The following is a 57,377-nucleotide window of genomic DNA, read 5'->3' on the forward strand; positions in this document are numbered from 1 at the left end:
CCCGCAATCATCGTTGCTCAACTGCTTAAGAATTATTTTATAAACACGCTCTTAGCTAACTTATTGATGTCTGTCTCTAAAAATCCTGATGCTTGCCCTGTTAGTATTCTGATGTCCTTACTATCAGGCCCCTGGACAATGTATATACTGTGGGTATTGTGTAATAGTGGGCCGACTCGCTTTGGTGCATTGAAGCACCTAGTCGAGGGCATCTCCACCAAAGTTCTGACGGAAAGACTGAGGATGCTTGAGACAGCAGAGATTATTTATCGCCACTATGAACCAACTGTTCCACCTCAAGTAACTTACGGCCTGACAGAACGTGGTCAGGAACTCATTGAAATCCTTCATCAACTCAATGCACTTGCTGAACGCTGGTATGGCAGCGAACAACGGGAACATAGCAATATTTAAAGGGAATAGGGAATACCTATTCCCTAAGACAGTTCCATCCACGCGGAAAGTTCTTCCATGTCAATAGGATACCGTTTGGAAACAGTAGTCTACTATTCCTGAATTGCTGCTACTTTGGCAGGAAACTGAATTCTGGGATCTGGCATGAAGTTGTATCTCAAGTACAATCCTCCCCAGACAAACAGGATAATTAACAACCCACCAATACCAAGGGGACTAGGAAGCCAAAAAACAGCTTCTATGTGGTTTAGCTCCCCAGGCTGGAGTTTCCACACTAGTTGATTGCCATTTTTTTCTGGCTGTATTGCAGTTTCAGTTAGTTGAATGTTTTTGGCTCCCCAAGGAGTCTTTAAGCTAAATTCCAAATCGAGAATTGAACCAGCATTAGCCAGGACGTTACCTTTGCTGGCAATTAGAGACAGCGATCGCAAATCCAAATCATAAATCAACCGATTTCGGACTAAAAGTAAAAAATTATTCTGCTCCAAGAGGACGTTTGATTCAATTTTCGGCAGTTCTGAATTAGATTCGCTCTGCACAGTCTCAGAGGATTGATTCGCACGGGAGTTAAAAAATCCGTTGAACTTCTCTTGCAATTCACTACCACTATTAAAAGGAATTGTGACGATGATTTCTTCTTGAGAAACTCGTTGCGCTTTACCATCAAGTTGACGGGCGCGGCGTTCTATGGTATTTAACCATTGGTACACATAATCGCCGCTAAAACTCGTTAGCCGCTCTCCCAACTTAATATGCTGTACTACTTCGCCACTATTTGAATTATCAAAGTTAACCCCCACATCGTACTTCACACAGCCAGACAGTAACAGGGATGTTAACAGCACTACCCACAGTATAGGATTTCGGATGGGAAAGACGTAGTTGATTCGATTTCGACTAATTAGTGGCGAGAGAAATTTCCTTTTTGCCAACACAAAACTAAATGGTCTGATTAACCACAAGAAAATCTTTCCGAAAATTGAAGAAGTTAAAACCATAAGTATCCCCAATCAACATATTTTGGATTTTAAATTTTGGATTTTGGTGAAGCAGCGCGTTGGGCGGGTTTCCCGACTTGTTCGCGCAGCATCTCCCCTTGGGAGAAGCGACTGGCGTTCGCCTTGGCGTGCCGGAGGCATCACCCGGAGGGATTGACCCCACCGATAAACGGATGGGGCTTGAAGACTTTAAATTTTGGATCAGAGGATTTGTGTCAACCATAAAGGTGAAAGCACGTAGCGGGACGTTAGTCCGACATGAACCAAAAGATTCTTTAATCTAAAATACGTTCGACTAAACGCTCACAACAAGTCCAAAATCCAAAATTGGTATCAGCCGGGGGTTCCTGAAAAATTTAACCAAAGCAAGTACGAGATGCTTAAACCAATGGCAATTAGCGCCACCCAGATAAAGCGATTATCTCTGGTATTGACCTGACTGAGGTCAATGAATTCTGGCTCAGTAGGTTTAGGCTTCTGCTGCACAGAAGATTTTGTCGTAGCAGCTACAGAAATTTTGAGTTCATTATCGGGTAGTGCGCCCAAATCGGGGATTTGGGTCATCCATTCGCTCGGTCTTTTCAGCTTTGGTGCTTTTAAGATGTAAAGCATCTGTCGCGCTTGTTTGCTGGTTTCTAAATAGGGATGGCGTTTGAGTCTTTCGCAAACAGCGATTGCATCATCCGTGCGTCCAGCTGCTTCATAAGCTGTCACCAGATCAATTTCTACTTCGCCCCCAAGGCGAGAATTACGAGCTAACAGGGCGCTGGCCTTTTCTAAATTTTCTACGGCTTCGCGGTATTGCCCATTTTCAAAGGCAAATTTCCCAGTCTGGTAGAGGGTTTTAGCAATTTCTAAACTTTCTGCACTCACGTCTTATACACAAATCAGCACTATTTTTATTTTGCCAATGCCAGCAATCTTTTTGGAATCTTTTCAAAAGTTCCCTCATCGCCCTCTAGCTGGTAAACTGCGAACCCAGAATCATTGTCCCAATCCCAACATCAGTAAAGATTTCCAGTAACAGGGCGTGAGGAATGCGACCATCAATGATGTGTGCTGCACGGACTCCTTGAGCAAGCGATCGCACACAGCAACTTACTTTGGGAATCATCCCACCACTGACTATACCATTAGCAATCAACTCGCGGGCTTCGCGAATATCTACTTTTGGAATCAAAGTAGATTGGTCTTTATAATCTTTTAAAATTCCACTGGTGTCGGTCAGTAAAATTAACTTTTCTGCTCCTAGTGCCGCAGCGATTTCTCCAGCTACAGTATCAGCGTTAATGTTATAAGCTTGTCCCGTTTCGTCTGCGGCGACGCTGGACACGACGGGAATATAGCCATTGCTAGCGAGGGTGTCCAAAATCTTAATATTCACATTGCTGACTTCCCCCACAAAACCGATGCCTTCTTGACCTTGGGGACGGGCTGTAAATAGATTACCGTCTTTGCCGCAAAGTCCTACAGCCAATCCACCAGCTTGGTTAATCAGGGAGACAATTTCTTTATTGACTCGACCGACTAAAACCATTTCCACCACATCCATTGTGGCGGCATTAGTGACTCGCAAACCATTTTTAAATTGTGGTTCGATGCCCAGCTTATCTAACCAACTGTTAATTTCTGGGCCACCGCCGTGTACTACAATTGGACGCAAGCCCACGCAGGATAAGAATACAATGTCGCGGATAACTTTGTCTTTGAGTGTGGTATCTTTCATCGCTGCGCCACCATATTTGACAACAACAGTGCGACCTGCGAATTGTTGAATATAAGGTAGTGCTTCGCTTAGTACACGTACACGAGTGGCTTCAGTTTGCCTGATGTATTCAGAATCGTTGTCCGTCATGAGGAGCCTAACAGAGAGAGTTAAAACCTATTTCAGTCAGTGTAGAAGACTTTGTACCTTGTAACAATATCTCATAGCTGCCAAGAGCAAAATAAGCTTTTTGGGTTCTACCGATCCCTTTATGGAGATTTAACTCTAAAGTGCCAGGATAGTAGGCAGCGTCACCCGCACTTAATAAAGCGCAGATATTTGGGATTACGATGGGCTACGCCCCGCCGTAGCCCATCCCGCATGGTAAGCGCAAACCGAATTACTGGAAACAAAGAAATAATTTTATTTAGGGCTAATCTCAAATGCTAAATCAGCACAATAAAAACATACATTGAATTCTAAGAAAAAATTCATCTGTCCTAAAACGAGGGGAGCATTTCTGTCTCTTGTCCAAGCAAAAGCCAATTCCACAGTTGGAAATTCTTCAACTGTGGCCATTACAACCAATGCTCACGCCTCAAATCTAGACAAATTACCTCCCCAAGAAACGGAAACTGTTTGATGTTCCCAAACAGCCCCTAATCTCAATCCGATTTTGTAAGGTAAGACATTAACACTCGAACCTGTATCCAGTAAACCTGATACATTCAAAGAATTATTCTGATAAGTTAGGGTCAAAGGAAGATAAGGAAATGTACTGAATGCACCTAACTCTGGGTTAACTTCAGTAAACCCAAATGTGATTGTATCAACCATTTTTTGCTGCTTTTGATTCTGCCAAAGCTTTTGCTAAAACAGCAGCAGCTTCAAAAGAATCATCCAGACCAAGATTCGCAGTTTTACCTTGAGTATCTAATGGAATTAAACCGGATTCATTCACTATTTCACTTACCAGAAAATGTAGTAATAAGAGTTTATCAGTGTGAGATAATTCTTTTAAATGAGGCAAAAATTTGGTGATAGCCATAAGAATGACTTGATCAATCAGTTGATAATTCAATTATAGAGTAATTGGCATTGAATATCGAGAGCTATTGCATATTATAAATTATGACACTCTGAAAAATAAAAAAAATCTGATGTATTAACAACTTAATCTACTATTATTTAGCTTCTTAAAATGCCATTAGCGATCGCATCTATAATACTTTTAAGATGTCATGTATTGCATTCCTATATGTAATGCTAGATGAAGCAGATTTGAGTAATGCCGATTGAACTGAGTGTAATTTTCAATATGCTAGCTTAAAAAGGACAAAACTAACAAACTGCAAAATATTGGAAAGTAGTTTAGAAGGTGCAAATTTAGAAAATGCAGACATAGTTGAGACAAGTTTAGAGGATACAAATCTCACAAACGCTAATTTAAGTAATGCTGAGATTGTGGAAACAAGTGGTTCCCCAAAATTCATGCTTAAGTAATTCGATTTTAAAGTATATTAGACATCTCCGAAAAAGAATGTAGGGAGGTGAAATTTCGCGTCTCTACAAGGGTTTTAAATAACACATATTTAATTTCTGGAGATGTCTATTGACCTAAGTTATACAAATCTCAGTAATGCTAATCTAACTAATGCAAATTTGGAAGGCACGATTTTAGATGGTGCAAATCTGGAAGGAGCAATATTTTGTAAAACTATTGTGCCTAATGGTAGTGTTCGGAATAACTGATACTAAATAAATCACTATTCCCAGATTACGCGACACAACAAGCAAGCGATCGCTCCTTCAAACCTCTAGAATTGAAATCATTCGGCTGAAGCTAGGGAATGAAAATGACGACGCTGCTAATTCAAACTGAAAGCACACCCCTAACGGTAAATTTCCCCTCCCTTGTGCAGATGACAAATGAGCAGTTCTACGAATTTTGTCAAGCCAATGGAGATTTACGAATTGAGCGTACTGCCAATGGGGAAGTCATCATTATGCCACCAGCTTTTTCAGATACGGGCAACCGTAACTTTAACATTGCTGCACAGCTTGGGTATTGGACTGAACAAGATGGCACTGGCATAGGCTTTGACTCCAGTGCAGGTTTTACACTATCCAATGGAGCGATGCGTTCCCCTGATGCTTCTTGGGTTGAACTGGAGCGCTGGAATGCCTTAACAGATGCACAAAAAGCCTCATTTGCACCAATTTGTCCCAGCTTTGTGATTGAGTTACGCTCCTCTAGCGACCGCCTGATAAAATTACAAGACAAAATGCAGGAGTATATCGATAATGGTGCATCACTAGGCTGGTTAATTGATCGGCAGAATCGAAAAGTCTACATTTACCATCATCATCGAGAACTTGAAATTTTGGAAAATCCCGAAGCAGTTATCGGTAATCCAGAATTACCAGGGTTTGTCCTACGAATGGCCAAAATTTGGTAATTTGAGTTTTCCTAATGAGAAACTTGTGTTTTAAGAACGCTAGGAATTGCCTCAAGTACTCGCTTGGCAACGTCTTCAGGTGTATCTCCCTCTCGCTCAATGATGTGCAAATCGGCTTGAGAGTAAAGTGGTGTTCGTTGTTCGAGGAGCGATCGCAATTTACCTTTAGGATCAACATCTTGCAGCAGTGGTCTTGTGGTATCGTCAGCTAAACGGCTGTAAATTATCTCCACTGGCGCATCTAGCCACACTATCAAACCGTGGTGCAAGTAACCCCAGTTTTCTCGCCGCATTACAATGCCCCCACCGGTTGCTATAGTCAACTTTGTAAAAGCACAAACTTGTGAAAGCACGTCGCTTTCTAACTGGCGAAACTCGGCTTCACCAACTTGTGCAAATAACTGATTGATGGATTTACCTGTTGCTTGGGCAATGACATTATCGGTATCCACAAACCCATAACCTAATTCCTTTGCCAGTAAGCGCCCTACCGTCGTCTTACCAACGCCCATAATACCAATTAAGTACAGGTTGACTCTTTGTAATAAGCTGCTCACCAGTTTCTTCGCTCCAATTCTCAGCAGCAATCGGGTTTTTCAAGTGATTGATTACCCTTCCAGTATTGTTATTTTACCATGTTGACGCAGATTAAAATCTACGGCTCAGGGCTATTTCATTCGCTCTTTGGGTAGTCATAAAGGCGTCACCAAACAGCCCGCACTTCTCTACCAGACGCTGCGCGTAGCTTGTTAAGAGTAGGGGTACGACAAAGTTTTACAGTGAGCCTGCCGAACTGCTCAGTGACCGTCGTAGACATCGCTAGTTAGCTGATAATTAGAATATAAATTGTTCTTATATTTTTCACTTTCACTGAGTATTTGGTTTGGTTACTCAGTATTTATAAGAAGAATTCAGAACTCAGGAGTCAGAATTCAGTATGAATTCTGTACGAGTGGGTGATGAATATTGGTTAAAACCTCGCCCCTGGTGGGCGAAAAAAATTAAAATATTCTCGCCTTAAAACTCTATCTTTTTATGGGTAGAGTATTCTGAATTCTGAATTCTGTATTCTGACTCCTGTTTTATTCTATGTTTTTATCTAATCAATTAGAAAAATAAACTCTAACAGTACTCCTACTACGACTTTGATAACCGACATTAGTAATTTCCGCAGAAATACAACCACAAAGTCAACCTCTGAGAAATTTATTTTCAATGGATGTCAAGGCTTTTTCCTTTGCAAATTCCAAATTTACGTATAACTTTTCTAACTTCATCTTGTTTTTAACTTCTACAAATATTTAAGATGAATCAACTGCGGTCATTACTGGCATTAATGTATTTAAAGTAACTCAGGCAATATATTAACGATTCTTCTGTGAAATCAACATTAATAATCAACGGTGAATTTATCACAAATTTAGTAACTTTCGTTATGTGACCTGACAATTGCTGCTTGGGTATTTTTAGACTTAGCGATAAAATTAACATAGCTTGTTTGAAACTTTATCCAAACAATTTCTGTCTATGTAAATAGTTCCGGTTTTAACTTTGGTGTGTCATTTTAAGTATGCACAATACTGTGTTCCTAACAGTACAGGCTCGTTATTCTAAAAGTTCAGTTATAAAAAGCGCTGGCCAATTAAATGTTTCTGATAAAGGTATAAATGATGACTTATTTACTGCGATCGCCCAAAAAAAATTGGCAAATTTGAAGTTTCGACACAAAAGCTACTGCATATTACACCCTAATAAGCCTGAATTAATAAATAGTAGGATGAATGAGGCATCAACTATGACTCGAATTCGTGACATTGTACAAAAAGCCTTAGCAACTGGCTATTTGACAGTGGAAGCTGAAAATCAACTACGACAACTGTTGACTACCCGGTATGGCTTGGAAGATTTTAATGCTTTCATGACTTTGCAAGAAGCTGCCATGACTGGTAAGGTCAAGCAGGAATCTAGAGAGCGGTGTGGCATTAAGTAGAGACGTAGCCTGCTACATCTCACCGACGGGGGCGTTTACCATCATTCTCAAAATCATCATCATCGTCAAAAAATTCCCAATCATCATCATCTGCTTGATTGGTCGTCGGTGGCTGATAAGGGGGGATGATTACCCGGTAATCAGCATCGTAAATTGATTCAGTTTTTCCCGCAGCCGTATTTTTTGGCTCACGGTAGCTGTAGGAGTAAACTGAACCAGATTGAGAACTGCTTTTGGCTTCTGATTGACGTTCGTAAGTTGTTGAGTCTTTAGCAGATTGAGCTTGAGGATTAGGAGTAGACGCTTCCTCTGGCTTTTCATCAAAATTCCAATCATCATCTTTACTACTATTTGTCTCCCAATCATCAAATACATCACTGCTAGGCGCTTCTTTTTTACTAGCTGGTGGTGGAGGACTGGCAGGGCGAGATGTGGGTTCTTCTCTCCGGGTTGCCTTGGCACGAGGCGAAGTTGCAGTTGAGCGGTCAGGAGTTCGGCGTTGTCTTCCGACAAAATAATTGGATAAGTTAAACAAGGTAGCAATCAATATCGATGTGAAAGCACCAGTGGCAATACTGAACAAAATCCATATCGCTAGTGGTAATGGTTGAGTTCGCACGCCCAAAAATACTAGCGATAGGGCAGGTGACCAATTTTGGACTAACAACAGCGTTAGTCCTCCCAGTACCGCCACCAATAGAATTAAGCGAATTACAGCCATAGCAATTTTGTCAATCTGATTACTCTATCATTACCATTTCAAGCCCTTTTAGGACTATTAGACTTATCCGGAAATGAGAACTTTATTTGGCTGAAACCTAGCTCTGGAGAGGGTTTTAGAGGTTCCTGTTTTATATAAGCTAAAAAGCCAGCTATGTAAGGGTTTCAGCTATTTTGAGGTTTATTTGTGGATAAGTCTATTGTAAAATTACGATAAATCCACTGAGGGCGTTAGCGACGACCTTGCCACCGTTGAATTGGGATGCAGTCAATATCTAGTTGATCTAAAGCACGGGCAACTACAAAATCAACTAAATCCTCAATGGTTTGGGGATTGTGATACCAGGCGGGAATAGCGGGAACAACTCTGACTCCAACTTCTGCTAAAGAGGTTAAGTTACGTAGATGGATGAGGCTAAAAGGCGTTTCACGAGGGACAATGACCAGCTTTCGCCCTTCTTTGAGTTGGACATCCGCCGCCCGTTCTAGTAAATCGGAACTCAAGCCAACTGCCAGCTTTGCCACTGTGCTCATGCTGCATGGAATGATCATCATCCCCAAAGTGGCAAAGGAACCACTGGCAATCCCGGCTCCAACATCACTCCAAGGATGGCAGCGTAGTTTACCCTCAAGTGAAACTCCAGCTTGCTCTCGCCAGAATTGTTCTTGCGCGGTTGGTTCTGGTGGCATCCGAATTTCCTGTTCTGACTGCCAAACCATGTAAGTTGATTTAGAGGCAACCAATTCAATACTATACTCCGCTTCTAGCAAAAATTTGATGGCGCGAACAGCGTAAATCAGACCAGATGCGCCCGATACGCCTAAAATTAGAGGTTTAGTATGATTTGACACGTAAATTTTAGTGGATTTTACCGAAGAAGAATTCAGAATTCAGGAGCCAGAATGGATTCTGTGCGATGGTTACTGAGCTTCGCCTGCCCTGAGCTTTTCGTACCCTTCCCTACGGGACGCCAGGGGCGAACGGGAAGCAAGCTACGCGTAGCGTCTCCAAGAGTTGGGTCGAAGTACTGGATGTATTTAAAGGAAGCGATTTTAATCATGGAGAAGAAAAAATTCGTTTCCGTGACTCTTCGCCCTGACTTGACTGCTGGGGTATTCTGAATTCTAAATTCTGTCTTCTACAGGACTTTTCATTCATCCTCTGAGTAAGAGTCTAGGTCGTCAGGCTCAATGTCATTTGGTAAGTAGAGGTCTGAAAGTTCTTCATTGGAAGCACTCCCAGTTAAACCTTTGGCTAGACCATCGCTGCCGACTGTTACCAAATCAATTTGCTGGCGGTAGTAATCGACACTTTTAACTTGCACGGCGACGCGATCGCCTAGTCTATAGGAAGCGCGATTTTTGCGACCAAACAGTGCCTGTTGTCTGGCGCGATATTCATACCAATCGTCTTTAAGAGAACTGACGTGTACTAATCCTTCTACCCTTAAAGGCACACCAGGATTACTTCTGGACTCCACCTCAGCTGCTGATACTTCAATTTCCACAAAGAAACCGTAGGATTGAACACCAGTAATCACGCCTTGAAATACCTGACCAATGCGCTGCTTCATCAGTTGGGCTTTTTGCAGTCCGGCTAAATCGGCTTCAGCTTCTTGGACTTCTTTTTCTCGGTCGTTGATTTGGACAATTACCCTAGTTAAATCGCTTTGGAGTTCTTGTTGCAATTCTGGGGGTAAAACGTTCCAGTTAATTTCCTCATGGCTTACGGAGTGGCGCAGGTTAACGCGTTCTCTGACACGGGTATTGCGGCGATCGCGTCCGTTTTCGAGTAGCGTGTAATACACTCTCTGCATGAGCAAATCTGGGTAACGCCGCAAGGGAGCACTAAAGTGGATATATTGCGGTAGTGCCAGACCAAAGTGAGATCCTTTGGTGGTGCTGTATGCAGACGGCTTAAGTGTATCTTGCAACAAGTATGTAAGAACTTGCTCAGAAGGAGATTCGGCAAAAGCTGTGGTCAAATGTTGATAATCTAAGGGTTGGATATCGACTTCTGGATCTAGTGTTAAGTCAACGCCTAAATTGACTGCCAATTTCAGCATTTCCTGGACATCTTCAACATCGGGTGTGCCTTGGACTCGCCAGATGGCAGGAACACTAAGGGCATTTAAGTGAGTTGCGATTAGTTGATTAACTAGCAGCACCAACTCCGTAAGTAGCGATCGCACTGGTAAATCATTCACCACCACAGTACCGAGAATCCCCTCGTCATAATAGGCGTTTTGGCTGGGCGGCAGATTCAACTGGAGGCTACCACGAGTCAACCTTACCTGTTTCACGGCTGTTTGCAAGGCTTGGAGGTCTTGCAATATCTGGGAAACCTGTGGGGATTGATCTTGAGATTGACCTGTAAGAATTGCTTGGGCTTGTTCTGTACTCAGTGCAGTTTCTACGTTGATCACACTGGGTTGAATTTCCCATTCCAACACTTGTCCTGATTTGGGATCAATTGTAATTAAAAAAGAGATGGTTAAGCGATCGCTCCCAGGTATTAAAGAACAGCGTTCTGCCACAGCTGCGGGCAACATTGGCAGCACTAATTCTCCCAGATACACTGATTTGCCCCGTTTGAGTGCTTCTCTATCTAGAGGTTCGTCAGGTTGGACATAGTGAGAAACATCAGTGATATGAACGCCCAAAAGCCAATTTCCGGCTAAGTTTTTTTCTAAACTAAAAGCGTTTTCTATAACTTTGGTATCGCCATTTACCCCTTTAATAGTGAGAGTAAACAAATTACGCAAATCCAGCCGATTTTTGAGGTCTGCTTTCAGCAGCTTTTTGGGCAACTTGACGGCTGCTTCTAGCACATGATCTGGAAAAGTCCGGGAAAGGTCGTGCTTGCATGTAACTAAATCTATATCAGCAGCAGCTTCAGCATCGCTGCCAAGAACTTGCACCACTCGACCCAGTGGGGGATATTGTGCCAACGGGTAACGCAAGACTTCCACATGAACCAGGTGATCGATCGCTTCTTCTAACTTCGCCCCGTTAGATTGAATCTTCAGTTCAAACAGCAATCGATCATCTAAGGGCACAGCCCTAAAACCGCTTTCCACCTGCTTAATTCGTGCCAGTAATGTGTGGTTGGAACGTTCTAGAATCAGCTTCACCTCCCCTTCAGGAGAGCGACGGCGACTGCCTTCTTTGAGAACTCTGACCAAAACGCGATCGCCATTCCAAGCATTACTCAGATGACTTTCGCGGATGTAAATATCCTCAGCTCCTTCCACATCTTGAATAGCAAAGCAAAAGCCTTTACTAGAACAACGGAGTTTTGCCTCGATTATTCCCTCTTCTGAGACACGGCGATACTTGCCCCGTTCTTTCACTAAAATACCGATTTTTTCAAGAACATCTAAGGCAATGTGAAGTTTTTGTAAACTTTTTTCATCTTCACAGCCAAGTTTCTTTTCCAAAACCTTCCGAGCTACCAATTTATCATCGGTGAAATTGGCAAGGAGTGTAGCGATTGAAAATTCCATGCAGTGAACCGACCTTTGGTCAAAACATCATTTGTTGTTTAATCTGGTTCTTTCCTGTATACCCTCACGGCTTACAGAAATAAGCTGGAAACAAATTGCCCTGAAGCAAGGCTTCCTAAGTTCTAAGGAAAGGAAGCCCGACCCAGCAAGAGCGGGAAACTACTCCCGCAGTTCCTTTGCAAGAAGCCGGCCCACGCACAACTCTGGGCATATACGAACTTCTCGCTGCACGATGCTCTCAGAGTTCGCCTGCGTTCAAGTCTCTTCACCTAACCAAACTTAAGATTGCACGCCTGATTAAAATTTAGCCCCGCTAGGTAATTACGCGACGGGTTTTTGAGAAGTTGGGTTTAGAGAATCCATACTGCCCAAAAGCGCTATGCAGGGAAGCCACTGCGGTGAGGCAGCCCCCGTCTTCTCTACGAGACGCTCCGCGTTGGCGGAGCCTCCCTACGTCGCTAACGCTACGCTATCGAGCGTCTGGGGGACTACCGAACCCGAAGGGTCTTCTCCCAAAGGGAGACGCTAAAAGCGATGGGGTCTCCCCAAGAGGAGGAGCCAGCCGCTCTTTCGGGTCTCCCGACTTGAGTGGACTGGCGTCAAGTGGCGTGGAAACTACAGGTGTTTGATTGTCTAGAGTGAAGGTAATTTTACGCCATTAGCCTCTGATTTTAACTAGGAGGAACTGCCGTGAACCCAATTTTCCCACATGTAGAATCGGTAACAATTAGGTGAGCAGCTTAATAAGCAGTGAGGGTGAACCTTATCTCTATTATTGTAGATTTAGAGCACACTTCCAGAAAATAGTTCTAGATATTAAGTTGGGTAATCAGTATAGCATTGCAGGCAAGACTACCCAGATAAGTTCGCACTAGCCAAAAATTTCGTCAAAAAAGAGCTACTGCTACAATTGGAACACGAGACAAAGCAAGAATATCACCTTGATAGAGAATTCTCCTTACTCATCGTCTGCCAAGAAACTAATTACACATAATAGTAAGCAATTAAAAATGTTCGCGGAGCGTCTCGTAGACAAGAAATGCAATATTGGCAGGCATCCTGGGTATCGAGTGGATGTAAATTAAAGTAAGGGCAGTTTACCTCGCTTGAGCATACAGGCAGTATCACCCCGTTATTAAAAATATTTAGATTGGTAGCAGTATTATGTTGGCTCAATTCCAGAGCTTGTATCCCAAGGGCAGTCTGATTTCTGAATTAGTGCAAATTTTTCAAGGAAAATATATTGTCCGGGCAAGCGTGCAAATTGAAGGCGTAACCCGTGCTACGGGTATGGCAGCAGCAGAAACAGTAGAAGCAGCAGAAGACCAAGCCAGAACGAGGGCGTTGATAGTTTTGGGTATTACAAATGCGCCACCAGAATCAGTGGCATTTAGCTCAAATCCAATTTCCCCGTCGCAGCTAAATCCTTCCTTGAATATTAAAGGTGGATTAAATGAATCTGGCTATTCCTCTGCAAAAGATGAGGATTTTGTTAGTAGTCAATGGTCAGTGGTCAGCGACAAAGAAATATCTATCCCGCCTTCCAGAGTCCGGAACATCAAACCAGAAGTAGTAACAAGCAGTAACGAACAGTACGAACACAGCAATGCTGCGCCTTTATCAAGCGATACCTATAGCCAGGATTTAGGTCAAAACTTTCCTGTAACTACTAACCAGGAGCTAGAATTTGATCCTCCAGTTGAAAACTTGGAAATAACCTTTGATAACCAGGTGGAAAATCAAACCTTTCCAGGAATTTCTGCCAATAATGTTACACCATTTACACCTCGGAGTTACAGTCCTCAAGAGGATGTCGCCGCTCCGTCAGGGACAGGAAAGAGAAAGAAGAAAGCTGAACCCGTGGATTTATCGGATGTAATTGCTAAAACAGATGTCGAACTTCAGCGCTTAGGCTGGACACCAGAACAGGGACGGGAGCATCTGATTGAAACCTACGGTAAGCGCGGGCGGACTTTGCTGACTGAAGAAGAATTGCACGGATTCCTCAAATACCTCCAATCTCAGCCAGACCCATTAGCGGGATTTTGATTAGTCAATAGTCATTTGTCTTTTGTAATCGGTAAGGGTCAATCAGAAAAGACATAGGCTATTGAAATACTAATGAAGCTATGGAACCGGTAAATTTTTCTCAAGTAATTGCTCAAATGGATATCGAAATGCAGCTACGAGGCTGGACAACAGTCCAAGGACGGGAATATCTTAAAAAAACTTATGGGAAGCGCTCGCGTACTTTACTGACAGAAGTAGAGTTATTAGACTTCCTTCAATACCTTGAATCTCTACCTACACCAACATTAGACCAAGTTCTAATTGCCAAAATTAATGTCGAAATGCAGCGATTAGGCTGGACAACACAGCAGAGACAGGAATATCTTAAAAAAACTTATGGAAAGTGATCGCGTTTTTTGCTGACCAATCAGGAATTGCATGAATTCCTCCAATATCTCCAATCTCGGCCAGACCCAAGAGCAGGATTTTGATTTCCAACTTCTAAATCAAGTTTTGCACTTCTAAATCGAGTTTTGAACTTCTAAATCAAGTTTTGAACTTCTGAATCAGGTTTTGAAGTCAAATAACCCCTCTTCACTTATAAAGAGGGATTATTTTTAGGGTTTAAGGGAATTAAAAGTGGTAATTCCCCATTTGCCAATCATGACTATTAATTAACAAGAGCAACTGCTGGGCGGCTACCAGCGGCGTGACGGTCAATCACTTGGTCAATCAAACCGTATTCCCTGGCTTCCTCTGGCGACATGAAGAAGTCACGTTCAGTATCTTCAGCAATCCGCTCAATTGGTTGACCTGTATGTTCAGCTAAATAGTCGTTTAGCCGCCGCTTGTGGTACAGAATTTCCCGCGCCTGAATTTCAATATCAGTCGCCTGTCCTTGAGCGCCGCCTAAAGGTTGATGAATCATAATCCGAGAATGGGGTAAACTCATCCGCTTACCCTTAGCACCAGCACTGAGGAGGAAAGCGCCCATACTCGCCGCCAATCCGGTACAAATTGTACAGACATCAGGGCGAATGTGTTTCATAGTGTCAAAAATGCCCATACCAGCCGTCACCGAACCACCGGGAGAATTGATATACATATAAATATCTTTCTCCGGGTCTTCAGCATCCAAATACAGCAGTTGGGCAACAATCAAGTTAGCAATGTTGTTATCAACTTGTTGTCCCAAAAAGATGATGCGCTCACGTAACAGCCGTGAGTAGATGTCAAAGGCGCGTTCACCTCGACCCGATTGTTCAATAACGATAGGAATCATGGAAGCGTGTTTGTGGCTACTTTAAATACATTTTATCGGTGACAGCATCAAACTGGGGTTGATCTCTACTGTTCCCAGGTAGATAAATTAAATCTTTCTCGTTTTCCCTTCTCTAATAAAAGTGCAAAAGGTGCTTATGCATATAGATTTAACCCCTAAGGGCACTTTTTAGCGACAAAAGCTGTCTAAAAGAATATCCCGATTAAGGGAAGAATAAATCAAAAAACTCCAACTGTCGCCAATCTCATATCTCCGACTTTGCGGCACAACCTTGGCGATGTGGTAATTAGACCGATAACCGAAATCTGAATTGCTTAGGGAATTACGTTAAATATCGAGTAACATTTTAAACATTTTTTTAGGGTTTCCCTCAGCAATTATTAAGTTATTTTTGTTAGATTCGGTAAATCCATAGAATAAGGTGTATTTAGAATAACCAGTCTTACTTGAAATGCTATCCACTCAGAGAGAGACGTGCCATGCTGGAAAAATTTTTACAAGCCGCCATCATCACCTTCTTGCTCCACCTGATAGTAGGACTTAGCCCAAATACTTTAATTCAGACAAAGACAGCATCACCTGTGCAAGAAACGCCACCAAATATCGTTAGCTTGCTATTGCGATCTTTTCAATGAGAATGTTTCATAAATTGTACGGGTGTCGGCGATGTCAAACAATTTTGGATTTGATACGGTCAAAGACATGCACTACTTCTACCCAAGGGGTAATTCGCTCGTAGGGTTTCTTGCGTATGTACATAGCCGTCTAGGCTAACACTCCTCTTAACAGGGTAGACTGAGCAAAGAAGGCAACTCATTTGCATTTGATCATGACTAATCGCCTTGCTGAAGCTAAGAGCCTCTATCTCCGCAAACACGCTGAAAACCCGATTGATTGGTGGCCTTGGTGTGACGAAGCACTTGCAACTGCAAGGGCGCAAAATAAACCGATTTTTCTCTCCATTGGCTACTCTAGTTGCCACTGGTGTACTGTCATGGAAGGCGAGGCTTTTTCTGATATTGCGATCGCTGACTACATGAATGCCAATTATCTTCCCATCAAAGTAGACAGGGAAGAAAGACCTGACCTGGATAGCATCTATATGCAGGCTTTGCAGATGATGAGTGGTCAAGGGGGTTGGCCTTTGAATATTTTTCTTTCCCCAGAAGATTTAGTGCCGTTTTATGCTGGTACTTATTTTCCTGTAGACCCGCGCTATGGTCGTCCGGGATTTTTGCAACTGTTGCAAGCCCTTCGCCGTTATTACGACACAGAAAAACAGGACTTACAGCAACGCAAAGCTCTAATTATTGAGTCTCTCCTAACGTCTGCGGTGTTGCAAGAGGGTACAACAAATGAGCTTGAAGACCATGAATTACTCCGCCAAGGTTGGGAAATCAGTACAGGTGTAATTACTCCTAGTCAATCTGGCAACAGTTTTCCAATGATTCCCTATACACAATTAGCACTGCGGGGAAGTCGATTTAATTTTGAATCTCGTTCTGATGGCAAGCAAGTTTGTACCCAACGGGGACTAGACTTAGCGTTGGGAGGCATTTATGACCATGTGGGTGGTGGTTTTCATCGCTATACTGTTGACCCTACTTGGACAGTACCCCACTTTGAAAAGATGCTTTACGACAATGGACAGATTGTGGAATATCTGGCTTCTTTATGGAGTACAGGAGTACAAGAACTAACCTTTGAGAGGGCAGTTGCTGGTACTGTACTATGGCTAAAGCGGGAAATGACCGCGCCGGAAGGTTACTTCTATGCTGCTCAAGATGCCGACAGCTTCACTGTTCCCACGGCAGTAGAACCAGAAGAAGGAGCCTTTTACGTCTGGAGTTACAGTGAACTACAACAACTGTTAACACCTGAAGAACTAAAGGAATTAGAACAGTTTACAGTCACACCTAACGGCAACTTTGAAGGTCGTAATGTCTTGCAAAGACGTTATTCAGGGCAACTGAGTGCAACGCTGGAAACAGTACTGAGTAAGCTGTTTACCGCTCGCTATGGCGTTAGTTCTGAGTCTCTAGAAACTTTTCCCCCTGCTCGTAATAACCAGGAAGCAAAAACTGCTAACTGGCCAGGTCGCATTCCTTCGGTGACAGATACAAAGATGATTGTCGCTTGGAATAGCTTGATGATTTCTGGGCTGGCTAGGGCTGCTGGGGTGTTCCAACAACCGTTATATCTGGAATTAGCAGCACGAGCAGCGAATTTTATCTTGAAAAATCAGTTTGTGGATGGGCGTTTCCACCGACTCAACTATCAAGGAGAACCAAGCGTTTTAGCTCAGTCTGAAGATTACGCCTTTTTTATTAAAGCTCTGTTGGATTTACAAGCTTCCAACCCTGAGCAGGAGCAATGGTTAGAAAAAGCGATCGCTATTCAAGATGAATTCAACGAATTTCTCTGGAGTGTAGAGTTAGGGGGTTATTATAACACATCAAGTGATTCCAGTCAAGATTTAATTGTCAGAGAGCGGAGTTACGCGGATAATGCTACACCATCAGCTAATGGAGTTGCGATCGCTAACCTTGTCCGTCTGGCGTTACTCACCGATAATCTAGATTATTTGGATTTAGCAGAACTTGGCTTAAAAGCTTTTAGAAGCGTCATGCATCGCGCTCCCCAAGCTTGTCCCAGTTTATTTACAGCTTTGGATTGGTATCGTAATTCTACCTTGATTCGCAGCACAACTGAGCAGATTAACGCTTTGATCCCCAAGTATTTACCGGCGGCTGTGTTTGCCGTAACATCTGATTTACCAGAGGGAAGTGTTGGGTTAGTTTGCCAAGGTTTGAAGTGTCTTGCACCGGCAGAAAGTGTAGAGCATTTATTACAGCAAGTGCAGCAAAGTCAAAATAGGGCATAGGGTATGGGGCATAGGGCATAGGGCATAGGGCATAGGGCATAGGGTATAGGGTATGGGGCATGGGGTTATTTTCCTTGCCTGTCTAGTGCCTACTCCCTAGTTTTTAGGTGAATTCTAGTAATAAAATTACCATAGCCGTTGGTTTCGACTTCGCTCAACCAACTGAGTAATCAAGAGTTGAACGTTCCCGTAGCGTCTGGCAAAGAAGTCGAAACTCGTCAACATAGGTATTTTTTTCATCAGAAATCACCTTAGGAAGGTGAATTAAATAAAATGCAAAACTTCATCCTGTATCTAGCTTCCCTCTCCTTTATAAGGAGAGCGATTGAGGGTGAGGTAAGCCAGGGACATAAATCATATGTTATTTAATTCTTATTCCTTAGTACCCAGACTCGGATTCGATGTATAACTATGACGACCCAAAGCAAATTAACCGCAATTGTGCTAGCAGGCGGTAAGAGTTCTCGGATGGGTCAAGATAAAGCCTTGATTCCCATTCAAGGAGTGCCGTTGTTACAGCGAGTTTGTGGTATTGCTCAAAGCTGTGCTGATGCTGTTTATGTAGTAACTCCTTGGCCAGAACGCTATCAAGACTTGCTTTTGTCTGGTTGCGAGTTTATCCGGGAGGTACCTTTGTCTGGAGAACCTCTAGCCCACGGGCCTCTAGTTGGATTTGCCCAAGGACTAGCCGAAGTGCAAACAGAATGGGTGTTGTTGCTAGCTTGCGATTTGCCGAGGTTGCGAGTTGAGGTGTTGCAAGATTGGGTAACTAAACTTGATAGTGTGGGAGATGATGCGATCGCAGCTTTAGCTGATCATCCCAAAGGCTGGGAACCTCTGTGTGGTTTCTATCGCCGTCACTGTCTACCACAACTTCTAGAGTTTATCAACCAAGGGGGGCGATCGTTTCAACAGTGGCTTCGGCAATATTTTGTAGAAGTTTTGCCCTTAGCAGAACCAGAAATGTTGTTTAACTGTAATACACCAGAGGACTTGGCTTTAAGTTAATTGAAAAAGAATACAGAATTTTTTTAACGAACTGCTAAAGACGCATACTCCTACGGAGAAGCAAGCTAGCAAGAGCGTCTGGTAGAGAAGTGGGGGCTACGCCTACGCCCATTTCAACTATTTCTCTAATAAAACACTCAAGCTTTCCAGTCCATGTACCAACAGTGTTGGAATACTCTAAGAGTTTGGGTTGAGTCAACCCGAAGATTAGGAAATTCTTCCAGCAAAGCCTTCAGTGCAATCTTGGCTTCTAGTCGAGCAAAAGGTGCGTTCAAACAGAAATGAATTCCATTACCAAAGGCAAAATGTTTATTAGGTTGTCGATCAACGATCAAGTGATCGGCATTCTCAAACCGAAGTTCATCTCGATTGGCAGAAATTATCCATGCCCGCACAAGTTGCCCTTGAGGAATTATCTGGTCTCTAATTTTGGTTTTCCCGACGCATTTTAGCCAGCCAGGGAAAAGGATTGAGCAGGAATTGTGAATCGGTCGGTAGGAATTGTAAATCGTTAGTCATGATAAATCTCCTTGTGTAAAAAATTGCAGGTTGAACTGAGTCGGATGCTGTTACCATCTGGCACTTCATCGATTACGAGAAATCTGTTATGGAATTACGGAGTCAGGGGAAGAGCAATGTCTGCGACAAGACGTTCGCGTAGCGTCTCCGACAGGAGAAGCGTCTACGCGCTGACTCGAGATGTAATCAACACAGCTATGGCAAAAATCTCTACACGCAAACACCAAATTAGGAAAGCGCCCAAATCAAGCTTTTTTAAAACTGTCTTAATTACGAATTACTCTTGCGCCAGTTTTAGCAGAGTTTCAATGACCTGCTTTTGCAAAGACTCCTTTGGGACTCCAAGACCAAAGAGGTGGACGAAGGATAGACCATTAATCGCTAGACGAATCACGGTTGCCATCGCTGGATCGAGTCCACTTGCTTCAATTAGCCGTTGCCAATCAGCAAACTTTTCTTGAATTGGCTGAAGTAATTCTGGATTTTCAGCGATCGCTGCTAGCAAACTGAATTGAATTGCAGTAGAGTGAGCATCAAAGTTTCCATGTGACCGGATATAGGCTCTTAGCCAATGTCCTGGTGTATTCGGTGCATCATCTTGCTCCAATTCATCCTCTAGTGATGTTGCCTTTTCATCAATTAGCTGTTGCAACATCCCAGCAATCAAGGCTTCTTTGTTGGGAAAGTGATAAAGTAATCCACCTTTACTGACACCTGCTTCGCGGGCAACTGCCTCCAACGTCAATGCCTTTGAACCATGAGCTACCATCACTCGCCCTGCTGCTTCTAGCAATGCATTACGGGTGACAGACGTAAATTTTGTTTTTTTGGTAGCAGTCATAGAGCTTGAATGATGGAACTAGATAAATTGTCCGGTGAACACAGTTTATCTGGCAACGAGATTGTCAATATCTTCTCTCATTGCTTCATCTGTGGGGCAGCAAGGCTAGGATTAGATTTATTGGGTCTTGAGGCTCTGTTTGAAAATCGGTAGGATGTAATCATACAGTGTAAAGTTTCATCCAACAAATCTGTAGCACGTCGAACCTGCAAATTTTGAGACAGCAGCGAATTGCTATGGTAACTGAAAGCAGTTTGATTAGCAAAGGGATTTGCAATGGTAAACATCATATTCTCAATCCAAGATTGATACAGATTGGATTCAAGTATCAACTATTAACTAACCGTCCAGACGGTAAGGCATCAATTAGGATAATTAATTTCTTGGAGAGTTACTCCTGTGCATTTTTCCAGACTCAGGACTCTCTTTGGTTAGAAAAAGCGTTGGCAAAGCCCACCCTAGGTATCGCTATCCAAGATGAATTCAACGAATTTCTTTGGGGTGTAGAATTAGGGGGTTATCACAACACATCTAGTGATTTTAGTCAAGATTTAATTGTCACAGAGGGTAGTTATGCTGATAATGCTACACCAGCAGCGAATGGAATTGCGATCGCTAACCTTGTCCGTCTGCCGCTACTCACCGATAATCTAGATTATTTGGATTTAGCAGAAATTGGCTTAAAAGCTTTTAGGAGTGTCATGCATCGCGCTCCCCAAGATTGTCCCAATGCGATCGCAGCTTTGGCTGATCATCCCAAAGGCTGGCGCTTCATTTTTATAATTCTTAATATTTTTACTTATAATTTTACCTTCTCTGCGCCCACCGTACCTCTACTCGTTGGCGCAGCCTTTCGTAGAGGCTGTACTTGCACTCACAATCAAATCTCTACCTTAGCCATGAGGTATTGGCTGAGGTAGAAGCATTTTCAATTGCCGATTCCACAAAATAGCCCTAACGTGGAACTGCTAACTATATATATTAAGGACGCGAGGAGTGATCATGGGGCAGACACAGGAGCTAGGACAGATTATCATCCTGAATGGTGTCCCGCGATCGGGGAAGTCGAGCATTGTCGCAGTCATCCAGGAGACATTTGAGGGTGTGTGGATGAACTTGGGTGTCGATAGGTTTATGCAAATGACTCCCGCACGATACCTGCCTGGGATCGGTCTGCGGCCAGGAGGAGAACGCCAGGACATCGAACCCCTCGTTCCTATTCTGTACAGCGCCATGTATGAGTCCATCGCCGCCCACAGCCGCTTGGGTCTGAATATCGTGGTTGATGTCGGACACCATGACGCCTACGCAATAGAACGGGGCATTCTGGCCGATAGTGCCCGGCGTTTGAACGGATTGCCGGTCTTGTTTGTAGGCGTTCGCTGCCCCATCGAGATCATTATGGAACGACGACAAAACACGGGGTGGAACGTGGTCAGTACAGCCGACTCCTCGATGCCACGTCCGGTTCAGTTATGGCAACGTGAAGTCCACATTCCTGGCATCTATGACCTTGAAGTCGATACCTCGTTGTTAAGTTCGGGTGCGTGTGCCGAGGTGATACGCCAGTACCTCGCAGATAGTCCAGCACCGTCGGCATTCCAACGACTCGCTGCACACCATACTTAAGCTGTAGTTATGACTGTGTTTAGTATATTAAACATCTGGTGAAATTAAATATGCGTTATCTAGAACCCTTGTAGAGACCCGAAATTCCGCGTCTCTACATTCTTTTTCGGAGATGTCTATTTGGGATGAATTTGTAAACTGTATGATTCTATAAGGTGAAAGTTGAAAGGGAAATTCGATCCCTTTCAGTACTTCTGTAATCAGTCTACTTAACCCGACAGAATTTGCGATCGCTATCACTCTCAGGATATTGCCAAGAATAGGCAAAATGGCTAACTCCCTTCAGTTGGGGGGCAAATTGGCGAAGTGCCTGCATTTGCGCTTCTAGGGATGGACGATTAGTGATGGGTTTTCCCCACTGACCAGCTAAAGCCGGGATTATCTGCGTACCCGGTTTTGCCATACTCAAAACCCGTTGCACTTGCGCCACAATACAACTGACATCACCGCAAGTCGCATATAACATCGGATGCCACTCTAATGTAGTGGGAAACCGATCCCAAGGTTGCAAACGGGAATCATACCCTTGTCCTACAGTTTGATTGCCCTCAGGGAAAAACACCACTCCTGTGGGAATATTTTGCTGCTTTGCTGGATAACTGCCTATGGTAACAAAATCTAGAATTCCTTGCATAGCGTGGGCAACGGCAAGCTGCCACAACTCCCATTGCAAAAGTGGTTGTCTGTCGATTGCAGGCAGGATTGACTTTGGCGCTGGTGGAAGAATACGTCCTTGCCAGAGGGGTTCTCCTTCCTGGGGATAAAGTTTATCGATTTCGGTTATATCTGTGCCAGTGATGTATCCCTTACTCAAAAAGCGGCGAATTAAGTCCAGCCCTTTGTAATTCTGTGCCCGTTTGAATAAAGCTTCTTGGGTTGCAGGACTAAATAGCCATAAATCTGAAACTTTGGTGGCGATAGAATCACTTCCTGCTTGTCGCGGATAACGCACGTAATCAAATAGCAAGCCATCTGGGCGACGGCGCAAAATTTCTTTAACTAATTGGTAGTAGTCGCGTTTTGCTTGCAAGTTGTAGGGGTCGATAAATACTTGAGAGCCATTATCTACAACATATAGGCTCGTTTGACCTTTGCCATTACGAGCGATCGCATCTTCTCGATTTCGGCGCTGGGCGTAAGTATAGCCGAAATTTATGGTAAACATCCACGCGTAGACCTTCAAACCGCGTTGCCGACCTTTTTTAATTGCTGTGGCAAGTATATCGGTGTTTTCTGCTCCTGGAGTGCGAATCACAGCAGGCCAAACCGTCGGGTTAGCTTTTGCTGGCAATAATACCTGTCCGTCGTAAAATACTTCCAAATAAACTTGGTTATAGCCACGGTTAACAATCCGATCCATAATCTGATCAATTGTTCCTGGCCGAATGTCACAGGGATACAAGCGTAACCAAATGGCTTGGATTTGCGGCCAAGTCCGAGTGCGGCATTCCTGTAATTCCTCTCCCTGTTTTTCTACCATATTTTGGTAACGCGTTTCAGCATCTTGATTGCCTTTGAGGGCTGATAAACGTAAGTTTTCTTTTTCTTGCACCGCCGTTGATGATAACTGACAATACTCAGTTCCTTGCGCCCTTGCTGCTTCGCTCTCAAAGTTGGGGAGCAAGGAACTACTAGTGAAAACAACAGCGAATAGGCACCGCCAAAATAATGTTACTCTTGCAACGTTCAAGGGATGGTTAGACATACCTACCAGTAGATGGACACATTAATCATCGACTCCAATTCAGATAATTGTGGGCAATGTGTATCGAATTATATAGTTAAGTAGTAAGGGTTTTAAAACCTATTTTTTTAAGACTGCCAAAGACCTATTTGTGTTGCCGCATTTTTTATCAAGACATAAACGCATACAGGGCAGTATAAAACAGCTGAATACAAAGCAAGTTTAGTCTGCTGCCATTTTTACCCCAGAAGGAATTTTAATATGCATCGTCGTTGGCTCTTATCTGCTTTAGCACTTTTGATCAGTATAGTTTTAGCTGCTTGCACGACTGCAACCACTCAGCAGCCACAAATAAAAGTCACAAACCCTACTGAGACAACAAATACAAATTCTCAGCAATTACCAAAAGGATCAGCAAAAAGAGTTGTTGCTCTTTCTTCTCTTTCTGCTGACATTATCTTTCGACTCGATCAAACAAAAATTGTCGGAATCACTGGTAGCAGATTATTTAAGAATGATTCCAGATTCCAGAATATTCCCCGTGTTAGTGAAGGTCAAAGTCCGCCAAATTTAGAAAAAGTGGTGGCACTCAAACCTGATTTAGTTATTGGTGCAGAAGGTTTTTCTAACATCCCAATTCAAAAACTTCAGCAGCTAGGAATTCCGACCTTTCTCACTAAGGTGAATAACTGGGAGTCTTTAGAAGAACTTACTAAAACACTTGCTAAATCAATTGACGCTGATCCTCAGCCTTTATTAAATCGTTATAAAACTTTCTTACCAGAAAAACCAACTCAGGGTTTTTCTACTCTAGCGTTGGTTAGTCGTCAACCAATTTTAGCGCCGAATAAAAATAGTTGGGCAGGGGATTTGCTAGCGAAATTCCAGACGAAAAATATAGCAGCAGATTTACAAGGAAAAAGTCCAATTGCTGGCTATGTGACGCTTTCGGCTGAGAAAGTTTTAGAAGCAAATCCAGAGGTAATAATTTTGGTTAATCCCCCGCAAGGGAATTCGGAAGTAGCGCTTTTAGATTCGCTGAAAAAGGAAGCTTTTTGGCAGCAACTGCAAGCAACTAAAAATAACCGAGTCTATGTGTTTGATTATTATGGTCTGGTGAATCCAGGTAGTATAGATGCAATTGAAAAGGCTTGTCAGCAGCTTAAGCAAGCGCTGTTTGCACCACAGGGTACTTAGCTCAATAATGGGAGAACGTCGCAGTCAATCAAGGATGCATTTATCGGAGGTGATGACAATAGTGATCGCTTCTCTACCAGATGCTGGGCGTAGCTTGCTTTCTCGTAGGGGTACGCCAACGCCAAGGGCGATCGCATTTCATGGTAATGATAAAAGTCAACACAGCACTGGTCGAACTTACGTTAATTATAGGACTTACGCACAAGTTACGGAATAGCTAACCGCTCTAGGCGCAGAGGACACCGAGAAATCAGAGTTTGAGAGATATTTTGCGTAAGTCCTGAATTACTTGAAAACATTTGTATTCAATTCCAATGGCATGATAAAAGGAGAAACGCTTTCGTAAGCTTTAGCTGCTTGCAATACCAGTAAATCTCTATATTTCGCAGCAACAATTTGCATTCCTACAGGCAAACCATTTGTAGTGAAGCCACAAGGTACAGACGCAGCAGGTTGTTGTGTGAGATTAAAAGGATAGGTAAAAGGCACCCAATCGCGTTGCGGATTCTCGATAGATGATTGGGGTCTGTTTTGTCCAACTGGAAAAGCGACTGTAAGTAGGTAGGCACAATTAAAGGAAACTACATAAACTTATGTAAAGCATCAAAAACGCTTTAAATATAAGCTTTTAAGCGATTTAGATTTCTTAATTTAGTTGTATTTTTTAGCGCCCACCTACTTAGGTAAGGTAGGAGTAATCAGTAAATCATAGTTTTCATGAAAGCGTTGCATTTGTCGTCCCAATGCTTCACGAGCATCTTAGCGCTCTTTTATTACTCTCATGAGAGTATAATTAATTACTAACAGTTTAACTTAGCAAGGGTATTTAATTGGGTTCAAGAACGGCTACCTCCACGATCACCGTGGTAGATCAGTACTGCGATGCCTATAGAGATTTGTTTCCACTTATTGAGGACATTTGAGAATTTTAAACATCTTCATGCTGGGATGTTATCTGATATAAAGCGTAAATCTTTACCAGAAATAGCGAAAGCAGTAGGTTTACATGATGCACAACCACTGCAAAACTTCCTTACGAATTCACCTTGGTCAGTAGTTGCTTTACGAGAGAGACGTTTAGAACTGACTCTCTTAATGTTAGAGGGACGTTCATTTAAGTTAGTAATTGATGAAACTGGAGATAAAAAGAAAGGGAAGCATACAGATTACGTTGCGAGACAATATATTGGGAACTTGGGGAAAGTTGATAATGGAATTGTCTCAGTTAATGCTTATGGAGTATTAGGAGACTTGACTTTCCCTTTAATATTTTTAATATATAAACCACGAAAAAGACTCGAAGTAGGAGGAGTCTATAAAACTAAACCTCAATTGGCAGTCGAAATAATTGAGGCATTGCTCAAAATTGGATTTAATTTTGATTTGGTTTTAGCGGATAGTCTTTATGGAGAAAGTCCAACATTTATTGCTGTGTTATCCAAGTACGAAAAACATTATTTATTAGCGATAAGAAGTAATCATCGAGAGTTTAGCTTGCCAGATCAAGAGGCTAAGTATGGTGTGTGGCAAGAGTTTGAGCGGAAATTTAGTGATGGAAAGTCAGAAAAAAGATATATACAACAGATAAATGAAAGCGAATCTAGACTGATGTCTAAATATCGTGCATACCTCATTAATTCTTGCTCAAAAGCTTTTGGTATACGGATTGTACTCGTTTGTTTATGATTCCATGTAGATTTTCTGCCAGATTTTTCTCTATACCCTCCCCAGCTAGGGTTTAAGGCTTTTTTAGTAGTTTTTTTATTCACATTCAACATGATTTTGTGGCTTAATCATGTTACCTCTAATCTATGCCATGCCTTGGTTTTTTCACACATATATTTGATTACTTGCCAATATTTCCGACATAGTAGCGCCTGTATTATTCACAGCCTTCAAGGAATTTCAAGAATCTCAGCAAATCACAGCATTTTTCTCTCACCAGAGACATAAAAGAGCGTTAGGCGCTGAGATATTCTGCTAGTGTGATGCCATCACCTTCTTTGGCAATTAAGAGCAAGCCTTCTTCAATGACAGCTTGTTGTTCTGGACTAAAGCCACGCAGTAACTTGGCTGCACCAGCTTGCCACAAGGTTTGGAAAATACTGCGGGGATTTGCAAAACCAGGATCGACTTCTTCAACAACAGCATCAAGTTTGGCAAAAATATCAACTGCGGCTTTAACTAAGGCAGCTACTTCTGGCTCGACATCAGCGTAGCCAAAGTTAGGGCTGTAAGCGTTAGCGTCTCCCCTTGGGAGAAGGACGCAAAAAAGAGGCAGCGCGTTGCGGTGAATCCAGCGCTGTAGGCGGGTTTCCCGCCGTAGGCGACTGGTGAACCCGAAGGGGGGTTCCAAGAGTTGTAGCGACTGCCGTCACAAAGAAAGAAAGAAGTTAAAAGGGTTTAGCGCAGCCTCACAAAGAAATGGTATCAATCTTCAAACCAGTGCTGGATGATAAGCGATCGCTAAAGCTATTCCTAGTAATAGACTGGGAACAAGGGAGACTCTTAACGAGGCAAAAATATAAAATTAACTCTGCTTTTAATCCTTTGTAGAACTAATTGGTTTTTGAGCAAAGGGAATATTTTTTTTACCTTTAGGAGAAGCACCCCCAAGGCTGCGGAAATACAGTCCTCCAATAGTGAGTAAAAATGTCACATATCCCACTGCTTGGACAAGATAGAGATTGTCTCTGTAACCAAATAAAGATTTGAGGATAATGCCAGGAAACTGTTCGTCAGGCAAAATTGTGGAAGTATTTGAAACCATTGGCCCCAAAATACAGGAGTGGACTTTAGTAAAGCGTTCGTAATAGAAACAAAGGTTTTCTGTGGCACGACTGCTAAGGGCAAGGTTAGCCACAGCGTCGTCAAAATGTTTCAAGGCTGAAACTACCAATCCAGCCACAATCAACACTAATAAAACGCCCATTACCTGGAAAAACTGGCGAATGTCAATTTTGACACCCCATTTAAATAGCAGCACCCCAATGGCAGATGCTCCTACCAAACCAGCAATAGCACCCAACGCTGGCATTAATCCCTGTTGAAAATTAGCAGCAACGAACAGAACAGTTTCAAAGCCTTCGCGGACAACGGCAATTAAAATTAAAGTAAAAACGCCCCAACCAGCATTTGAGTTTTGTGTCAACGCTTCTGTTACCGCTCCTTCAACTGTAGCTTTCATGAATCTGGCTTGTTTAGTCATCCAGATTAGCATCCAACTGAGCATGGCGATCGCTAACACACTAAACACACCTTCTAGCCCTGGCTCAACTACGGAAGTGTATTGAGGATTCGCCGCTCCCAGTACTTGAATTACCCAACTGAATAGCACTCCTATTAAGGCACTGACGACAATGCCAACGCCGACACCAGCATATACCCAAGAGTTGAGTCGGGATTGTTTAGCTTTTTTTAGCAAAGCTAGCACAATGCCAACAACAAGGGCAGCTTCCACTCCTTCTCGGAGTGTTATTACAAAAGTAGGTAGAGCAGTACTAAAATTCATCTTTTGTCCTTTGTCTTTTGTCTTTTGTCATTAGTCCTTAGCCAATAACTAATAGACATTTGGGGAAATTAAATATGCGGTATCCAGAACCCTTGTAGAGACGCGAAATTTCGCGTCTCTACATTCTTTTTCACTTCTATGTCTAATGACTAAGGACTAATCACTATTAGAGATGATTTATAAAGTAAACCTTAAATTGTCGGGTGCGTTATAGCAACGCTTAACGCACCGAGAAACATGGTGCGTTACGGCTACTTCTCACTCTCTCGAACTCCCAAATCCTTGCATAGCCGTAACACACCCTACTTAATATTTACTTTATAAATAGCCTCTTAACCAAAATCGCGTAGCATCTTTTTGAGCTCGAGATTATGCATCTCTTCTTGCCCAATCATACCGCGAGCAAATTCTTCCAGATAAATGCTGGCATTGGTGACAGTTTCGAGCAGATCTTTATACAGATCCAATGCCTTTTTTTCATGGGATAAGCTTTCTGCTAAGATATCCTTGACTTTATGCTGGTAAGTTTCTTCCATTGGGGCAATTTTCAGTGAGGGATGCCCATCTAAACCAGTGAGAATTTCTCCCACTTGTTCGGCATGAAGTAAAGACTCACTTGCCTGTGCTTTGAAAAAAGCCACGATTGGAATGCGATTAGGACCAGTCACCATCAAAGAATAATGTGTATAGCGCACTACCCCTGCTAGTTCAAATTCCATGATGGCGTTCAGCAGGTCAATGGTCTTTTTCTGGTCAAGTTCTTGCATTAGTTGTTAGTTCAAGTAACGAATGGAGTGTAATGAGTTAGGAGTTAGAAGTTCGGAGTTGGAAGTTCGGAGTTAGCAGATCGAGATTCTTAACTCATAACTCCTAATTCATAACTCTTAACTCCTAACTATTTCCTCATTTTAAACTCCTTACCCTCTGCTTCCCATTAAATCAAAATGTTATCGTTATGCTTGAGTATTGGATTTGTCAACCACTTTTTGAGAGTTTTCCTCAATGGTTTTCACCAGCTTGGTAACTTCATTAGCAGTTTTCACTGCTTTCGCTGGTGGGGTGGCGGCGGGCCAAACTTTTATGAGTTCAGCGAAACTAGTGTCGATCGCTTTGTGTGCTTCGGGATCTGCTTGAGCTACTTGACTAGAAATTCCTTTGTATAATTCATTGGCGTAAACGACAAAACCACGGGAGTCTTGATACTCAATTGGCGCGGTTATTTTACCATCTGCAATCGCAGCGCCATATTCGGAGTTAGCTGAATCTAACAATTCGTTAATTACCTGGAGCACAAATCCCGGTTTTGAGCGTTCAGCTTCTGGCAAAGCTGCGATCGCTCCGTCAACTGCTTGCACTGAAGAAGTAAAATTGGTTTTAACTTTGCTATCCTTCGGATTAGATTTCACTAAATCTTGCAAACTCACCAAAGTTGTCTTAAATTCTTTGACTTTGCGCTCATTCAATTGTTCTTCTACGTCAACGTAAATCTCCTCAACTGGATGTCCAATATGAGGTTCTGCCTGTTTCGGCTGATTCTGATCCAGCAGTTCTTGTGCTACCAAAAGATGTCCTTTCATTAAGCCTAATTTAGACATATAGTCAACATCTTTGGCTTCACCCGTGAGTACCACTTCTTGAACACTAACCTGGTCTTTTATTTGGTCAAACTGCTGTTGAGTAATTACTTTTTTAGTAACTAAATCTTCTGGGCTGCCATAGGGACGATTTGCCTGGATTTTGTTCGATAAAGCCGGAACACCTAGTTTGGCTTCAAACTTATCTAGTTCTGACAATATTGCACTGTTAATGTTAATTTTTTCTTTGCCACTGTGACCACTATGACTGTTTTCACTTACTGCCTCTGTAGCTTGAGGGCTAGTAACTGGTGCTGATGGATTTTCTGCGGTTGGTGTACTGCTACAGGAACTCAAGGTAACTATTAAGGCTGCTGCTGCTGTTAAACAGATATAACGAAGTTTTATCATCTTTGCTCCTCGCATAACTAAAAAAGGTATTAATTGAAACATTTCAAACTATTATTAGAAAGTAGTTTGTTTGACAGATTGTCATAGATTTTACTGTCGCATATAATGAGATTCTTTATCAACTAGTTAGCTAAACTTTAATGAATTAATTACAAATTACTAATAATATTGTCAGGAATGTTTAACAGGATTTTGAGAGTTGCTCTGGGCAAGTACTTCAAATTGACCCATGCAACCATTTTCTGCGATCGCATCCTGATGGGGATGGAACATATACTTACCTGGGTAGCGAAAAGCAAATTCCAAAATGTGCCTTTCTGCTACACCCATCGTAATCACATCAGTTTTCTCGCTAGGAGTCATACTCATGCCATAGCGATAGACATCAAAGAAGTTGGCGTGGAGATGAAACGTCACTGCCGGATCGTATTCAATGATGTTGAGGACATATAGCCGAATCAACTGATCTTTGTAAATAGGAATCGGATGATGCATGTAATGATGGGGCGAACCGTTGAAGGCATAATAATCATTATGTCCATCATCATTCACGTCATATCCAGCCATCACTAGTACAATCTCATCAGCCGGGGGACGGGGATTAGGTGGATCGATGATAAACATTCCGTACAGCCCCTTGGCGATGTGACGGGTGACTGGTTCAATATGGCAGTGGTATAAGTGAACACCATAGGGTTCAGCATCAAATTCATAAATTGTGGCTTTGCCGTTGCTGATTGGGCGAACACCATCCATTTCCGCCGGATGAACGCCATGAAAATGCAAAGAGTGAGAATGTCCTGCTTTGTTGAGAAAAAGCACTCGGATGCGATCGCCCTGTTTTGCCCGTAGCGTTGGCCCTGGTATGCGACCGTTTAAATCCCAGATGTTGTAAGAGACAGCGCTATTGAGTTTTATTATGGAAGTACCGGCAGTTAACTGAAATTCCCGGATAGTCCGCCCATTTTCTTGCTTTACCGTCCCATAATCAAAATCCCTTAACATCTTCATCGGGTTAGTACCGTCGTCTGGTACTTCCATATCGAGTGGTGGCACTTTGACGATTGACTTACTTTGTAGATTTAGCATCTGCCAAAGTCCAGCTGCACCAATCACTCCAGCACCTGCTAGTCCCAGCTTCAATAATTCACGACGGCCCCAAGGTTTTCCGTTACCTAGAGCGAAGTTGTTGGGCATGACATTTAGTTACGGTTAGCGTCAAAAAAGAATTGCAAAAGATTTTCAATTACTTTTAAATATTAGAGGAATTAATAATTATTGTCAATAATTTTAATAGTGCTTGAAAACTGCTACTGAAGTTATTAGATTCAGGTCGAGCTATAATCTGTCTTGAAAATAGGGAGTAGGTATTCCTTTTTCGTTCTTGGTTGTGGGATTTTACTGTGATTAGCTGTCTTGCAAAACTCTAGGGAATTTTCTCCTTTAAATAGTATTTTTACTTAAATAGAAAGTATAAAGAAGTTAAGTTTTGAAGTGCTTTATTTAAAGCTAACTCCAAAGAATTCAATGTCCTCATATTTTTCTAAATGGTAATGAACCCCATTACTCATGAAAGCAAAAAGTACTTACATAAGTTAGTAAAATGTCTATTGACAGGGCGGCATCGGTGGAATCCGTGCGATCGCTCCGGCTCTGAGCAGTTCCGGGCGCTTGGCGTAGGGGAGCAAACCATCCGGTTTGGTGTGATACTGACTAGCACAGTCAAGTACGGCAGTTGCTGTGTTCTCTACACATTCAGCATCAGCAGGCAGATCGCCGAATAAGTAAGTGTGTTTGTTAACACAGACGAAAGCAATTGCACAAGCTTGGTCACAAACACCCATGCATTCAACGGGTCGAATCGAGAAATCGTCTTGCAACACCCAGTTATGATATAGGGTTTGTAATTTCTCTAGCAACAATTCACCGCCGCTTTTAGCAACATACTCTTTTGTCTAATGACTACTTCCACAGCTAGTGCAGATGAATATAATGTGTTGATGATTCATAGATGAATTGCAGGGTTCAATTTCTAATACTGTGTCTATAAAAATCCATATCGAACACTCAATGGTATCCGACATGGATTTTAGGCAATCAGCCTGTCTGGTCAGCCCCTTCCCTACGGGACGCTACGCGAACGGGGAATTAAAAATTAAGAATTAAAAATTAACATTCCCATAAATAAATTTATTTGCTTTGAAGTAAGGATGCCGTATTTCTCTCTACAAGAGGCAGCAGATTCGCGCTGCGCGTCTCAAAATACATTTTTCCTTCTTTTCCATAAATGAATTTAGCGCAAAGTCTGAGCGGAGGTTTCCTCCGCTCAGACTTTGTAAGAGAGGGGCTTGTATCCTTTTTTAATTTTTGATTTTTAATTGGAGCGAAGGGACGGTCAACCCAGTAGGCGGAGTCTGCCGTTGTCGCAGCCATAGTCCCAGCAGCAAACCAATTACCACAACTCCAGTGAAGTAGGTCAGCGAAATCAACCGGACATGCATCGGCGGAGCGACACCTTCGACTGGAATATTCTCTGCAACTTGAAATGGCTGAAATTGCCGGGTTACGTTTGCTTGCGGCGCAACGTCGACAACAACGCTATGGGGGGCACCGTCAAAGAATTCCTGCTCCCACACCAATTTTCCGTTGCTATCTGGAGTACCTTCATAAGCAAACGCCACCCAATTATTTTCGAGTTGTGTGGTTGTTACCTTCAATACTACATCTGTCACAGGTTGGCTGGTTTTGGGATCACTGACGCTAACCTGCAATCTGGCAGGTTGACCCACCGTTGCACTCTGATCACCCGATAGTTGCATATAAAGTCCTTGAGACTGCAATTTAGCGGGCTTACCAGAGGGCGGAAGTTCTTCTCCCATACCTGGCATCGACATATGGTGCGATTCGGCAAGTTCAGCGCTGATATTGACCCAGAGGAGTGCAGCGATCGCTACTATAATCAATCCACTCAACAACAATCGTACCTGTTGCGGGGCAATTTCTCCCGGTTGAATCGCTTGTCTGCCCCCAATCACCCAACCTCCTAGTAGCCCAACTGCCAGCAAAATCACAACCAGGATGCCAAAGTAGCGGAACTTTAAGGAATTTTCAGGCAGCGTCAGTGTCAGCTTTTGCTGAATCGGCTGAAATGCGTTGGCAACGAGCGGAGTAACTGCTACCTGGAGTTGATACGTTCCCCGGATTGGCAGGGTTTGTTGAACCTGCAACAGACCTGTTGGTGCATTGCCCTCAATGTCCAGCAACTTTGTCCCCTCGACGATCGGAAAATCTGTTGTGAACCAGGGGTTTTTAGGAGGGGTGAACAATTGCAGGTGGATTTTGGCATCCTTTAAAGATTGCCCTTGAGCATCTACGGCTTGCAGCATCAGCTGCACTGGCGGATTGTAGTGCCCTGATCCCAAAACTGTGGTGGCTTCAGCCTCAAGGGGTTGAACCTGATTAATCGGTGGATTCGTTGTTAGCCGCACCGATGGTTGAGGGGATTGTCCAAGTCCGATCGAAGCATACAGGATAATTCCGATCATGCAAATCGCACCGATCAGCTTAGACCACTTAAGTAAAGTCATTTGATTTCTTTGCTCCTGCTAATCATTGACTCAATCAACTAATGGCAACTCACCATCAGTGTGTGGTGACGCAGAGTATGAGTCGTGTCATGGATAGCGGGGTATGTAGTGAAATAAATTGTCCACAGAGTCAAAGAACACAGTGCGACATAGAGCGCTGATTGTACAGGCACTGATAGTACGCGACCGGCGACTTGTTGCTGAATCGAACTAGAAGATTGAACTGTCATTTTGTACCTCGTAGATAAAACGATATTAATGATTGATTCGGCAGGTATTCTGACTTCTACAGGGAGCAGTCAGCAGGAAATCACTGAAAACAGATGAATAAGACTCTGTATGAGCCGTACTAGCGTACTGAGCCAGCTATTTTGTTTTCATTCATGAAGATTACCTATATTAACACTGACGTAAGGTTTAGTAAAACCTATCTAAATGACAGAGGCATTACAATCTTATGTCCTAAGTGTGAGTAGTCGTGTCGCTTGCTACTCACGGACGGTGGGAGAGTTACCCTTACCTTTTTGGCTAATTTATTAACACCACCAGCAAGCGTAAATTAGTAATAAGCTGTCGCGCATTTAATTTGCACAACTAGGGCGGGCAAGATGCCTACCCCACAAGAGATTCATTTTTTTGAGGATGCAAATTAAAAGATTTTTAGCTGATCAGAGCTTTACTAAGATTCCCGCTAATCCAAAGATGTGCATTTATAACAGGACTATAGGACTCCTATTTGATTTTTGAACAAATTAAGTACTAATCGAAAAGGCTTATTCCCTACTCCCCACTCCCTATTCCCTACTCCCAGCCCACGCAAGTCAGTTCAATAATCAAAGCGGATTACTATAGCCCTTTCAAGGTGGGTAAAATTTTTGGATAATAATTCCTCTTTTCTCTGTGTTATCTGCGCCCCTGTGGTTCAATAAATAACTTTTAAACCGCAGAGGCACGGAGAAACCAGACAGGAAAGCAGAGATTTTATCAGTGACCTTGAAAGGGCTAGTCCTAGCTAGTTATTATTTCCAAGATCATACATAGAATTAAGATTTACTGAGAAATTAACAAAGTAATGCTGACAAAAATTGCTGTTGAAAAAATTCTTGAACGTGCCTTGATGGGATATGACTTATCTCCCGAAGAGGGAGTGGTGTTGTTACAACAAACTGAGCCGGAGGCGATCGCCGCAATACGTGCTACATCCGACACACTCCGTCACACTCAAGCAGGCGATACGGTTACATACATAATTAATCGTAATATCAACTTTACTAACATTTGTGAGCAGCACTGTAGTTTTTGTGCATTCCGTCGAGATGATGGTGATGCGGGTGCATACTGGTTAGATTCGGCGCAAATATTGGAAAAAGCAACAGATGCGGTACGGCGGGGTGCGACGGAAATCTGTATGCAGGGGGGATTGAATCCACAAGCGCAGATAAATGGCAAATCTTTGCTCTACTATCTCAAAGTAGTAGAAACCATCAAACAGGAATTTCCTCAGATACATTTACATGCTTTCTCTCCCCAGGAAGTGGAATTTATCGCCAGACTTGACGGACTTGAATATGCTGATGTGATTATTGCTTTGCGCGATGCTGGTGTTGGCTCAATGCCGGGAACAGCAGCTGAAGTGTTAGAGGATGAAGTTAGGCGAATACTGTGTCCAGAGAAGATTGACACAGCCACTTGGCTAGAAATTGTCAGCACCGCTCACAAATTAGGTTTGCATACCACTAGCACGATGTTATCTGGGCATATTGAAACCCACGAACAGCAAATCAAGCATTTAGAAAAATTGCGATCGCTCCAAAAAACCGCCATCAATCAGGGATATCCAGCAAAGATCACAGAGTTTATTTTATTACCCTTCGTTGGACAAGAGGCGCCCAAATCCCTACGTCGTCGTGTCGGACGCGATCAACCAATTTTGAGTGATGCACTGCTGCTAGGGGCTGTGGCGCGGATTTACTTAGGTAATTGGATTCCCAACCATCAGCAGAGTTGGGTAAAATTGGGGCTTGCTGGTGCAACTGAAGCCTTAGTTTGGGGTTGCAACGATATCGGCGGCACATTAATGGAGGAGCATATTACTACAATGGCAGGTGCTTTGGGTGGTACGTGTATGGAAGTGGAAACCTTGCAAGCTGCGATCGCTTCTTTAGGAAGACCTTATCAACAACGCAATACTCTTTATCAAAAAGTCAGGAGTTAAGAGTAGCCCTTTCAAGGTGGGTAAAAATTTTGGTCAAAAAATTCCTCCTCATAAAGTTTCCTGAAACCAGGCAATAAATTTCTGTTGCGTTTTGCTCAACTGCATTTTATTTCTCAGTATAATTCTCACGAATAAAGCTAATGTGCCTTCAAATTACATGAACTTTACGCTAAGGGACTTCCAACTAAAAAAATATGCTATCGCTGTGTAGGCAGGGGGGCAGGGCAGGGCGCAGGGAGAGAAAGAAAAATATTATCTGAGTAAATTGGATAATTTATTTTCTGGAAGTCCCTAAACCCTAATCTTATGGCGCTCAAGCCGGAATTTTTAATCACGAAATTAAAGTATGCTACGACAAGTTTCTAATTTCTGGTTGCGTTATATACATCCTCGTTTAGCTTCCTTAATTGCCACAATTGGTATTGTTGGACTGGCTAGTTCTCTGCTCATCCTTTTTGTTTTAGCAAAACTGGCTGAAGAGGTTTTGGAGCGAGAAGCTTTTGCATTTGATACTAATTTTTTGTTATGGCTGCATCAGTTTGCCAATCCAAATTTAGATAATTTAATGCTGTTGATTACAAATCTTGGTAATCCTAGTACAGTAGTTATAGTTGCAGGCGTTACTGTCTTGTTACTTTGGTGGCAACGTTACCGAGAAGAAGCGAAAGTTTTTGTAATTGCTTGCTTGGGAGGGTTAATTTTAAATACAGGGCTAAAGTTGTTTTTTTCTAAACCTCGTCCTGAACTGTGGCATCGCTTAATTTCTGAAACATCTTTTAGTTTCCCTAGTGGTCATGCACTAGGTTCTATGGTGCTTTATGGTTTTATTGCTTACGAGTTGGCAACTCACTATCCTCATTTTGCCAAAGTTATTTATAGTTTGACAGTTATTTTAATTGCTGCTATTGGTATCAGCCGCTTATATCTTGGAGTCCATTGGCCCACAGACATAATTGCAGGTTATGGAGTCGGTTTTTTGTGGCTGATGATATGTATTACGATGCTTAAATTGCAAAAATTGAGGTAGGGAAAGTTAGATAACTCTAACTTCATAAGCTCTTGGCAAAGCCTCTGGTAGAGAAGGCATCGCGATGATAATTGTCCAATCATATTTTTTAATCGCCTGATTTTTTGCTCAAGATGCTTGTAAATGAGCGCCTTTTAGTGAATGAAACAGCCCCGCTCTCCACTCAATTGATCCCCAAGATACCAATTCAAGGTAGGATGGACGTTGATTTACGTATTCATCTAATTAATGCATATGAAGCGCTATTGGTCGCGTTTGCTTGCGCTGGTTTTGGTTGTATCTATCGGCTTAATGGGCTGTTCTGGCAGTCCAGATAGTTTGACTGGGGATTATCGCCAAGACACCTTAGCTGTGGTCAATATTATGAGACAAGCTTTGGATTTATCACAAGATTCACCAGATAAAGCAGCAGTTCAAGCAGAAACACGTCAAAAAATTAATGACTTTTCATCTCGCTATCAGCGGGTTAACTCTGTTTCTGGTCTTGGCTCCTTTACAACCATGCGAACAGCCCTCAACTCCCTAGCTGGACACTACAGTTCTTACCCAAATCGTCCCGTACCCGAAAAACTCAAAAATCGTTTAGATAAAGAGTTACAGCAAGTAGAAGCAGCGCTGAAGCGTGGCGGTTAACTCTTAACTCTTGCCTACTCCATCATCAAGAGTTAATACTTTTGACTCTTGATGATTTTATCAACTTCATAAGCTGTTCCACATCTAGTTTGCATATCTAAATTTAATCAAAGTCTTGTAGGGTAGGCATCTTGCCCGCCCGCCTAATTATACAGTTTAAGTAAAGAGCCTCTATAGGCAGCGCGAATTGAAGCCTAAGCTGAATCCCCGTCACAAAACGTAATTGCGAATTGGTTTAACTTACTTCGTCTCCATCCAATTTTCACCGACACGCGCATCCACCAGCAACGGCACACTCAACTGGACTGCATTTTCCATCACCGACTTAATTTGCGGTTGTAATGCTTCCCACTCTTGAGGGGGGATTTCAAACACTAATTCATCGTGAACTTGCAACAACAAACGCGCCTGATAGTTCTTCAAAACCTCATGCAGTCTTACCATTGCAATTTTGATAATATCAGCGTTGGAACCTTGAATTGGTGCATTAGCTGCGGAGCGTAATAAACCTGCATCATAAGCACCTAAATTCTTCAATTTACTCAGATTAATATCTTCTGGGTTACTGCCTTTTAATCTACGTAAACTGTTATTAGTAAAGTCAAAGTAACGACGACGACCGAGAATAGTCTCTACATAACCAAGAGCGATCGCTTCTTTTTTGACTCGCTCCAAATATGCAAATACTTTGGGATATCTTTCATTAAACCGCTTAATGAACTCGTTGGCAATGGTCTTATCTATCCCAGTTGAGCGCGAAAACCTTAGAGAACCCATTCCATAAATCACGCCAAAATTGATAGTTTTTGCCATCCCTCGTTCTTCTGATGTGATATTTTCTTTTTCAAACACTAACCGCGCGGTAACAGTGTGAACATCTTCATTTTGCTGATATGCTTGCACTAATATCGGCTCTTGACTCAAATGAGCCAAAATCCGCAATTCAATTTGTGAATAATCAGCAGCCACCATTAACCAACCAGCTTCTGGCAAAAATGCTTTACGAATTTGGCGACTAAAAGCTGTACGAATGGGGATATTTTGCAAATTCGGATTAGAAGAAGATAACCTACCAGTTGATGTTGCTGCTTGATTAAAATCAGTATGCACTCGCTGCGTATCTGGACGCACCAATGCAGGTAATGCATCAACATAAGTAGACTTTAATTTAGATAGGGTGCGATACTCAATGATCGCCTCAACAAATCCAGTATTATCATCTTCTTGAAGTCTTTCCAATGTTGCTGCATCTGTAGAGTAGCCCGTTTGAATTTTACGAGAATGTCTAGTGCTTAACCCCAACTTTTCAAACAATATTTGGCTCAATTGCTTAGGAGAACCCAAGTTAAAATTTTCCCCAGCTATTTCAGTTGCTTCCTCTTTTAACCTGGCTAACTCAGTTTCTAAATGCTGCGAAAGTTCTTGTAAATAAGCTGAATTAATGCGGACGCCTGTGTATTCCATTTGGGCTAAAACTGCTTCTAGCGGCTGTTCCACTTCCACTAATAGCTTAGATAAAGCTGGAAAATTCTCCAGTTCCTCACGCAATTTCGGCACTAAACCAAAGGTAGAATAAGCATCCATACCGCAGTAATCTGTTACAGCGGAAATATCTATATCAGCAATGGTTTTGCCTTTAGGAACTAAATCTAAGTAACTTTTAGCTATCAATCCCAAATATCGCTGCGACAAATCCATCAAATTATGGCTAGAATCTGGATTTAGAATGTAACTTGCGAGCATGGGATCAAATACTACTCCCGCCAAATTAATTCCTTGACACTTTAGAACTAAGCGGTCAAATTTGGCATTTTGTAGAGCTTTAGGATAATCAGCACTTTCGAGAATTGGGCGTAATGCTTCTAGCGCAAAATCTTTAGGCAAATTTTCCCCAGTTTTATGCCCCAGAGGAATATAGGCTACCTCATCTGGTTTCGTTCCCCAACAGCAACCAATTCCGACTAACTCAGCATCTCTTGGTTCTAAATCGGTGGTTTCAGTGTCCCAAGCAACGGGAATCTCTGGGTTGGTGAATTTTTGCAAAAGTTTCACTAACTCAGTTAGTTTAGCTTCGGTATTGATGATGCGTGGTGTAATTGGAGAAGTAGATTGTTGTGGAACGGCTGCTGTATCACTAGCACTGAAAAACCACAAATCATTATCTTCATCAGCGTTGAATTCTGAATTATTAGAACTGGGATTAATTGCCTCTGTTTTGGCTTCTTGGTTTTCTGCAATTTTGCCACCAAAACGTTGCTGAAGGTCGTTAATTTTCCCTAAAAAAGACTTGAATTCTAACTTTTCTAAAATTGGAGATAAGACGATTGTATCAAACCCTTTTAATTTGCAATCTTCTAAATTAAGTTCTATCGGAACATCCAGAACTATAGTTGCCAAATAGCGAGACCTATCAGCGTCTTCTTTACCACTTGCTAGTTTTTTCTGAGTTGCGCCTTTAATTTCATCTAACGCAGCATAAATATGATCAAGAGAACCATAGGTATTCAGCAGCTGCACTGCTGTCTTTTCACCAATTCCCTTGACCCCAGGAATATTATCCGATTTATCACCACAAAGAGCTTTGAAATCAACAATTTGTGAAGGTAAAACGCCCATTTTTTCTTTAACTTGTTCTGCTTCAAATTCCGTGATGCTATTTGTAGAGCGCTTTAGGGCATCTGGACTAAAATTTAGAACAGTGATTTCTTTGTCAGAGTCGATCAGTTGAAATAAATCGCGATCGCCCGTGAGAATCTTCACCCTATACCCAGCAGCAGTTACTCGTTGTGCTAAGGTTCCCAAAACATCATCTGCCTCGTAACCAGGGGCAGTGAACATTGGTAAATTGAAGCCATTCAGCAACTCATGGAGGTTTGCTAAGTCGGGAATAAAGTCTTCTGGCGTTTCCGGGCGATCGGCTTTATAAGTCTCGTCAGCTTCATGGCGAAAAGTTGCCTCGCCCAAATCAAAAGCGATCGCCATTGCTTGTGGCTGTTGTGTTGCCATTACCTCCAGCAGGCACTTCACAAAACCAAAACATATACTGGTAGGAATCCCCGTTTTAGTACGCAGTCCTCCATCTCGCCCTTTGGCGAAAGCAAAGTATGAACGATAAGCGAGGGAGTGTCCATCTACGAGGATGAACGTGGGGCGTGTTGCGGTTGCGGAAGTGATTTCAGACATAGCCCTATTTTAGCCAGAAGCTTTGTCACATAGTTAGCAATTTCAGATGCTCGTTCAACTTGGCTTTGGCGACAATAGCGCATAGGACTTACGCAGAAGAGATCCCCCAACCCCCTTAAAAAGGGCAGGGCTGTTTCATTCCCTAAAAAGCTTTAAAAATCAAGGGTTATAGCAATTAAAAATTAGTTATTTTGTTACCAGCGTGCCGATAAAATGAACTATCTTACTGATATTTAAGTGCTTAAATGTTCATCTCAGGGTCACTTTTACTTACAATTTTCTCGCTAACCATCTTGACAAATCCTGTTTGAAATGGAATGAAACAGCCCTGCTTAAAAAGGGGGCTTTCAAGTTCCCCCCTTTTTAAGGGGGGTTAGGGGGGATCGAGGTTTCAAGCTTTGATTGCGTAAGTCCTGGCGCAGTTTTTGCATCCCAATTGCTCCTACACATAATTTTAGACAAAGTGATGTCTACGTATTTGTAGCTTGAGTACGGAAGCCCAAGAGAACCAACTTTTGGCAGGTATGTATAAGTACGTAAGTGAGTAGAGAACCTAATTTTTCAACTACTCCCCACTGGTCGCTAGAGCCTGTTAACCTCTAACTGGAACTTAAAATCTAGGAAATTATGCAGAAAGCATCTGCCACACATTTGGCATCTATTGATTATCAGGCTGCTGCAAAAGACATTAAACTATTAGTTTTGGATATAGATGGCACGATCGCCGGACACTCTAACACCGTCAGGACAGGTGTAAAGCAAGCTATTATTGCCGCCCAAGCACGAGGAATTCAAGTGGCGATCGCTACAGGTAGAATGTATCGTTCCGCCTTACGCTTTCACCAAGAAATCGGTTCTACCCTACCATTAATGGCTTATCAAGGAGCCTGGATTCAAGACCCGATCACCCAAAAAATTCATCGCCATTGGGCTGTTTCCAGGGAAATCGCCCACCAGCTAATCGACTATTTTGAACAGCCTGAGTTGCGATCACTCCTATCTGTCCACTTTTACATCAATGATCAGCTATACGTCCGTGAGTTAACTAGAGAAACCCAAATTTATGCAGAACGTTCTGGTGTTACACCGATTCCCGTGGGTGATTTGCGCCAAACCTTAACGAATGAACCGACAAAAATTCTTGCTTTATCTGATGACATAGAGATGATCAACCAGCTATTGGGGAATCTACGCCGCCAATACACACCTGCTGAACTTTATCTGACAACATCTGTTGCTACCTTTTTTGAAGCAACTAACGCCTCTGTGAATAAGGGAACTGCTGTACGTTACCTAGCCGAAGAATTGCTGGGATTACAGATAGCTAACGTTATGGCGATTGGCGATAATTTTAATGATCTGGAAATGCTGGAGTATGTTGGACTTGGTGTAGCTATGGGCAATGCACCAGCAGGAGTGCAGGCGATCGCGCAGTGGGTAGCTCCTAGTGTAGAGGAAGAGGGAGCAGCAGTAGCAATTGAAAAGTTTTTGCTCTAGTGAGGGCAGTTTTTCAACTTTAACCCATATAAATTCAGAAAGGACACCGACGACTGGCCGTGTTTCGTCTCGGTGCCCCTGCTGGTTCGCTCCTCACACACCTGCTAATGTAGCCGAGGTCGTGCATTGAGTCAATAGTTGTGATAAAAGTTTTTATTTTCTGGTTAAGCGACATTACCGATTCATAGCTCCAAGGGCGCAAAAACCCCCAAATTTTCCTCTAGCACATATCTTAATACTGACTGAGTAGCCATCAGCAATCCAAGTCTGGCTTGGGCTACCTCTGGTGACGTAATTTTCACTTCACCCCAAATTCGGCAATTAGACCAGAACTTTTCAAAAGCTTGGCTCAAATTCAGCCCTACTTTTTCCCATTTCACAGAACCGCTAATATCAGGGCACTTTATATTATCTACCACTTCCACTAACTCGGCAATTAGACGACGCTCATCTGGGTGATTTAGTCGCAATGTTCCATCACTGTTGAGCCAAGGTATGGGGTTGGGGGCAATAAGACTCCAAAATGCTGGACTACTATTTGGAACTGGTTCTCTAAGTTTAATCAATCCCTCTCGGTGAGCCAGCAACACTAGCGAACAGCAGCGTGCATGGGCATATTGAACAGCAAACAATGAATTGGGCATTGGGCATTGAGCATGGGGCATGGGGCATGGGGCATTGGACATGGGGTATGGGGTATGGGGCATGGGGCATGGGGCATCAATTCTCCCTTCATCTCCCTCATCTCCCCCTGAACTCCCGACTGCCACGCTTTGTAACCAAGTCGCTAACGTGGAGTCAGTCAATTCAAAATGTATCCAACCAGGGGGAACTATTTGGATGCTAAAAACGCCACCACATATCTCTGATATATCTGAGGCGATCGCACTAGCAAACTCCATAGCTTTTTGATTCTGAGATTTTGAAAGTCGCAAAGCTACACCTGAAATATAAAATAATTTACTATTATCTCTACCTTTATGTAGAGGAATTTTTTCGCCTTTTATGCGTATATTTTCACTACTGAAGGTATTAATACTTAGTAATTCTATGACGTAACTATATATTAGCTGTTTTATTGATGTATAGTTGCTAACTGGTAATTTATGATGCACGTAACTTTATTGAAATCACCATGTCAAATATATTGATTAATTTTCTGTCATCTATCTTGGGATAGAACTCTAATCTATATGAAGAAAAATGAGAGGAGGATAAAATTTAATGAATAATCGATGAATAGTAAGTAAATTTTACTACCATCATTGTACAGTAGGAAGTATAACAAAAGAGTAGAGAGTAATTTGCTTTCTATTCTTTGTATGGCTGGCGCTGTTAGGCGTTAAGCCTGCCTCGCCAACACAAAGACACTCCTTGCACCTTTTTATTTACACGTCTTTGTTTTCAGCCGATCGCTCTTTGTTACCTATGCAATCTCCATCCTCCTTTTCTGAGGCATCACGGCCTTTTTTGACTTGGCAACGCATTCTTGACTGGGCTCAAGAACACTACCGCTGCCGCACCTTTAGCAAAGATGAGCGCATTCCAGCCCGACCTGGATTGCTATATTTGGTGCAAAGGGGTGCGATCCGTATGGTAGGAACCGCCCAAGTTAGTGCGACTGCTAGTCAGCTAACGTCTCGACGAATCAACAGAACCCCAGAAGAAGCGTTCTTGGGTTTTGTGGGAGCGGGACAGCCATTTGAAATTGTTGCCCAATCACCATTCACACTCCAGGCTTACGCCCATGTTGACCAAACTGCGGTGCTGTGGATGTATTGGCACGACCTAGACAACTGGCCTCACTTCCGTCGCGAAGTTATGGATGCCTTTAGGTATCAGCACCAGCGTAAGCTGCTGTGGCTGAGTGCCTTGGGACAACGCCGCACAATTGACCGACTCTTAGGATTTCTCACATTGTTAATTGAGGAATATGGAGAGCCAGCAATGAGCGACACTGATCCTGATGTGATTCGCGGCTATTGTCTGCCCTTCCCCCTCACCCATGCCCAAATTGGTAGCGCGATTGGTTCCACTCGTGTCACCGTCACCCGCTTGATGGGCAAGCTGCGTCAACGTGGCTTAATCCTTACTCAAGGGGATAATCTCATTTGCTTGCCAGCAGAGTCGATTAATAGAGCTGGTTAAAGCACAGTTCAGAGCGGCGATTTCCGCCACTCTGTCTGAGTGCAAACCCAGGTGTCAGCGAATTTTGACAAACCCAGCTTGGGTAATCAGTTCCTGTCCCTGCTCAGTCAACAGTAAGTTGGCGTAAGCGACACCTGCTTGCTGCTCAGTCTGCCCATTCTGTTTGACCACCACAAACAGATTACGGGTAATCGGGTATTTTCCTGATTGGAAAGCCTCAATGTTCAATTTGTTTCGTTTACCAGGACATTCAGACGGGAGGACAGAAGGTTCTTGGTAGGGAGCAATATATGTCCCTTGCGTTCGCCCCAACGGCAAGGCTTTGATTGAGCATTGAGGAATCACCTCTGGGGCAGAAGCGTAATAGATACTACCAAGACTACCAGCCAATTTTTGCAAAGCTTGGGTGGTTGTGGAGATAAATTCCACATTTGAGCTGAAAGCTTGACCACCCAAAATCTCTTGGACAAAAAGTTCGACTGTACCGCCGTCAGCAATGCGGCGAGAATAGGGCTTAATTGGGATATTGGGGCCGCCCACCTGGCTCCAATTATTAATTTTGCCTGTGTAAATTGACTTTAACTGGTCTATCGTTAGTCCTGGGATGTTGAGACTGGGGTTAACTGCGACTGCCAAACCATCAATTGCTACAGGAATTTGTTTCAAACTGAACCCACGCTGCTGGGCACGGCTTAACTCCGGATCTAGAACTGGTCGAGAAGACTGAGCAAAAGCTAATTGACCGTCTATCAGCGACTGGATACCAGTACCAGAACCAGGAGATGCATTGCTGGGTTCTACATAACGCAGCCGTAACTCTGGTCGCGCCGCTTGAATTGCTGGATCAACTACTAGTCGAATTGGCGCCCAAGATGTACTGCCTCCATAATTGAATAATCCTGTAGGAACATCCTTTACTGAAGTGAAAGTCCTACCACTAGCTTGTTCTGATCCGGTTTGAGGCGTTTTGCTGCTACCAGAATTAATTGTATTTAGCTCAAGACCAGACTTTCTGCTGAACCACCAAAAACCGCCAGCTATTAGCCCAAGCGTGATTAGGATGGATAAGACAAGAATAGGTATTTCATTTTTTTGGGACATAGTAAATTACCGACGCATCCATTCAATATAAGTGCTTAACTTGACAAGTGCTTGCTACTTGAGATTGTATTTGGAGACGGGTGTTTTATTTACGAATCCCTGACAAATCCTCACTTGTGACTACTTTTGAAACCAAGGGATAACAAATTTCCCCTGGATTATTCGTTTCTTCTCTCAAGGCTTGATTGCTGGTGAGGATAAGTTGCTAGTTGACACTAAGATTTTTCCCCATAAAGCTCAATTTCCCATGTTGAGAGTTTTTCCAGGTTAACTATTGGTTAATTTTTAATTTTTAATTGGTGATTATCGCACTGGTTCAAAGTCATAACCAGTGCGGGAGCGAGAACCAGGAACGATTTTCACAAGTTGGACTGGCGCATTGCGATCGCCTGATGCTAAAAATCGAATTGTACCAGAAGCACCGATGGCAGAAAAGTCAGAGGAGGCTAATGCTTCTTGGACTCCCAATCGTGTGGGATTGCGTTTTAATGCCTCAATCAAGGCGACAGTAGCATCATAGCTGAGGGCGCTTCGCCAACTCACGTCACCGCCCCATAACTGCCGAGATTTCTGGGGAAAATCGGACTTGGGATCGCTATCAATATGCCAGGGAACTGCCAATACCATCCCCACAGCTTGTTCTCTGCCAATTTCTAAAGTTTTAGCGGTGTAAACATCATCTCCCGCCAGCAGAATTAACTTTTTCTGGTTAATCTGAATTACTTGCAGCGCTTTATCCAGAGTTTCAGTGTTAGCAGCTAACATCAACACTTCTGCACCTTGCTTAGTTGCTTGTTCTAGGCTTTTAGCGGCACTAAAATCCACCTTGGATAAGTCAAATTCGCTCGATACCTGTCCACCTTCTAGGGAAACAGATGAAACAAACTCAGACTTTAAAGACTGGCTATAGTTACTCTGAGAATTAAAGAAAACTGCTGCATTTTTTTTCTGCAAGGTTTTCGCCATGTAGTTGGCTAAACTTCTAGCAGCCATAAAATCACTAGGAACCGTGCGAAAAACGTAGCGGCTAAAGTTAGAAATCTTTACAGATGTGCTGGTAGGAGATACGGCTACAAGTTGTCCAGAAGTATAAATAGTACCTGCGGCTAAAGTGGAATCGCTAGTATTGGGCCCAACTACACCTAATACTTCTGGATTGCTGACTAGGCTGGAAGCGATTTGCTTGGCTATTTCTGGATTGTCGTCGTCATTAGCTATCCCTACCTTCAACGGCACTCCCTTGACTCCTCCAGAGCTATTAACTTGATTTTGGGCTTGGGCGATGCCACGTAAAATTTCTAAAGCAGCATTGGGGTCAGTGCCTATTGGTACAGAAGCTACAATGGTGTAGCTTTTGGAACCGATACGAGCATTGTTAAGAAAGATTAATGCTTCTGGATCGTTTCGGTTGAGTTTTAGAGCAGCTGTGAAATTAGCGATCGCTTGATCATAACTTTTCGCAGCGATCGCCTGTACTCCTTCTTTTTTGGCGGGAGAAATCTCACCTGAAGTCAAAGTTTTTTCCCCAAAACTAATCCTGTCTTTAAGAGATGAATTACTGCCTGTTTGCTGATTTGGAATAATGTTATTACTAATTTTGACCCCAGAGCGATTAGTAAACCACCAAAAACCACCACCAACTATTCCAACTGTCAGCAACAAGGCCAAGGCTAAAACTGTGGTTTCATTCTTTTGTGACATGAACAATTTTTAATAAAGTAAAAATGTTTATTATTTGATTATTTTGCTAAATCTAACCGCTTTGATCATTTAATTCTGACAAATCCAGCCTTTTCGATCAGTTCTTGACCTTGAGGTGTCAGCAGCCAATTTGCATAAGCTTCCCCAGCTTGCTGATCTGTTTGACCATTCTGTTTAACGATTACAAATAAATTGCGGGTAATTGCATAGTCCCCACTACGAAACGCCTGAGTATTCAACTGATTACGCTTAGTGGGGCATTCAGATGGAGGTACAAAGGGTTCTTGGTAGGGAGGCACAAATTGACCGCTTGTGCGCCCTAGTGGTAGGGATTTAATCGTACATTGGGGTACAATCTCTGGAGCAGAAGCATAGTAAATTCCGCCAGGACTTGCAGCTACTTTTTGTACTGCTTCAGTGGTTGTGCCAATATAAGTAACATTGGCCCCAAAATTCTCTTTATTTAGAACATTTTCGAGAAAGAATTCCACTGTACCCCCAGCTTCTTTGCTCCGAGAGTAGACTGTAATTGGTAAATTTGGCCCACCCACCTGTTGCCAATTAGTAATTTTACCTGTGTAGATATCTTTGAGTTGGGCGACAGTTAAACCAGGGATGTTGAGATTGAGGTTAACTGCGATCGCAATACCATCAATCGCCACCGGAATTTCTTTCAAACTAAATTCTTTTTGTTTAGCTTCTGTATTTTCTTCGGCTTTAACTGAGCGAGAAGATTGAGAAAAAACTAGTTGATTATCTATCAACATCCGAATACCAGTTCCAGATCCTGCTTGACCTAATGAAGGTTGAGTGTAGCGTAAAATAAACCGAGGGCAGAGGTTTTCTAGTACGGAGTCTACCTCTTTACGGATGGGTGCCCAGGTTGTACTACCACCATAGTTGAATGTCCCCTCTGGGAGGTTTGACACGTTACATTTGTTGACAAACTGGTTTAGGGGATTACCTGTGTTGCCAGTTTCCGAAGGTTTAGTAACAGTTCCACTTAATTGCGCCCACCTTTCCATAAAAAACCATAGACCACCAAAAATTAAACCAATGGTGATGACGACGGCTAAGAAAAGGCTAAGTGTTTCGTTTTTCTGAGACATAAGTGGCTGTTAGCAGCAGGAGTTTTTTAAAGTAAGATAGATAATAATTTATAAATAAGTCGAAATACGGCTGTTAATGAAATGGCTACTAAGGCTGCTGCAACTGCTAAAATAACTACCTCCTGAATGCCAAGAACCCCCCGTAAAAAGGGGAGAAAAAAAATAATTGCAAAACTAATTGTCGGAATAATTAATAAATCGAACTTTTCAATCCACCGCCTGGTTTGGGCAAATATCAGTATCCCCAAAATCACACATGCAACAGTGAAAGTAGGTATTAGTGATTTTACTAGACTGAAGAGAGCGATCACTATTAATGCACCCTCAAATCCACTAAATGCCGCTCCAGCTAATAATTCCACTGTAGAAAACGCTGGTTGAGTTGGTGAACGGCGGGGGACGACGGGACTAGAACCTTTGGGTGGTTGTGGCGGAAGTGTTAGAGAAGGCGAATTAAGTTGTGTAGGGGCTTGAGCCTGTGAGTTAAGTGCATGTAGAACCTCCTGGGCTGATTGGAAGCGCTGATTAGCAGCAGGTAGCAACATCTTGTCTAAAATGTCAGCAAGGCGAGGGTTGATATTCACTTGCGATCGCCATTTCCACTGGTTGCTATAGGCATCAAATAGTTGAACTGCTTCCTGATTTGTCAACAAAGTAATAAGAGTTACAGCCAACGCGTATAAGTCTGTAGATGGGAATACTTGACCGCCAGCCATCTGCTCAGGTGGTGCAAATCCCATAGAATAAATTCCTGTGGAAGATACAGCAGAACCAAGTGCAGCGTTTGTTACTTGCTTAACTGCGCCAAAGTCTAGTAAAAAGAGTTTACCATCACGACGGCGCATGATGTTAGAAGGTTTGATATCTCTGTGGATAATGCCTCTGTCATGGACAAACTCTAGTACCTTGAGGATTTCTTGCAGCACCTCCAACACTTGCTGTTCAGAGAATTTGCCATTTTGAACTAATTCTTCCTCTAAGTTTTGCCCATTAATGTATTCTTGTGCCAAGTAAAAAAATTGGTCTTGCTGTCCTGGTTGCAAGCTATTAACTATCACTGGAAAGAAGGCAAACAAGTCAGGAATTTGCTCATGATCGTTACCAAGTTGTGCTAAAACTTCTGCCTCTCTCTCAAACATCACCTGTGCTTGTTGCAATTGAGTTGAGCTTAAATTTCCTGCTGGTTGAAACTGCTTAACTACGCATTGACGCATTCCTGGTATTCGGCGATCGCGTGCCAAAAAGGCAGCTCCAAACCCACCCCTTCCTAGCAGCTTCGTTGTCACGTATCGGCCATCTAGCATCAGTGGCATACCACAGGTAGTACAATACTTTTGCTGCATTGTTTTCAGCGTCGTAATATCATCTAAATCGCCGAAATAGTTTTGTGGGCGTGGACAACGTGGACGAGTGCAGTAAACTTCCATTTTCGTAAATAGTCACAATAATTCGTAATTGATCATGACGCTCTCTATGTTGGGGCAGCGTGTCGAAGACAGACGCTCTTGCTAGCTTGCTTATTTGCAGGAGTATGGGGACTCGCTTTGTGTGACGCTAACGTAATTCGTAATTAGTTCATTGAGGTTACATAGAAACTAAATTTCTTGATCAAGAACAGGAAACTTTACTTTTTTCCTGCTGTCAAACCCGTGGCTTGCCTACGGCACCCGGCACGAACAGCGATGGGTTAATAATTACGAATTACCTTAGCGCCACGGAAAGCGAGTCATCGAGCGTCATTACGAATTATTTGCTCATTGGTCATTTACAAAAAACAAAAGACAAATAACTTGATTTTAGGTTTCGCCGGATGAGATGGCCGTAGCTCCATCCAAGGTAGTTACCACTATACTTTTTTGTGCCAATATTAACACATCTTGATTCCATCCAGGGTTAGCAAACTGGGGCAAAATTTCCCGACTAAAAGCTTCTGCGGCCTTGGATCTATAACGATTAGGATTAAAAATCAGCCACAGTGTCCGTTTGACAACAACGCCTTCAATGTTGGCACAGTGCAGAACACCCATTTGTAACTCTTTAGCGATCGCGCTAGTTGAAACAAAGGCAGCCCCCAAACCAGATTGCACAGCATTTTTAATTGCTTCAATGGAATTCAATTCCATTTCAACCTTAAAACGCCTTGTATCAATTTCACAGCGTGCTAGCACTTGGTCAATTACTTTGCGGATAGTCGATTGGGAATCTAGAGCAATGAATTGTAATTTATATAGGTCTTCTTTGTGGATTTTTTCAAGTTTGGCAAAGGGATGAAAGACAGGTAGAATCAGCGCTAGTTCGTCTTCAGCGTAAGGAAGAACTTCTAAAGATTCTGATAGTTCACCGGGAATTTCACCGCCAATAATCGCCAGATCAACTTGTCCGTTAGCCACACTCCAAGCAGTTCGCCTAGTGGAGTGGACGTGTAATTGCACTGCCACATCGGGATATTTTTGTCGAAACATACCGATCATTCTGGGTAAAAGATAAGTGCCGGTAGTTTGAGAAGCACCGACAATCAAAGTACCGCCTTGGAGATTTTGTAAATCCTCGATCGCGCGGCAGGTTTCCTGACACAGACTGAGGATTTTTTCACCGTAGCTGAGGAGTAGATGCCCTGCTTCGGTTAATTGGGCGCGTCGTCCTCCACGGTCGAATAAGGGGACATCTAGCTGCCGTTCCAGATTTTGGACTTGCAAGCTCACGGCAGGTTGGGAGACGTAAAGACTATCAGCGGCACGCTTGAAGCTTCCTTCTTGGGCGATCGCTTTCAGAATACGTAACTGATCTAAAGTGAAAGGAAGGTCAGACATAAGGCTCAAACCACAAACTTTAAAAGGAGCGGATGCACACAACAAATTAGCTTTGGCAGTAATCAGCCAGTGATGATTTGTTGCATATTAAACTTGAAGGCTTGACTCGAAAAAGACATTAGCACAACATCTCGACTAAAGTCTCCTTTTGAATACTTTGTGGTATTGGTTGTACTGAGTTCAATTTTCTTTAAATTATTTCACCCGTGTATATGCTGCTGATTTCTTGGTTGACACCTAGTCATTTTGTCATACTGGGGTTACAAATAGCTTTTGCGATCGCTCACAGTGGAGGCGCTGCTTTACGCCCTTGGGCAGAAAAATACATTGGGCCAAGGCTTTATCGCATTCTGTTTGCATTAGTTAGCATCCTGTTGGCTGTGATATTAATTATTTACTTTTTTGGGCATCGCTATGATGGTTTGCAACTTTGGCAGGTACAAGGGGTGCTAGGAGTGCGAGAATTTGTTTGGCTGCTGTCAGCGATCTCGTTTTTGTTTTTATATCCTGCTACCTTCAATCTACTAGAAATTGCTGCTATTCAAAAGCCCCAAGTTCATCTTTACGAAACAGGAATTATTCGGATTACCCGTCATCCCCAGATGGTGGGACAAATCATTTGGTGTGTTGCCCATACTCTGTGGCTAGGTACTACATTTACCCTTGTGACTTCCATTGGATTGGTGTTGCATCACTTGTTTGGGGTTTGGCACGGGGATCGCCGCCTCTTGCATCGCTATGGGGAAGCCTTTGAAATTGCCAAACAACGGACTTCAATTATTCCCTTCAAAGCAATTATCGACGGACGTCAATCTATCAAATGGCAGGAATTTCTCCGCCCTGCCTATTTGGGAGTTGCGATTTTTATCGCTTTGCTTTGGTGGTCGCACCCTCTGTTGCTGGAAGCAACTAGTAGTATAGGATGGTAAATTTAGTTGATCCCCAGTGTCAGCAGAAAATCCCAAATAAATGACAATTTCAGCTTATCAATTGCCCCCAAATCAATGTAGGATAAGTTCAAACATCTATTTAGTGGAGGTCTGTTCAGTCAGCTTAAGATTTTATATTGGTAGTTGTTGGTCAATTGCTTTTCGTTGGGAGTAAGTGGCAGATTCAGTCAAATTCCCAGGTAAAGACGGCAATTAGGAGTTTAACATCCCAAAAAAGCCACCGTGAAAGTCGCGCTGGCTTTTTTATCAGAGACACATCAAGGCGCTCAATTTTTGCTTAATTAATTATTCTGTGTCCTGAGATTTGGTTCCTGAAAGCATTCATACGGCAGTTACTGGCTTGCCAATGCTTCAGTTCATTGCTGATCGGTAGTTTAATATAAAAACCTTATAATCCAAGAGGTGTCATGGTGTTGTCGGTTAGTGAGCGGACATTTACTCAAGAAGTTTTAGAATCTCCTATTCCTGTTTTAGTTAATTTTGAAGCACCTTGGTGTGGCTTGTGTCGGATTATCCACCCACTTCTGTTACAATTTCAAGCCCAATGCGGGGAGGAAATTAAATTAGTTGGGGTTAACGCCGATCAAAATTTTAAATTGTCTACTACTTATAGGCTAAAATCACTACCCACTTTACTATTGATTGAAAATGGCACTATTCGCCATCGCTTGGAAAGCTTTCGCGGCAGAGAAGATTTACGTCTAGCTTTAGAAGAGATTAAAGCCAGCTACAGCAGTTGCCCCAAAATCTACAAAAGTTCAAAAACAGTTGACTTAGAGTATCGGTCAGCCTGATAGGTATTGGCATGGGGCATGGGGCATGGGGCATGGGACATGGGGCATGGGGCATGGGGCAATTATAATAAGCGTTGTCGTTGGCGCAGCCTCTCGTAGAGAAGTACGGGGCATGGGGCATAGGAAAAATGACCAATGACAAATGACCAATGACAAATGACCAAATCTAAAACCATGCTTAACACCCCACCCAATCAGCCTTGGGTGGGTTATTTTATCCTAAAGGGTGTGTGTCACAATTATTAACAGTTCCGACACGCTAATCAAGAATTCTAAAAGTAGGCGTCAGTGATGGAAGTAATCTATCAGTATGCCTGGCTGATTCCGGTGTTCCCTCTTTTTGGGGCAATGCTGGTCGGTCTAGGGTTAATCTCGTTGAATCAGGTGACAAACCGCCTACGGCAGCTTAACGCTGTGGTCATTATCTCCCTAATGGGAGCAGCTATGGGGCTGTCGTTTGCCTTGCTATGGAGTCAAATTCAAGGACATGCGACTTATATCCGCACCTTGGAGTGGGCAGCAGCAGGTAATTTTCACCTGAACATGGGCTACACTATTGACCACCTGACAGCCCTAATGCTGGTGATTGTGACAACGGTAGCCTTCTTAGTGATGGTTTACACCGATGGCTACATGGCTCACGATCCCGGTTACGTGCGGTTTTATGCTTATCTGAGTTTGTTTGGCTCTTCAATGTTAGGTCTGGTACTCAGCCCCAACCTAGTACAGATTTATATATTCTGGGAATTGGTGGGAATGTGTTCTTACTTGCTGGTCGGCTTTTGGTACGATCGCAAGTCAGCAGCCGATGCCGCTCAAAAAGCATTTGTGACCAACCGCGTGGGCGACTTTGGTTTGTTACTCGGCATTTTGGGGCTGTTCTGGGCAACGGGAAGCTTTGATTTTAATGTCATGGGCGATCGCCTAGCCCAACTCGTACAATCAGGTTCTATCAGCAATTTTCTCGCTGTCCTGTTTGCGATTTTAGTTTTCTTAGGGCCAGTGGCTAAATCTGCCCAATTCCCCCTCCATGTCTGGCTACCAGATGCAATGGAAGGCCCCACCCCCATTTCTGCCTTAATCCATGCAGCAACAATGGTGGCAGCAGGTGTTTTCCTGATTGCCCGAATGTACCCAGTATTTGAACACGTTCCAGCAGCAATGAGCGTGATTGCCTTTACTGGGGCGTTTACCGCGTTTTTGGGGGCAACCATCGCCATTACCCAAAATGATATTAAGAAGGGCTTGGCTTACTCCACCATTTCCCAACTCGGTTACATGGTGATGGCAATGGGAATAGGTGCTTACAGTGCTGGTCTATTCCACCTGATGACCCACGCCTATTTTAAGGCGATGCTGTTCTTGGGTTCAGGTTCAGTAATTCACGGCATGGAAGGTGTCGTCGGTCACGACCCCGCCTTAGCACAAGATATGCGACTGATGGGTAGTCTACGGAAGTATATGCCGATCACCGCAATTACCTTCTTGATTGGTTGCTTGGCAATTTCTGGTATTCCGCCCTTTGCTGGTTTCTGGTCAAAAGATGAAATTCTAGGGAAGGCTTTTGAGGCTAACCCACTCCTCTGGTTGATTGGCTGGCTAACTGCCGGGATTACGGCTTTCTATATGTTTAGAATGTATTTCTCGACATTTGAAGGCGAATTCCGGGGTAATAACGAGAAAATCAAGCAAAAACTCAAGAAGGCGGCGGCGACAATCGTCCTGGAATTAGAGTCAGCAGAACCAGCCCCGAATTTTGGGCCTGGGGCAATGAAAAAAGGAGAATTGGCGGCAACTGGTGAACACCATGATTCCCATGACTCCCACGAGCATCATAGCGATTCTCCTCATGAGTCGCCGTGGACAATGACTCTGCCGTTGGCACTGTTGGCTGTGCCTTCGATTTTGATTGGTTTGCTAGGAACTCCCTACGCGAATTATTTTGAAGAATTTATCTTTCCTCCTAGTGAAACTCTCACCGAAGTTCTAGAAAAGGCTTCCGAATTCAATCCGACGGAATTCTACATCATGGCAGGTGCCTCAGTGGGAATTTCTTTGATTGCAATTACTTTAGCTTCGCTGATGTATTTGCAAGGGAAAATTGACCCGGCGGCGATCGCTGCTAAAATCAAACCACTTTACGAGTTATCTCTCAACAAGTGGTACTTTGATGACATTTACCATCGGGTTTTTGTTCTCGGCTTGCGTCGCCTAGCTAGACAAGTTATGGAAGTTGACTTCCGCGTTGTCGATGGTGCTGTTAACCTCACAGGCTTTTTTACCCTTGTCAGTGGTGAAGGTCTGAAGTACCTAGAAAATGGTCGCGCTCAATTCTATGCCTTGATTGTATTTGGGGCTGTTTTGGGCTTAGTGATTGTTTTTGGTGTTACCTGATTTTAATAGGGGTGGGCGATCGTCCGCCCCTAAGTTTTTTAAGAGTCTAATTTAGACTCCTTTTTTTAGCTTGAATTCCTCAGCAGTGTTAACTGTTGAGGTTTTATGGTTTGTACTTCCAGTAAAATAAGAGGTAGTGTACTAGAGAGTTTAGGTACTTACTATGACCCTTGAACAGCTTGAAGCCGAAGTTCTTGCACTTCCAAAAGATTCTCAAGTGATTTTATTAGCAAGATTACTGGAAAGATTGGGTCAAGAAAGTGGAATAGATCAAGAAATTGCGGTTAGTTGGGCTGAAGAAGCCCAGAAGCGTGATGAAGATATGAACACCAATCAAATTACTGGTATTCCGGCTGAAGAATTGTTTCAACGAGTTCGTGCATCTTTACAATGAAAAGAATTGTATTTCATCCATTGGCAGAGCAAGAACTGGTTGATGTCGCAAGTTATTACGAGGAACAAAATCAGGGGCTAGGGCTAGATTACTTGACAGAAGTAGAAGGTGCAATCAATCTCCTTATGCGTTATCCTGCTGCTGGTGTGGTAGTTCGAGGATTTGTTCGTCGGCTGATTCTGCCTAAATTTCCTTATTCACTCCTATACCGTGTTGTTGATGATAATTTAATTCGTATTCTAGCCATAGCACATCACAAACGTAAGCCTGTGTACTGGATTGGTCGAGAATAGAATTCAGAAATCAATTAGTAGGGGATTTAAACCCCCTAAATTTTGTTAAATATTCAAGTCTTCTTTTACATCATCTGGCGGTTCAAACATAATCTCAAAACCTCCATTGGGAATAGTTCGACGGAAAAATCTTAAATGGTCGTCTGCATCTTGGCGGTTAGCAAAACGGGCGATAGTGTGAGATTGGGTAATCACTACAGTTTTTACTATTACCCAAGGATGATTTTGGGCAATAACTGGTTTTATCATGGTGAATGTCTCCTTTTGTTAGGGAGCCAAGAGCCAGCAGGAAGCCTCGGAAACTTATTTGCTGGCTTTTGACAGATTTGTAATTTTGTTGCAGGGTTGCTGTAAGTATGAGTGTGTTTTCATCGCTTCTAAACACTCTCATCTCATAGATTTTGGGGTAAAAGCTGAGTTGCATCATGGTCGTGCAGTCCTGGAACAACTAGCCATAGCCACATCCGGCACTTGAACAACCGCAGTGATAGTAGTTCTTCAGGGAATTTTTGATTTCTGTTACCTTGCCAGTGTCCAAGGTGTGCAAGTTGTTGTTTGGCGCAGGTTGGGCAGAGGTCGCCTGGTTTTCCTTTGTCGATGGTGTAGTTTGAGTCTTCAGGATTGAGGGATTTAATTCCAGGAAAGCGCCCTGCTTGGGAATGGGGGCAGGCTTTGCCGTCGAGTTCTGCGGGGATGATGCCAGTGCAAATTAGGTTGTCAGGGTATACGTTGCCGTCGGGGGAGAGGAAGAGGGCTTTGGGTTCGGTGTTTTGAATATTCATTTTACAATGTAGATTGTATATTGACAAAAATAAAGTCTACATTGTAAAATGTCAACAGATAAATCAAAAGTTCTTTCGACCTTTAGCCTCTGTCTATATATTTAAATCCAGCTTGATCGGCAATTAAGGTTAGGTATTTCGATGTAGCTAGGGTTGGCTCATAGGCTGCAATTTCCCATTGACTGACTGTTTGCTGATAGACACCTAGTCTTTCTGCAAACTCCGCCTGTGTTAAACCCATGTGAAGACGCAGTGCTTTGATTAATTCGCCATTCCACAGTACAGTGTCACCCTGAAGCTGAACTTGAAACTTATTAGGAGGTTTATAAAATGTGACTTGCTGATTATCAATATCAACATTTTCAACACGATATCCTGCTTCTATCCAGGCTGAAGATTGTAATGCGCCTTTGCTGC

At 42.9% G+C, this 57,377-nt stretch carries 55 protein-coding genes and 5 pseudogenes (1 of these 60 running past the window's edge); 27 read left to right on the forward strand and 33 right to left on the reverse strand.

The genetic code is table 11. The features are described 5' to 3' along the window. A partial coding sequence (locus tag PUQ00_RS05365) for a helix-turn-helix domain-containing protein (RefSeq protein ID WP_300413890.1) occupies positions 1 to 414 on the forward strand: 414 nt, incomplete at its 5' end. Positions 415 to 506: 92 nt separating this feature from the next. Here the strand turns inward: PUQ00_RS05365 and PUQ00_RS05370 are convergent. Beyond that, the gene (locus PUQ00_RS05370) at positions 507 to 1,412 is read right to left on the reverse strand and encodes a DUF3153 domain-containing protein (protein ID WP_300413892.1); all 906 of its coding nucleotides are present in this window, start codon (positions 1,410 to 1,412) and stop codon (positions 507 to 509) included. A 59-nt stretch (positions 1,413 to 1,471) separates the two neighbouring features. Between PUQ00_RS05370 and PUQ00_RS05375 the strand changes: the two genes are divergently transcribed. Continuing rightward, on the forward strand, positions 1,472 to 1,696 hold the full coding sequence (locus tag PUQ00_RS05375) for a hypothetical protein (RefSeq protein ID WP_300413894.1): 225 nt from the start codon (positions 1,472 to 1,474) through the stop codon (positions 1,694 to 1,696). Between the two features lie 49 nt (positions 1,697 to 1,745). Here PUQ00_RS05375 and PUQ00_RS05380 read toward each other — a convergent pair whose 3' ends face one another. The 4 genes from PUQ00_RS05380 to PUQ00_RS05395 form a co-directional block, all read right to left on the reverse strand. Beyond that, positions 1,746 to 2,285 (reverse strand): tetratricopeptide repeat protein, encoded by a 540-nt coding sequence (locus PUQ00_RS05380; protein WP_300413896.1) that lies wholly within the window; start codon positions 2,283 to 2,285, stop codon positions 1,746 to 1,748. A gap of 85 nt (positions 2,286 to 2,370) precedes the next feature. Beyond that, positions 2,371 to 3,267, reverse strand: a complete 897-nt coding sequence (argB, locus tag PUQ00_RS05385; RefSeq protein ID WP_300413898.1) for an acetylglutamate kinase — start codon at positions 3,265 to 3,267, stop codon at positions 2,371 to 2,373. A 441-nt stretch (positions 3,268 to 3,708) separates the two neighbouring features. Further along, on the reverse strand, positions 3,709 to 3,954 hold the full coding sequence (locus PUQ00_RS32715; RefSeq protein ID WP_334738426.1) for a hypothetical protein: 246 nt from the start codon (positions 3,952 to 3,954) through the stop codon (positions 3,709 to 3,711). Continuing rightward, positions 3,947 to 4,165 carry a hypothetical protein gene (locus PUQ00_RS05395; RefSeq protein ID WP_300413900.1) on the reverse strand — a complete coding sequence of 73 codons (219 nt, stop codon included), beginning with the start codon at positions 4,163 to 4,165 and terminating at the stop codon, positions 3,947 to 3,949. Before PUQ00_RS05395 ends, PUQ00_RS32715 begins: the two co-directional genes overlap by 8 nt. Positions 4,166 to 4,431: 266 nt before the next feature. Between PUQ00_RS05395 and PUQ00_RS32720 the strand changes: the two are divergent. The 3 genes and pseudogenes from PUQ00_RS32720 to PUQ00_RS05405 form a co-directional block, all read left to right on the forward strand. Further along, positions 4,432 to 4,620, forward strand: a pseudogene (locus PUQ00_RS32720) (pentapeptide repeat-containing protein); the annotation flags it as partial. A 102-nt stretch (positions 4,621 to 4,722) separates the two neighbouring features. Further along, complete coding sequence (locus tag PUQ00_RS05400) at positions 4,723 to 4,869, forward strand: pentapeptide repeat-containing protein (protein WP_300413902.1); 147 nt, start codon at positions 4,723 to 4,725, stop codon at positions 4,867 to 4,869. Positions 4,870 to 4,973: 104 nt separating this feature from the next. After that, positions 4,974 to 5,576 (forward strand): Uma2 family endonuclease, encoded by a 603-nt coding sequence (locus tag PUQ00_RS05405; RefSeq protein WP_300413904.1) that lies wholly within the window; start codon positions 4,974 to 4,976, stop codon positions 5,574 to 5,576. An 11-nt stretch (positions 5,577 to 5,587) separates the two neighbouring features. Here PUQ00_RS05405 and PUQ00_RS05410 read toward each other — a convergent pair whose 3' ends face one another. Beyond that, entirely contained in the window at positions 5,588 to 6,133 is a 546-nt protein-coding gene (locus PUQ00_RS05410; RefSeq protein WP_300413906.1) for a shikimate kinase, read from the reverse strand. A 1,238-nt stretch (positions 6,134 to 7,371) separates the two neighbouring features. On the opposite strand from PUQ00_RS05410, the gene PUQ00_RS05420 reads away from it, so the two are divergent. Continuing rightward, positions 7,372 to 7,566, forward strand: coding sequence for a hypothetical protein (locus PUQ00_RS05420; protein ID WP_300413908.1), 195 nt, complete (start codon positions 7,372 to 7,374; stop codon positions 7,564 to 7,566). Positions 7,567 to 7,585: 19 nt separating this feature from the next. Here PUQ00_RS05420 and PUQ00_RS05425 read toward each other — a convergent pair whose 3' ends face one another. The 3 genes from PUQ00_RS05425 to PUQ00_RS05435 all read right to left on the reverse strand — a co-directional run bounded on the left by PUQ00_RS05425 (position 7,586) and on the right by PUQ00_RS05435 (position 11,792). Continuing rightward, a complete protein-coding gene (locus tag PUQ00_RS05425) occupies positions 7,586 to 8,287 on the reverse strand; it encodes a LapA family protein (protein WP_300413910.1) in 702 nt (233 codons plus the stop codon). Positions 8,288 to 8,517: 230 nt separating this feature from the next. Next, a complete protein-coding gene (locus tag PUQ00_RS05430; protein ID WP_300413912.1) occupies positions 8,518 to 9,138 on the reverse strand; it encodes a flavin prenyltransferase UbiX in 621 nt (206 codons plus the stop codon). A 299-nt stretch (positions 9,139 to 9,437) separates the two neighbouring features. Continuing rightward, positions 9,438 to 11,792 carry a ribonuclease R gene (locus PUQ00_RS05435; RefSeq protein WP_300413914.1) on the reverse strand — a complete coding sequence of 785 codons (2,355 nt, stop codon included), beginning with the start codon at positions 11,790 to 11,792 and terminating at the stop codon, positions 9,438 to 9,440. A 1,164-nt stretch (positions 11,793 to 12,956) separates the two neighbouring features. On the opposite strand from PUQ00_RS05435, the gene PUQ00_RS05440 reads away from it, so the two are divergent. Together PUQ00_RS05440 and PUQ00_RS05445 are read left to right on the forward strand one after the other, a co-directional pair. Further along, a complete protein-coding gene (locus PUQ00_RS05440) occupies positions 12,957 to 13,841 on the forward strand; it encodes a hypothetical protein (RefSeq protein ID WP_300413916.1) in 885 nt (294 codons plus the stop codon). An 83-nt stretch (positions 13,842 to 13,924) separates the two neighbouring features. Next, positions 13,925 to 14,104 (forward strand): annotated as a pseudogene (locus tag PUQ00_RS05445) (hypothetical protein); the annotation flags it as partial. Positions 14,105 to 14,472: 368 nt separating this feature from the next. On the opposite strand, the gene clpP reads toward PUQ00_RS05445, so the two are convergent. Then, positions 14,473 to 15,084 (reverse strand): ATP-dependent Clp endopeptidase proteolytic subunit ClpP, encoded by a 612-nt coding sequence (clpP, locus tag PUQ00_RS05450; RefSeq protein ID WP_300413918.1) that lies wholly within the window; start codon positions 15,082 to 15,084, stop codon positions 14,473 to 14,475. A 479-nt stretch (positions 15,085 to 15,563) separates the two neighbouring features. Here clpP and PUQ00_RS05455 point away from each other — a divergent pair, with 479 nt between their 5' ends. From PUQ00_RS05455 to PUQ00_RS05465, 3 genes are all read left to right on the forward strand, one after another. Beyond that, positions 15,564 to 15,719: a hypothetical protein gene (locus tag PUQ00_RS05455; RefSeq protein ID WP_300413920.1), complete on the forward strand. Its 156-nt coding sequence runs from the start codon at positions 15,564 to 15,566 to the stop codon at positions 15,717 to 15,719. Positions 15,720 to 15,913: 194 nt separating this feature from the next. Then, positions 15,914 to 17,968 carry a thioredoxin domain-containing protein gene (locus PUQ00_RS05460; RefSeq protein WP_300413922.1) on the forward strand — a complete coding sequence of 685 codons (2,055 nt, stop codon included), beginning with the start codon at positions 15,914 to 15,916 and terminating at the stop codon, positions 17,966 to 17,968. 411 nt (positions 17,969 to 18,379) lie between these two features. Next, positions 18,380 to 18,976: a molybdenum cofactor guanylyltransferase gene (locus PUQ00_RS05465; protein WP_300413924.1), complete on the forward strand. Its 597-nt coding sequence runs from the start codon at positions 18,380 to 18,382 to the stop codon at positions 18,974 to 18,976. 137 nt (positions 18,977 to 19,113) lie between these two features. On the opposite strand, the gene PUQ00_RS05470 is transcribed toward PUQ00_RS05465, so the two are convergent. Then, positions 19,114 to 19,371: a cytochrome P450 gene (locus tag PUQ00_RS05470; protein WP_300413926.1), complete on the reverse strand. Its 258-nt coding sequence runs from the start codon at positions 19,369 to 19,371 to the stop codon at positions 19,114 to 19,116. A 401-nt stretch (positions 19,372 to 19,772) separates the two neighbouring features. After that, on the reverse strand, positions 19,773 to 20,336 hold the full coding sequence (locus PUQ00_RS05475; protein WP_300413929.1) for a TetR/AcrR family transcriptional regulator: 564 nt from the start codon (positions 20,334 to 20,336) through the stop codon (positions 19,773 to 19,775). Positions 20,337 to 20,800: 464 nt separating this feature from the next. Between PUQ00_RS05475 and PUQ00_RS05480 the strand changes: the two are divergent. From PUQ00_RS05480 to PUQ00_RS05490, 3 genes and pseudogenes are all read left to right on the forward strand, one after another. Beyond that, positions 20,801 to 21,067: pseudogene (locus tag PUQ00_RS05480) on the forward strand (thioredoxin domain-containing protein); the annotation flags it as partial. 201 nt (positions 21,068 to 21,268) lie between these two features. Continuing rightward, the gene (locus tag PUQ00_RS05485; RefSeq protein ID WP_300414114.1) at positions 21,269 to 21,436 is read left to right on the forward strand and encodes a hypothetical protein; all 168 of its coding nucleotides are present in this window, start codon (positions 21,269 to 21,271) and stop codon (positions 21,434 to 21,436) included. Continuing rightward, entirely contained in the window at positions 21,420 to 21,965 is a 546-nt protein-coding gene (locus PUQ00_RS05490) for a hypothetical protein (protein ID WP_300414103.1), read from the forward strand. Before PUQ00_RS05485 ends, PUQ00_RS05490 begins: the two co-directional genes overlap by 17 nt. A gap of 205 nt (positions 21,966 to 22,170) precedes the next feature. Here the strand turns inward: PUQ00_RS05490 and PUQ00_RS05495 are convergent, their stop codons facing one another. Then, entirely contained in the window at positions 22,171 to 23,670 is a 1,500-nt protein-coding gene (locus PUQ00_RS05495) for a family 10 glycosylhydrolase (protein WP_300413931.1), read from the reverse strand. Positions 23,671 to 23,910: 240 nt separating this feature from the next. On the opposite strand from PUQ00_RS05495, the gene PUQ00_RS05500 reads away from it, so the two are divergent. Next, complete coding sequence (locus PUQ00_RS05500; RefSeq protein WP_300413933.1) at positions 23,911 to 24,846, forward strand: ABC transporter substrate-binding protein; 936 nt, start codon at positions 23,911 to 23,913, stop codon at positions 24,844 to 24,846. Positions 24,847 to 24,898: 52 nt separating this feature from the next. Next, positions 24,899 to 25,063, forward strand: coding sequence for a hypothetical protein (locus tag PUQ00_RS05505; RefSeq protein ID WP_300413935.1), 165 nt, complete (start codon positions 24,899 to 24,901; stop codon positions 25,061 to 25,063). A 68-nt stretch (positions 25,064 to 25,131) separates the two neighbouring features. Here the strand turns inward: PUQ00_RS05505 and PUQ00_RS05510 are convergent. Further along, positions 25,132 to 25,383: pseudogene (locus PUQ00_RS05510) on the reverse strand (amidase family protein); the annotation flags it as partial. Positions 25,384 to 25,728: 345 nt separating this feature from the next. Here PUQ00_RS05510 and PUQ00_RS05515 point away from each other — a divergent pair. After that, the gene (locus PUQ00_RS05515) at positions 25,729 to 26,532 is read left to right on the forward strand and encodes an IS701 family transposase (RefSeq protein ID WP_300413938.1); all 804 of its coding nucleotides are present in this window, start codon (positions 25,729 to 25,731) and stop codon (positions 26,530 to 26,532) included. Positions 26,533 to 26,806: 274 nt separating this feature from the next. Here PUQ00_RS05515 and PUQ00_RS05520 read toward each other — a convergent pair whose 3' ends face one another. From PUQ00_RS05520 to PUQ00_RS05555, 8 genes and pseudogenes are all read right to left on the reverse strand, one after another. After that, complete coding sequence (locus PUQ00_RS05520; RefSeq protein WP_300413944.1) at positions 26,807 to 27,202, reverse strand: hypothetical protein; 396 nt, start codon at positions 27,200 to 27,202, stop codon at positions 26,807 to 26,809. A gap of 186 nt (positions 27,203 to 27,388) precedes the next feature. Continuing rightward, a complete protein-coding gene (locus PUQ00_RS05525; protein ID WP_300413947.1) occupies positions 27,389 to 28,357 on the reverse strand; it encodes an FTR1 family protein in 969 nt (322 codons plus the stop codon). Positions 28,358 to 28,689: 332 nt separating this feature from the next. Then, positions 28,690 to 29,124, reverse strand: coding sequence for a ferritin-like domain-containing protein (locus PUQ00_RS05530; protein ID WP_104906910.1), 435 nt, complete (start codon positions 29,122 to 29,124; stop codon positions 28,690 to 28,692). 186 nt (positions 29,125 to 29,310) lie between these two features. Continuing rightward, positions 29,311 to 30,342 (reverse strand): helix-hairpin-helix domain-containing protein, encoded by a 1,032-nt coding sequence (locus PUQ00_RS05535; protein ID WP_300413950.1) that lies wholly within the window; start codon positions 30,340 to 30,342, stop codon positions 29,311 to 29,313. A 171-nt stretch (positions 30,343 to 30,513) separates the two neighbouring features. After that, entirely contained in the window at positions 30,514 to 31,539 is a 1,026-nt protein-coding gene (locus PUQ00_RS05540; protein ID WP_300413952.1) for a multicopper oxidase domain-containing protein, read from the reverse strand. 410 nt (positions 31,540 to 31,949) lie between these two features. Further along, positions 31,950 to 32,279, reverse strand: a pseudogene (locus tag PUQ00_RS05545) (DUF1636 domain-containing protein); the annotation flags it as partial. A 423-nt stretch (positions 32,280 to 32,702) separates the two neighbouring features. Then, positions 32,703 to 33,929 (reverse strand): hypothetical protein, encoded by a 1,227-nt coding sequence (locus PUQ00_RS05550; protein ID WP_300413954.1) that lies wholly within the window; start codon positions 33,927 to 33,929, stop codon positions 32,703 to 32,705. A 38-nt stretch (positions 33,930 to 33,967) separates the two neighbouring features. Next, positions 33,968 to 34,159: a CbtB-domain containing protein gene (locus tag PUQ00_RS05555; protein WP_300413956.1), complete on the reverse strand. Its 192-nt coding sequence runs from the start codon at positions 34,157 to 34,159 to the stop codon at positions 33,968 to 33,970. A gap of 842 nt (positions 34,160 to 35,001) precedes the next feature. On the opposite strand from PUQ00_RS05555, the gene cofH reads away from it, so the two are divergent. The 3 genes from cofH (at position 35,002) to psb27 (ending at position 37,804) form a co-directional block, all read left to right on the forward strand. Beyond that, positions 35,002 to 36,144, forward strand: a complete 1,143-nt coding sequence (cofH, locus tag PUQ00_RS05560) for a 7,8-didemethyl-8-hydroxy-5-deazariboflavin synthase subunit CofH (protein WP_300413958.1) — start codon at positions 35,002 to 35,004, stop codon at positions 36,142 to 36,144. 346 nt (positions 36,145 to 36,490) lie between these two features. After that, positions 36,491 to 37,171 carry a phosphatase PAP2 family protein gene (locus PUQ00_RS05565; protein ID WP_300413959.1) on the forward strand — a complete coding sequence of 227 codons (681 nt, stop codon included), beginning with the start codon at positions 36,491 to 36,493 and terminating at the stop codon, positions 37,169 to 37,171. Between the two features lie 228 nt (positions 37,172 to 37,399). Continuing rightward, complete coding sequence (gene psb27, locus PUQ00_RS05570) at positions 37,400 to 37,804, forward strand: photosystem II protein Psb27 (protein WP_300413961.1); 405 nt, start codon at positions 37,400 to 37,402, stop codon at positions 37,802 to 37,804. Between the two features lie 240 nt (positions 37,805 to 38,044). Here the strand turns inward: psb27 and polA are convergent, their stop codons facing one another. After that, positions 38,045 to 40,987, reverse strand: coding sequence for a DNA polymerase I (gene polA, locus PUQ00_RS05575; RefSeq protein WP_300413963.1), 2,943 nt, complete (start codon positions 40,985 to 40,987; stop codon positions 38,045 to 38,047). 627 nt (positions 40,988 to 41,614) lie between these two features. Here polA and PUQ00_RS05580 point away from each other — a divergent pair. Next, positions 41,615 to 42,484 (forward strand): Cof-type HAD-IIB family hydrolase, encoded by an 870-nt coding sequence (locus PUQ00_RS05580; protein ID WP_300413965.1) that lies wholly within the window; start codon positions 41,615 to 41,617, stop codon positions 42,482 to 42,484. A 182-nt stretch (positions 42,485 to 42,666) separates the two neighbouring features. Here the strand turns inward: PUQ00_RS05580 and PUQ00_RS05585 are convergent, their stop codons facing one another. Next, positions 42,667 to 43,599, reverse strand: coding sequence for a DALR anticodon-binding domain-containing protein (locus tag PUQ00_RS05585; RefSeq protein WP_300413966.1), 933 nt, complete (start codon positions 43,597 to 43,599; stop codon positions 42,667 to 42,669). Positions 43,600 to 43,912: 313 nt separating this feature from the next. On the opposite strand from PUQ00_RS05585, the gene PUQ00_RS05590 reads away from it, so the two are divergent. Beyond that, entirely contained in the window at positions 43,913 to 44,632 is a 720-nt protein-coding gene (locus PUQ00_RS05590) for a Crp/Fnr family transcriptional regulator (RefSeq protein ID WP_012412419.1), read from the forward strand. Between the two features lie 54 nt (positions 44,633 to 44,686). Here the strand turns inward: PUQ00_RS05590 and PUQ00_RS05595 are convergent, their stop codons facing one another. The 5 genes from PUQ00_RS05595 to PUQ00_RS05615 all read right to left on the reverse strand — a co-directional run bounded on the left by PUQ00_RS05595 (position 44,687) and on the right by PUQ00_RS05615 (position 51,353). Then, complete coding sequence (locus PUQ00_RS05595; RefSeq protein ID WP_300413968.1) at positions 44,687 to 45,733, reverse strand: PstS family phosphate ABC transporter substrate-binding protein; 1,047 nt, start codon at positions 45,731 to 45,733, stop codon at positions 44,687 to 44,689. A 303-nt stretch (positions 45,734 to 46,036) separates the two neighbouring features. After that, positions 46,037 to 47,434, reverse strand: a complete 1,398-nt coding sequence (locus PUQ00_RS05600) for an ABC transporter substrate-binding protein (protein WP_300413970.1) — start codon at positions 47,432 to 47,434, stop codon at positions 46,037 to 46,039. A 65-nt stretch (positions 47,435 to 47,499) separates the two neighbouring features. Further along, the gene (locus PUQ00_RS05605) at positions 47,500 to 48,543 is read right to left on the reverse strand and encodes a phosphate ABC transporter substrate-binding protein (RefSeq protein WP_300413972.1); all 1,044 of its coding nucleotides are present in this window, start codon (positions 48,541 to 48,543) and stop codon (positions 47,500 to 47,502) included. Positions 48,544 to 48,569: 26 nt separating this feature from the next. Next, positions 48,570 to 49,970 carry a serine/threonine-protein kinase gene (locus PUQ00_RS05610; RefSeq protein WP_300413974.1) on the reverse strand — a complete coding sequence of 467 codons (1,401 nt, stop codon included), beginning with the start codon at positions 49,968 to 49,970 and terminating at the stop codon, positions 48,570 to 48,572. Between the two features lie 369 nt (positions 49,971 to 50,339). Further along, entirely contained in the window at positions 50,340 to 51,353 is a 1,014-nt protein-coding gene (locus PUQ00_RS05615) for a LysR family transcriptional regulator (RefSeq protein ID WP_300413976.1), read from the reverse strand. A gap of 212 nt (positions 51,354 to 51,565) precedes the next feature. On the opposite strand from PUQ00_RS05615, the gene PUQ00_RS05620 reads away from it, so the two are divergent. Further along, complete coding sequence (locus tag PUQ00_RS05620) at positions 51,566 to 52,282, forward strand: NnrU family protein (protein ID WP_300413978.1); 717 nt, start codon at positions 51,566 to 51,568, stop codon at positions 52,280 to 52,282. A 428-nt stretch (positions 52,283 to 52,710) separates the two neighbouring features. Beyond that, complete coding sequence (locus PUQ00_RS05625; protein ID WP_300413980.1) at positions 52,711 to 53,097, forward strand: thioredoxin domain-containing protein; 387 nt, start codon at positions 52,711 to 52,713, stop codon at positions 53,095 to 53,097. Here PUQ00_RS05625 and PUQ00_RS05630 read toward each other — a convergent pair. Continuing rightward, on the reverse strand, positions 53,089 to 53,253 hold the full coding sequence (locus PUQ00_RS05630) for a hypothetical protein (RefSeq protein WP_300413982.1): 165 nt from the start codon (positions 53,251 to 53,253) through the stop codon (positions 53,089 to 53,091). The two genes, PUQ00_RS05625 and PUQ00_RS05630, sit on opposite strands and share 9 nt — an antisense overlap. A gap of 135 nt (positions 53,254 to 53,388) precedes the next feature. Between PUQ00_RS05630 and PUQ00_RS05635 the strand changes: the two genes are divergently transcribed. From PUQ00_RS05635 to PUQ00_RS05645, 3 genes are all read left to right on the forward strand, one after another. Continuing rightward, on the forward strand, positions 53,389 to 55,491 hold the full coding sequence (locus PUQ00_RS05635; RefSeq protein ID WP_300413986.1) for an NAD(P)H-quinone oxidoreductase subunit 5: 2,103 nt from the start codon (positions 53,389 to 53,391) through the stop codon (positions 55,489 to 55,491). Between the two features lie 163 nt (positions 55,492 to 55,654). Continuing rightward, on the forward strand, positions 55,655 to 55,885 hold the full coding sequence (locus PUQ00_RS05640; protein ID WP_300413989.1) for an addiction module protein: 231 nt from the start codon (positions 55,655 to 55,657) through the stop codon (positions 55,883 to 55,885). After that, positions 55,882 to 56,178 carry a type II toxin-antitoxin system RelE/ParE family toxin gene (locus tag PUQ00_RS05645; protein WP_300413991.1) on the forward strand — a complete coding sequence of 99 codons (297 nt, stop codon included), beginning with the start codon at positions 55,882 to 55,884 and terminating at the stop codon, positions 56,176 to 56,178. The genes PUQ00_RS05640 and PUQ00_RS05645 overlap by 4 nt, the downstream gene beginning before the upstream one ends. Before the next feature lie 45 nt (positions 56,179 to 56,223). On the opposite strand, the gene PUQ00_RS05650 is transcribed toward PUQ00_RS05645, so the two are convergent. The 3 genes from PUQ00_RS05650 to PUQ00_RS05660 form a co-directional block, all read right to left on the reverse strand. Next, entirely contained in the window at positions 56,224 to 56,427 is a 204-nt protein-coding gene (locus PUQ00_RS05650) for a hypothetical protein (RefSeq protein WP_300413993.1), read from the reverse strand. Between the two features lie 143 nt (positions 56,428 to 56,570). Then, positions 56,571 to 56,960, reverse strand: a complete 390-nt coding sequence (locus PUQ00_RS05655) for a hypothetical protein (RefSeq protein ID WP_300413995.1) — start codon at positions 56,958 to 56,960, stop codon at positions 56,571 to 56,573. Positions 56,961 to 57,042: 82 nt separating this feature from the next. Beyond that, a protein-coding gene (locus PUQ00_RS05660) for a helix-turn-helix domain-containing protein (RefSeq protein WP_300413998.1) crosses the window boundary here: on the reverse strand, positions 57,043 to 57,377 show its 3' portion. Its footprint extends 151 nt past the window's final position; the window shows 335 of its 486 coding nt (coding positions 152-486); its start codon lies beyond the right edge, outside the window; its stop codon occupies positions 57,043 to 57,045.

Origin of the sequence: Nostoc sp. S13 (assembly GCF_029379315.1) — a bacterium.
Taxonomy (GTDB): Bacteria; Cyanobacteriota; Cyanobacteriia; order Cyanobacteriales; family Nostocaceae; genus Nostoc.

Bases quoted from the DNA above. Each gene is read 5' to 3' on its own strand.
- PUQ00_RS05370 (WP_300413892.1), bottom strand. From the start codon at position 1,412: ATGGTTTTAACTTCTTCAATTTTCGGAAAGATTTTCTTGTGGTTAATC.
- argB (WP_300413898.1), bottom strand. From the start codon at position 3,267: ATGACGGACAACGATTCTGAATACATCAGGCAAACTGAAGCCACTCGT.
- PUQ00_RS32715 (WP_334738426.1), bottom strand. From the start codon at position 3,954: ATGGTTGATACAATCACATTTGGGTTTACTGAAGTTAACCCAGAGTTA.
- PUQ00_RS05395 (WP_300413900.1), bottom strand. From the start codon at position 4,165: ATGGCTATCACCAAATTTTTGCCTCATTTAAAAGAATTATCTCACACT.
- PUQ00_RS05400 (WP_300413902.1), top strand. From the start codon at position 4,723: ATGTCTATTGACCTAAGTTATACAAATCTCAGTAATGCTAATCTAACT.
- PUQ00_RS05405 (WP_300413904.1), top strand. From the start codon at position 4,974: ATGACGACGCTGCTAATTCAAACTGAAAGCACACCCCTAACGGTAAAT.
- PUQ00_RS05420 (WP_300413908.1), top strand. From the start codon at position 7,372: ATGACTCGAATTCGTGACATTGTACAAAAAGCCTTAGCAACTGGCTAT.
- PUQ00_RS05425 (WP_300413910.1), bottom strand. From the start codon at position 8,287: ATGGCTGTAATTCGCTTAATTCTATTGGTGGCGGTACTGGGAGGACTA.
- PUQ00_RS05435 (WP_300413914.1), bottom strand. From the start codon at position 11,792: ATGGAATTTTCAATCGCTACACTCCTTGCCAATTTCACCGATGATAAA.
- PUQ00_RS05440 (WP_300413916.1), top strand. From the start codon at position 12,957: ATGTTGGCTCAATTCCAGAGCTTGTATCCCAAGGGCAGTCTGATTTCT.
- clpP (WP_300413918.1), bottom strand. From the start codon at position 15,084: ATGATTCCTATCGTTATTGAACAATCGGGTCGAGGTGAACGCGCCTTT.
- PUQ00_RS05455 (WP_300413920.1), top strand. From the start codon at position 15,564: ATGCTGGAAAAATTTTTACAAGCCGCCATCATCACCTTCTTGCTCCAC.
- PUQ00_RS05460 (WP_300413922.1), top strand. From the start codon at position 15,914: ATGACTAATCGCCTTGCTGAAGCTAAGAGCCTCTATCTCCGCAAACAC.
- PUQ00_RS05465 (WP_300413924.1), top strand. From the start codon at position 18,380: ATGACGACCCAAAGCAAATTAACCGCAATTGTGCTAGCAGGCGGTAAG.
- PUQ00_RS05475 (WP_300413929.1), bottom strand. From the start codon at position 20,336: ATGACTGCTACCAAAAAAACAAAATTTACGTCTGTCACCCGTAATGCA.
- PUQ00_RS05495 (WP_300413931.1), bottom strand. From the start codon at position 23,670: ATGTCTAACCATCCCTTGAACGTTGCAAGAGTAACATTATTTTGGCGG.
- PUQ00_RS05500 (WP_300413933.1), top strand. From the start codon at position 23,911: ATGCATCGTCGTTGGCTCTTATCTGCTTTAGCACTTTTGATCAGTATA.
- PUQ00_RS05505 (WP_300413935.1), top strand. From the start codon at position 24,899: ATGACAATAGTGATCGCTTCTCTACCAGATGCTGGGCGTAGCTTGCTT.
- PUQ00_RS05515 (WP_300413938.1), top strand. From the start codon at position 25,729: ATGCCTATAGAGATTTGTTTCCACTTATTGAGGACATTTGAGAATTTT.
- PUQ00_RS05525 (WP_300413947.1), bottom strand. From the start codon at position 28,357: ATGAATTTTAGTACTGCTCTACCTACTTTTGTAATAACACTCCGAGAA.
- PUQ00_RS05530 (WP_104906910.1), bottom strand. From the start codon at position 29,124: ATGCAAGAACTTGACCAGAAAAAGACCATTGACCTGCTGAACGCCATC.
- PUQ00_RS05535 (WP_300413950.1), bottom strand. From the start codon at position 30,342: ATGATAAAACTTCGTTATATCTGTTTAACAGCAGCAGCAGCCTTAATA.
- PUQ00_RS05540 (WP_300413952.1), bottom strand. From the start codon at position 31,539: ATGCCCAACAACTTCGCTCTAGGTAACGGAAAACCTTGGGGCCGTCGT.
- PUQ00_RS05550 (WP_300413954.1), bottom strand. From the start codon at position 33,929: ATGACTTTACTTAAGTGGTCTAAGCTGATCGGTGCGATTTGCATGATC.
- PUQ00_RS05555 (WP_300413956.1), bottom strand. From the start codon at position 34,159: ATGACAGTTCAATCTTCTAGTTCGATTCAGCAACAAGTCGCCGGTCGC.
- cofH (WP_300413958.1), top strand. From the start codon at position 35,002: ATGCTGACAAAAATTGCTGTTGAAAAAATTCTTGAACGTGCCTTGATG.
- PUQ00_RS05565 (WP_300413959.1), top strand. From the start codon at position 36,491: ATGCTACGACAAGTTTCTAATTTCTGGTTGCGTTATATACATCCTCGT.
- psb27 (WP_300413961.1), top strand. From the start codon at position 37,400: ATGCATATGAAGCGCTATTGGTCGCGTTTGCTTGCGCTGGTTTTGGTT.
- polA (WP_300413963.1), bottom strand. From the start codon at position 40,987: ATGTCTGAAATCACTTCCGCAACCGCAACACGCCCCACGTTCATCCTC.
- PUQ00_RS05580 (WP_300413965.1), top strand. From the start codon at position 41,615: ATGCAGAAAGCATCTGCCACACATTTGGCATCTATTGATTATCAGGCT.
- PUQ00_RS05590 (WP_012412419.1), top strand. From the start codon at position 43,913: ATGCAATCTCCATCCTCCTTTTCTGAGGCATCACGGCCTTTTTTGACT.
- PUQ00_RS05595 (WP_300413968.1), bottom strand. From the start codon at position 45,733: ATGTCCCAAAAAAATGAAATACCTATTCTTGTCTTATCCATCCTAATC.
- PUQ00_RS05600 (WP_300413970.1), bottom strand. From the start codon at position 47,434: ATGTCACAAAAGAATGAAACCACAGTTTTAGCCTTGGCCTTGTTGCTG.
- PUQ00_RS05605 (WP_300413972.1), bottom strand. From the start codon at position 48,543: ATGTCTCAGAAAAACGAAACACTTAGCCTTTTCTTAGCCGTCGTCATC.
- PUQ00_RS05610 (WP_300413974.1), bottom strand. From the start codon at position 49,970: ATGGAAGTTTACTGCACTCGTCCACGTTGTCCACGCCCACAAAACTAT.
- PUQ00_RS05615 (WP_300413976.1), bottom strand. From the start codon at position 51,353: ATGTCTGACCTTCCTTTCACTTTAGATCAGTTACGTATTCTGAAAGCG.
- PUQ00_RS05620 (WP_300413978.1), top strand. From the start codon at position 51,566: ATGCTGCTGATTTCTTGGTTGACACCTAGTCATTTTGTCATACTGGGG.
- PUQ00_RS05625 (WP_300413980.1), top strand. From the start codon at position 52,711: ATGGTGTTGTCGGTTAGTGAGCGGACATTTACTCAAGAAGTTTTAGAA.
- PUQ00_RS05635 (WP_300413986.1), top strand. From the start codon at position 53,389: ATGGAAGTAATCTATCAGTATGCCTGGCTGATTCCGGTGTTCCCTCTT.
- PUQ00_RS05640 (WP_300413989.1), top strand. From the start codon at position 55,655: ATGACCCTTGAACAGCTTGAAGCCGAAGTTCTTGCACTTCCAAAAGAT.
- PUQ00_RS05645 (WP_300413991.1), top strand. From the start codon at position 55,882: ATGAAAAGAATTGTATTTCATCCATTGGCAGAGCAAGAACTGGTTGAT.
- PUQ00_RS05650 (WP_300413993.1), bottom strand. From the start codon at position 56,427: ATGATAAAACCAGTTATTGCCCAAAATCATCCTTGGGTAATAGTAAAA.
- PUQ00_RS05655 (WP_300413995.1), bottom strand. From the start codon at position 56,960: ATGAATATTCAAAACACCGAACCCAAAGCCCTCTTCCTCTCCCCCGAC.